Genomic DNA, 55,884 nt, shown 5'->3' on the forward strand with positions numbered 1-55,884 from the left:
ACAGCTGTTGCGTGTCGACGGTGTGCCCGTGGTCAACATTGATGACAGGCAAGACCCAGAAGCGCGAATTGCCCGTATCATCGGATAGGAAGTTTGCATGGTTTACCGTCGCCCCAAAGACGGTGCGGCGGGGAATCTCTGACTCAGTGCGCGCATAAGGCCGACGCACCTTGTCGGATTCACGGGTCAGCACCCCTTTGATGCGCGCCACGTCCCTTTTCATGGCGCTGTCCAGCTCGCCAATCTCGCAAATCCAGCAGCTGATGGCGCCTAGGATCGAGTCCTTGTCATGGGCGTCCATGTGATGATCGATCTTGATTGCCCAGGATTGCAGTTCAGGCGGAACGAGGGCTCGAAACCAGCTGGTTTTCCCAATGCCTTGCGGACCCTGGAGCGTCAGTACGCCACGGGATCGGAAGCCCGGCACTAAGGCCGCGGCAACCGCACTGAGCAGCCACTTTCGAACAAGAATCTCTTTGAGGTGTCGGCAGCCGTGCTCGGCTAGTTCCAAGGTCGCGTAAATTTCGGGCAGGCGGTTCTTGCCGTCCCACGGCTTGCTTAGAATCCACTCTTCAATCGCGTTGTAAGGCTCACCGTTTGCAATCGTGTCTAGAAACAATTCCAAGTCGCCACGCGGAAGACCATTGAGCGCTGCCAGGCTGAGGATCTGAGCCACCGCAGCACTGTCCGCATTATCGACAAGACCTTGCTCAAACCGCTCTGATTTGACGTGCAGTCGCTTGCGAATGACATCGTAGCGAACCCTGATGCCGTACTCGGTCAGCAAGTGTTTCAAGTTTTCAATTGTTAGTGGGCGTTGACCGTTTCGAACGAGGTGGGGGAAGGAGAGCGGATCGAGTGCATCCGGATTCTTCCAGTTAGAGCGATCAGGATTTGAGCGCTTTGCTGGCTCCCTCCCCCCACCGGCTTCGTCTTCATTTTCCATGGTATTGCATTCTTTTTTCGCCAATTTGGCGGAAGAGCGGCGGGATCCGCTCGGATCGGAAAGCAAGTTGGGAAGACTGTTCTTCAGGACGCCCATTTGGAACGCGTCACCTTGATCGCATAGTAAACGCGTACTGTGTGGTCAAGAACTAGGTGGCTATTCAGACCCCGTTTACTTAACTCTGACCAATACGTTGATCTCAACGTAGCCAAGCGCTTCCAGGGGTATTTCTACGTTACTTCTAATGCTTCGAATCGCGTTCTCCTTTGCGGCCTGGACAATCGTTGCGCCCTGAGCCTGCTTGATGAAGGCTCGGCGAGCGGTCAGGTAGTTCGCCCTGGCCAGCTCATCGACCTGATCCTGGTCGAAGGTCAGCAATCCACCGTTGATGGTTCGCGCCGCCTCGGGCTGGAACGCAACATCACCGAGGACGAGGGGCGGCAGCATGACGGTGAGCAGCTGTCTCCTCTCGTCGTAAATTACATCCTCCACGGTCAGTCTTGATAGGTCGACGAAGTAGCCGACTTGGGCAGGGATGATCAGATCCTGCCGGCCGGTAAGGAACCACAGCTTCGCTCGCTCAACGCTGACTGCCGCTGATCCCTTGTAGGTGTAGACCAGCAGCTTGTTCTCGGCCCGCAAGCTCTCGACGGTTACGGCCAGTACGCGCCGTGTATCAGTCGTGAAGAAGCCCGCGCTTTTGACTTCAGTTTCGAGCAACTCGCGCGGGGCAATCGAGAAGCCGAACAGGCCGGCCGCGAGATGAGTGACGACCAGGAGTTTCCAGTGTTGCATGGCGTGCTCCCTAGTCGGCGTAGGCTTGACACAAGCGCAACAACTCGGGGTCGATGCCTGGCTCGTTCGGGACGAAGACGACATGGCCGTATCCGCTGTCGTCCATGATGAACACGAACTCGAAGCAGTGGCCGTGGTTGGCGATCCACTCCCAGCCTGGGCTGAACTCGGGATCCCCGAACAACCGGCCGTCGACCGGATTGCGGAAGACCGAGAAGCCCAGTTCGCGTTCGAGTGAGTCCCGGCCGTCGCCGGGCTCAACAACGACGAACCGTGCGATCTCTGACAGGTCTTCGAACTCGGCGAGCTGGTCCCGGCGCTCAATCAGAAGCTGCTTCAGTCTAATGTCGAGTGGCGATGTAAGGACGCGCGAAAGCGACGCCCAATCCTGGACTGTGATCATATCTATTTCCTGAGTTGAATGGCCCCGAAAGGGGGAAGCTCAGGCGAGCTCCTTATAAGATGCTCGATTTTGCGCGTTTTCTGACGGAGCAGCGGAATCATAATCTGATGCTCGCGAAACTCTCTGCCGTCGATGTGCGTAGACGGGGCACCGAAGTTCTCGCTGCACGCCTTGCTCCATGCTGCGGCATCGCTCTTCATCGAACAGGGTTGGTCACCAAAGAAGATTCAGAGGATGCTGGGGCATTCTCCATAACGAAGACCTATGACGTGTATGGTCATCTGTTCCACGATCCTGCGAAGGATGTTGATCTCATGGGAGAGACGGAGCGGGGATTGCTTGCGGCCGCCTAACTGAACAAAGTGGAGCGGGTGAGGCGACGCCAAGGAAGGCATAACAGTGCGCGTTGAAGATGCTCGTGCCTTTGTTGAGGAGAAGGTGCTCTCGCCGGCACTGAACAGTCCTGGCGTGGCTGGCAAAGTCCGTGCGACCATCCAAAACACTCGATCCTGGCTTCCGCGCTTCGATCGGATCGGCGATCTCGTTGCTTACATGGACCGCTTCGAAGGCACGGCGGAAACCGAAGTCTACAAAGGCTTGAAGTCCGCGGGCCTGCTTACGTTCGAAGACATCCACGACGAATTCATGGCTACTTTTGGTAAGTTCGCATCGGAGCGAACGAGGCTAGACGACTTCGTGGTTGGTGAGCGCTACACGGGCAGCCAGCTGGTTATCTTCGCAGAACTCTATGACAACCGTAGCGGGGGCATTCTGCTGATAGGTGACCCGCCGCGGCCACAGGCGGTCTTTGTGAAGGCAACGTTCACAGGCGGTAAGTATCCGAACACTTGGCTCTCCGAACCCGACCGGCTGAAATATTACCTGAAATCTCGCAGCGGTGTTTTCAACGAGTCCTACGTGGAGAACGCAGCGATAATCAGAAATCCTGATGTCCCTGTCTTTGTTTTCCATCGGACTGAAGAGAGGCAACCGTTCACCTTTGCTGGGCAGTTTACGAGTGAGCGGGTCGTCAGTGAGGCTGACGGGTCGAAGTGGTTCGAGCTTGTGCGCTCCTCGATGATTTCGCCGACCAATCGCGTGGACGAGGGTGAGCTAAGACGCACCTTCGCTCAGAGGGTTGCAGTTGCTGAGAAGACGTCGAGAGAAGCGCGATTGGAGCGCTTGAAGAGGGCTCTTAAGCACCCGCCGCGAGTGACGACCACCGCCACTGCTTACATCCGCAATCCCGATGTCGTTGCGGAGGTGCTGTATCGAAGCAACGGCACATGTGAAGGATGCGGTTCCAACGCACCATTCGAGCGAAACTCAGATGGCTCACCGTATCTAGAGGTGCATCACAAAAAGCATCTCTCAGAGGGCGGTGAAGACACGGTCGAGAACGCCGTCGCCATCTGTCCGAACTGTCACCGACGCGAACATTTCGGTCCGCGTAATTGGCAGTAACGGTCGAAACCGACCAATTATGGAGCGTCTGGCGCGCTCATCCTGAAGTGTTCAACTGCAACGAGTTGCAGCATTTCAGTGTCTTCGCCAGTAGGCTCCCCGTCGATGCACTGTTCGTTCTCGCAGAACAGCACGAAGGCGTTTTCGCCGACTGCCCTTGAGCTTCGGTAGGCTATGCCATCGAGCCGCTGGTCCTCGATTTCGAAGACCCGCCGAAAGTATTCGGTGACAATCTGGGTCGGCACATACTCGACATGCTCCCTGCCGTCTCGTTCGATCGGCTTTGAAATGTCCTGGGCGAATGCATGGAGAAACCTCAGCGCGTGAACGAGGTAGTTCCGGTCTTCGTCGTAAATGCTCGGTATGTCAGGGAGATTCGCCAAGTCGAGGATGCGCAGGTCCCTGACCGGCTTAAAGGTGCCCGCAGAGACGATCGGATTTTCGCTGATGTCCGGGTCGAATGTCTCCGCTAGTGCAGCCTGGATATTGAAGGCGCCATAGAACATGGGAACACCAGCCGGGCTCATCCGGTTAGACCGACTAGCAAATTCCGCAAGAGGCGAACCGAGCGTGGATGCGGTGGCGTGCTCATTCTCTGCGTCAAGCCTCACTCGGATCAATCTCTGGTCCGTCGTGATCGAGCTAATCAAACCATAATCGCCGAGCTTGCGAACGATGACGTCCGCAATAGTGTCCAGCATAGCGTGAGGCTTGATATCGGGACCAAAGTCGTGGTCCTCGGGTTCCGGCCGGAGAAAGAAGAACCGCGAGTGATGCTTGATCAGCTCTGTGAAGCGGTCCCAGCCGTCGCCAAGTCGGTCTCCCTCCGTGCCAACATAGAAGTCGCGTGCCACCCAGCCGTTATCATCGATTGCATCGACAAGCGCTTCGACAACAGCTTCATTTTCGCTGACGCCGAGATCCCAGACTACCTCTGAATTATCACTGATGGACGCCTGGTAGCCCCCCTCGGCCGACACATACATGATGCCCTCGTCGTCGGGGTGGTTCCAGTAAAAGCGGACCCCATTCATCACCTGTCCGAGGAATGCTTCGAAACTGGCCGCTATTGGGTTGTTAGCCTTGGCATCGCAGAAACTGCAGGTGTTGCTGGACGCTTCGTCCTCGATCCACTGTTTCAACCAGTCATCGGAGACACAATTAGAGCAGATGTATCCTTCGGGGCGACCGTAGCCACGCTCCATCTCTTCCAACCACATCTGCTTGACGATGCCCATCGTCATCTCCGTTAGTAACCCGAATGGCACTCACGTAGAGAACAGAGCGAGCATATCAACATCGGCCGCCTGACCGCGTCGATGCGGAGCGACGTCAATGTAGACGCGTCTACGTCGGCTCAAGCGGGTAAATCTCGTGGACGAACATCAACTGATCGGCGTTGTCGAGTTCCGCACGCACCATCACGCGCGCGTGGTAAACAAGCGGGAGGGGGTATTCGTTTGATATCTTCGCGGCGAATGTCCCACCTCCCTCGAGACGAAATACCTCGTAATCGACAGCGTCGCTTTCGATGAATTCGCCCAGATAATTGCGCGCGCCGCGCTTATCGCCAAGATTGGAGAAATCTTTTCTGCCCAGAGGCTCGCGACCAGCGGGAACCTCCTTTGCGTGATCGGGTATCAACGTTTGGCTGAAGCCGCTCATGAATCGGGTGTCTACCGGCGCACGATCTCCACTCTTCCGCTTTTGTTCAACCGTCGTGATCGCCGGCATTTCGTTCGAAGTTATCGTTACGGTCTTATCTTTCGTCACGATGGTGGCAGAGACCACACTGCTGTCGATGCTCATTGTTGCGACGGCTTCTGCGAGCCTGCCGCGTGGCTGCGTAAGCCGGTCAGAGATGTCCAAGCCAAGAGTAGCTATACTCGCAGCACCTCCGAGAGCTCCTAACCCCACGGCGATTTTGCCCCAAAGGCTACCCACGCCAAGCTCAATGACGCGAACCTCCGCGTCCGGTCCGAAGTGCCTCTTCAACCTGGCGATTCGCTCGAGTTCGGCCAGGAAGACTCCAACTGGAGCGGGCGCGATGACGTCATTCGTCTCGAAGTAGAACCCGAGCTCGTTGTCGGCCAATATGACAGGAGTATGCATCAGGAGGAAATGGCCGGATCTGAAGCGCTTTGCAATTTCAGCTCGAAAGCGAGCAAAGCTACGGTTCCGTTGGAATGATAATCCGCGTGTCGGGGGTTCAAGTCGCTCCTCCGCTACCAACGTCTCAAGGATTTTATAGCGACTCAGACACTCAAAGTGCTTCCACAATCCTGTCGAAGGCCGATCTAACGTCAGCGACCAGCGATCGAAAATGGGCTGACAATCTGCCATGCTCAGTTCGAGCAGCCCTTATGAGTTGCTGCCTCTCGCTTTCCGATGAATGGCCTTTCACTTTCGATCTAAGGTGATGGAGCGCCTTCAAAGGTTCGACAATGTCGATCGCGTCATCCTCATCGATCCCAACGCAGATTAGACATTCTTGCAGCAGTCGGACCGAACCCCATTGCTTATCGAAGGAGCGATTAGCGTCTTTAAGGCGCTTCCGGAGCGACTTTGGTGAAAATCCTTCAACGACGAGTTGGTCTAAAGCGAGAATTGCGTTTGCCCATTCCTCGATAGACGTCGTGATGGGGTAATGGAGTGTGCTTGCCAGCCTCTGTCCTCGAACGAGCCACCATTCGGGCTTGAGGCCGTCGATCTTCTCGATCTCGTATTTGAGATCCATGACCGGATCCTCAATCGACGTGAATTTGCCGAGAATATCAGTTTCGAAGGCTCGCTTGGAAATGGGGCCTTTCGGCCATTCATTGAATGATTGCCAGTAGAGTTGCTCCTTGTAAGGAAGCATCGCGAGATCGCACAAATATGCGTGAACTTGGCCAGCTTCGTTCACGTCGTAGGATTTTAGATACCAGCTGGCTCGGCATTCAATCGAACGATGCTGCAGCGTATATTTTTCCGGATCTGCCTTGTATTTTTGAAGCACCTCCGGCCGGAAAAATGCTGGCGTTACCTGATAAGGCAACGGGGAATCCTTCTCAAAATAGCTGGCGAGGGCAGTGGGGGCGCAGGATACCTCCGCTAGACGGTTATTCTTTGCGTCGTGCGCTTTGAAGGTTGCATACTCTTTACCTTCGTCGTTCCAGTCATGCCGGCTCTTTCGGACCAACATTTCCTGGGTGAGCAGGGGCCGACTAACCAACACTCCGTTGACGAAGCTGCACTCCGATTGGACGCCCGAATGATGGTAAAGGTGTTCTCCGATGTGCTGTCCACGAGTGGGCTGATGCCAACCCCCAAATGCTTTCGGGCGATACCTCGTGAAGTCGAACCGTGTGACGAGCGCCATTTCGGTCACGGCCATGTAGCGATGAAGCTCATGGGCATTTATCGTCACGACTATGTCGCTCACTTTCCCGGTGTAGCGGCTTAAGTTGATCACGCGGATGATTGGCTCAATATCGCCATCTTCATTCAGTTTGCAGAATGCGCTCTCCTCATCGAGCCAATAAAGGTCGAGCGCCTGCACCAACTTTTGCGAGAGCTCTGTTCGGACTGGACCCTTATCCACACCATTGAAGTAGCGGCGAAAAACCAACTGTTCCCCTCCGCGCAAAGACTTGCAACTTGAGCTGTCCAGCGGCGCGGAAATATAAACACGTTCAGGCTCGCCACCGCCCCAGACATGGTCAATTACCCAGCCCCCGTCAGGGCCGGCGTGAGAGCGCTGCAAATCTTCCAAGTCGGGTGGCGTCACATTCGCGAGCGGAGCCAACATCGCATAGATCCAGGCTTGTCCGGCACCGGTGTAAAGTATGATGTCTTCGGATTGGGAATTGCCAACCACGTAGTCGACGGCGTCAGTCGCACCTTCAAGCCAAGCCTTATCCAGGTCAGCCGGCGGTATTGCGACCTTCAACAAGGCATCCAAGTCAAACATGAAGAGAAATCCCTACCCGAACTACTGGGAGACTAGTTGGGCACGAACTTAATTTGCGTCAATTGAGCGATTTAGTGTTACGCCTCTGGGCACCTCACTGTTCAGCGAGCTTCGTTATGGACTGGAACTCTGTGAAAGAGACCTACCCCGCGCCGAATGTGCGGGTGCTTATCGCTACCGACGAAAATGAAGTTGGTGTGGGATATTGGGATCCTGACGCCGGATGGATGCTTGAAATTGAAATGGGTGAGACGGACATCGAGCCGCTCTACTGGATGGAGCTACCATTGCATCCCAGCCTCGCTGCCCAGGGCCAATCGCGCCATTAGAGGCCGTCTGCTTGGTTCTCGCGATCCAGCTCGACCATTTTCCGGGCGACTATCGCTTTCCACCCATACCGACCGTTAGGCTGCCGACCGCTGACGCCAACGCGTCCCAAACCTTACCCAAGCGCGAGGCACGCGTTTTAGGCACTTTGCGCAGGATGTCGTGGGACTGCCTTCTGAAAGGCACATAAAGAAGGTGGTGCCGCTTGGGGGACTCGAACCCACGACCCCATCATTACGAAACTCATTGTTGTTTAAGTGCTTTCACAAGCTGCCGGCCGGTGTGAGCTTCTGAACGATCATTGGCAAGGCAGCGACAAATTTACTCAGCCAAAGCAGCTTTGGGTCACTTCACTAATAAGAAGACCGCAAGGATGGCGACGCTTGAGATGATCGACGTTGTCCATCCCATGGCTTTCGAGTGGCTCCACCCAGACGCCGCAATTGCGACTAAGAGACCAATTATTCCGATCGAGAAACTGATGCCCAGGAGAGGCCGGATTGCTGTGGTCGAACGTGCGGCGGTAGCAAGCGGCGCATCGGGGTGCGCAATTGCGACCAAGGCGCTCGAAGCCATCACTGCGACGATGAACGACACGGCGGCGACCGCCGATCCATGAGCGGCGACCAACGAGCCGCGCGATTTTCCCCCGACCGTGAGAAACAGCGCAAGCATCGTCGCAGCAAATCCTCCGAAGAAGGCGCTAACCGACCCCAGTTGCGTCGCAAGTGCCGTTAGATAGTCAGGATTTAGCGGCGTCATGCCGTAGTCCCCTTCCTTGCTGAGCAACAAAGGTGCCACAGCATGCGCTGCGCTCAGCGGTTACGGGAGCGTAACAGACAGGCGCCTGTCTGCAATGGGTGGAAAGCGGTCATTACCAAAGCCAGTCCGCGCCACCATCGTATGGTCTGGATACGCTAGCTGCTTGCGCGGCTGTTCTTTCGCCAAACTGCGACCAAAATGATTAGAAAGGCCGCGAGCCGAAGGAGGTATAGCGGTGTCCTTTCCTCTACTGGAACATTTGAGAACGACAGCAAACCTTGGCTCAATCCAAGCAACCAGAATGAAGCAGTGAAGGCGAGGAACAGCTGGTCTCGGGTGCGCGTCCAAAACCGAAGGAAAAACAGTCCCGCCAGGCCAAATCCCATAACGGTGGCTCCCGAAAGAAATGCAACCAGCATCTAGCTTTCCAAGTCCCAAATAAAGCCGAAGAGCAGGACCAGCACTGCACTGAGAGAAAAGGCCAGTCTGGGGATCTGGAGATCCGATCCTGGCAGCACCAGCAGATCCACGATCACAGTCAGGTTGTTGGCAGCCAAGAGGCCGAAACAAAGACTGCTCCACAGCAATAGCCGGATGCCAGTGCGCATATAATTGCGGGCGAGCAGCAGCCCGCATGCGGCACTTGTGATGAAGCAAAGTGCGTAGACCGCAGGTTGCAGACCGGTGGCCACTAATCTCTCCCGATCTTGAACGAGCTGGCAAATGCAGAAAGGTTGGCTCCCCGAGAAACTATCAAGCGTCTAACGGCGTTAGGTTTCGTCGCGTAGAGACGCTGCGCTTCCTCGACAAGCTCGCCCAGATCCTGTGAAGCGGGGGCGTATCTTGCGCCTTTCGTATCGGAAAGGATGAGGCCAGCAGCGAAGAGATGGTCGACGCTAGTCGCGACGATCGCGTCGCTCGCCCTCAACGCTGAAACCAAGGAATCATTTTGCCACGCCGTGGCAGCGTGTTCCTTTAGGAACAGCAACAACTCCAAGGTCCAGATCGACTTGAAATTATCAGTGATAAAGGAGGCCAAGTCACCGGCATGTGGCATGCTCAATCTATGGGCGAGCTATCCAACTACCGCAATGGGTCGCAAGCGCTTATGCCCGGACTGGCTGGAAAGCGGACACTAGAATCGGCCATTATTGCTCTGGCAATCTGCCGACCGAGCGGCGATGGTGAAACAGGTGGGCTCCTACCTATCTCCCCAGACCATAACGCTCATGGTGCTCGTTGCCGTGGTTGCGGCAATGATTTGGGACAAGCTTCGGTCTGATGTTGTTGCGCTGACAGGCGCAGCCGTGTTGCTGCTGACTGGGGTCGTTCGCCCGATCCAGGTGCAAGGAGCCTTCGCCAGCCCCGCGATTGTTACTCTGGCCTCGTTATTCGTGATTGCCTACGCAATGGAGCTGTCGGGACTCCTGGACGCCACCATTAAGGCGTTGGTAACGCTGTGTCGAAGAATTGGCCGTCTCGGGCTGTGGATCATGATCGCGCTTGGGGGCGCCGCATCCGCATTTCTCAACAACACACCCATCGTGGTGCTGAGCGCGCCCGTCATTCGTGACGCCGCGAAGTCCCTTAACTTGTCACCCAAGCGGTTTCTAATCCCGCTCTCTTACGCGGCCGTGCTCGGTGGCGGCTGCACCCTGATCGGCACATCGACCAACTTGCTGGTCAACGACATGGCCGCCGTGGCAGGCCAGCCAAAATTCAGCATTTTTGAGATTACGCCGGTCGGCGTTCCGATCGCGGTTGTCGGAGGACTCTATTTGCTGCTGTTCAGTCATCGACTGATCGGAAGTGGCCGAGACGAGACAAACGATTCCGATGAGACGTTCCGGATCGAGCAGGAACCGGGTCTTGCTGGTGGCCAAGTGGGATCGGCTCAAGCCTTCGGGCCCAGCCGCAAGCTGCAGCCGTTGAAGGCGCTCGCTTCCTTCGCCGTTTTCGTGGGAGTAATCGGACTCGCCGCGGTCAATGTCGCGCCGATCGCTGCGTGCGCTTTCGCCGGCGCCGTGCTGCTAATTCTCTTGCGGGTAGTCACGGCCGATGAGGCCTACAGTGGACTTCGTGCCGATGTGCTGATGCTCATTGCTGGAATGCTCGTCCTGGGCATTGCTCTCGATGTTTCTGGTCTCGCCGCGATAGCCACGGACTCGTTGATTCAAACGCTCGACGGGTTGAGCCCGCTTCTGGCGCTGATCATCATTTACGGGGTGACACTCTTCGCGACCGAACTGCTGTCCAATGCAACGGTGGCGGTTCTGTTCACGCCGATCGCCGTGGCATTGGCGGAAGCTCTGCATGCCAGCCCCCGGCCATTTTTAGTGGCGGTGATGGCGGCCGGAAGCGCCGCCTTCGCGACGCCGTTCGGCTATCAGACCAATGCGCTCGTGTACCAGATGGGCCGCTATAATTATCTGGATTTCGTCAAATTCGGCCTTCCGCTCAACTTGCTTACGTGGGTAGCGGGCGTCATCGCGATACAGGTGTATTTTCCTTTCTGAATGACCGAGAAGCATCGACGCCATGTCCGCAATGGGTGGAAGGCGGTCATTGCGGAGCAAGGCCTCGACCAAAGGAAAACGTCTAGCTACGCTCGGGCATGGAAGTTGACCCTGTAAAGCAACGCCGTCTTGAAGCTTCGGCGGGCCTGCTGCTGATAACCACGGCCCTTTTGGCACTTGTCGCCGCCAACTCGCCGCTGGCGAACTCCTACGAACATTTGCTGCATTGGGAGTTCGGTCCAACCATGCCCCGTTACGGCGTGATGAGTTTCCATGAATGGATTGCCGACGGCCTTATGGCCGTATTTTTCTTGTTGGTGGGCATGGAGGTGAAGCGAGAATGGTTTGAAGGACGCCTTGCTACAGCTGAGGCGCGTCGACTCCCGATAGTAGCGGCAATCGCCGGCATGGCTCTACCAGCAGGTGTCTATCTCGCGGTGGTTGGGTTTGAGGGCGGTCTCCTCCGAGGCTGGGCGATCCCCGCTGCTACCGACATAGCATTTGTGATTGGACTGCTCGCTCTGCTGGGGCCGCATGCCCCTGCTTCGCTCCGGCTGTTGCTTGTTACCTTGGCCATCGTTGACGATATTGGTGCGGTCGTCATCATTGCCCTCGCCTATACAGACGGACTCAATGGAACAGCCTTGGGCGCTGCCGCTGGGGTAACCGGCATCATGGCATCTATGGGCCTCTTGGGCGTTCGCAAGCTCTGGCCCTTCCTGGTTGGATTTGGTGTCCTATGGTTGTTGATGCTGGCGAGCGGTGTTCATGCAACCATCGCTGGCGTGTTGGCCGCGGCGACTATTCCGCTTGCTACGAAGGAAGCCCATTCGCCGCTCAAACACTTGGCGCACCTGATCCATCCTTGGGTGGTTTTCGGTATCGTGCCGGTGTTTGGATTTGTCAGCGCTGGAGTTCGCCTGGAAGGCGATTTTAGCGCGCTAGGCAACCCGGCTACCCTGGCCGTTCTATTGGGCCTTTTCCTTGGCAAGCAAATCGGGATTTTCGGAGCGGTTTACGGCTGTGCCAGATGGGGCATTTGTTCCAAGCCTGAGGGCGTGAGTTGGCCACAACTCTATGGTGGAGCGCTCCTTTGCGGAGTCGGCTTCACGATGAGCCTGTTCATTGGAGCGTTGGCGTTCCCCGGCCGACCCGAGCTGATTGACGCAGCCAAAATCGGCACTCTTGCGGGGTCGCTGGTTTCGGCGCTTTTGGGTTGCCTCGCATTGCGAATAGCATCCCCTATTCCGTTCCTTGCCGAGGACGACGCGGAGTATGGAAAGGTATTCAGCCGCGAACATCGGGACGAGTGACGTTATGGCCAGTTTGGGTCGATTCCGGCCATTAGAAGGGCCCACGCTTAACCCACGCAGCTGAGCTTGATTTGCGGCCCTCCATCCTCGGTCGGCCGCTGTGAACTTGCGAACGAACGCAAACAAGCCAGTGGGTAAAGTCTTAAGCCAAAGGTGCTGTAACCTTTTGATTTTCGGTGACTAATACGAACGCGCGTTAGGTCAGTGACGACGGGCCTGTGGGATAACGCGCTTTTGGAAGGCAAAGAGTCCCACCAGAGCGGAAGGGCCTTCGCAAGGAAGGCTCTGATTTTGCTTGTGAAAGTGCTTAAAAAAGGTGGTGCCGCTTGGGGGACTCGAACCCACGACCCCATCATTACGAAACTCATTGTTATTTAAGCGCTTTCGCAAGCAGCCGGCCGCAGGGAGCTTTTGAACGATCGTAAACTAGGCAGCCGGAAGATTCCGAAGGCACGGCCGCCCTCGAAAGCTAATGACCGCAATGGGTGGAAAACGGTCATTGGCCGTGGACCCTATGGGTGGCGTTTGTCGCTAGGGTAGAACAGGCTTATGCGTGTGACCCCGGGGAGGGAGAGCGCGGTGGCGATCGAGGAGATTGAGGCTGGTCCCGAGCCGCTTGTAGCGAGACCCAGGCTCGAGTTCCTTGGGCATCCCGTCGGCCTTCCCGTCATCGCCTTCACCGAAGCGTTCGAACGTTTCTCCTATTACGGCATGCAGACGCTGCTCGTGCTCTACATGGTTAAGGCGCTGCTGCTCCCGGGCCATGTCGAGAATATCGCGGGGTTTGGCTGGTTCACCGCCGGGTTGAGCTGGATCTACGGGGCGCCGCCGACGACGCAGGCGCTGGCTTCGCACATTTTCGGCACCTACACCGCACTGGTCTATTTCACGCCGATCTTCGGTGGCCTCGTTGCCGACGCCTGGCTCGGCAAGACGAGGACGGTCACGCTCGGCGCGCTGTTGATGGCCGCCGGGCATTTCCTGATGGCGTTCGACGCATCGTTCCTGGTCGCACTGCTTTTGCTGGTGCTCGGGGTGGGGTGCCTCAAGGGCAATCTGGCCAGCCAGGTCGGCGCTCTCTACCCTCCCGGCGACGGCCGCGCGACCGACGCCTACCAGCTCTATTATATCGGCATCAGCGCGGGCGCCTTCTTCGCTCCGCTGGTTTGCGGATTTCTGGGCGAAGAGATCGACTGGCACTGGGGGTTCGGCGCCGCGGGAGTGGGCATGGTAATCGGCCTGGCGATCTACCTGTTCGGGCGCCACCACCTGCCGCCGGAGCCGCGCCTGCTCCGCTCCGCCGCTGCGCAGCCGGTGCCGGCGATGACCCGGCGCGACTGGCAGGTCCTGATCCTGCTGGTCCTGCTGATCCCCGTGCTGGCGATGAGCGCACTCGGCAACCAGCAGATGTTCAACGCCTACCTGGTCTGGGCCGACCGGTCTTACGAGTTCATGATGTTCGGCCATCGCATGCCGACATCGTTCCTGGTGTCGTTCGATGCCGCGACGGGCGTGCTCACGCTGGCCGGAGCAGTGGCGTTCTGGCGCTGGTATGCGGGCCGCTGGCGGGAGCCCGACGATCTGACCAAGTTGATCATCGGCTGCCTGATCTCGTCATCCGGTTTCATCCTGGTGACGATCGTCGCCAGCCATCACGCCGCGACCGGCGCGCGGCCCAGCCTGTGGATCGCCCTTTTGGTCAACACGCTCAACAATCTCGGCTTCGCCAATGTTTTTCCTGTCAGCCTTGCCCTCTATTCGCGAGCGGCCCCGCGGGCGATCACCGGGACCGTGATCGGCATCTATTACCTCTTCCTTTTCCTTGCCAACATCCTCGTCGGGATCGTCGGCGGGTGGCTCGACATCATGCCGGCGGGGCAATTCTGGGGTATCCATGTCGCGGCCATCCTCAGCGCGGCAGCGATTTTCCTGGGCGTCAAGCTCCTGTTCGGCCGCCTGCTGCTGCAGCAACCTGGGCCGCAGTCGTAACGCAGGAGCTCATACTTGCCACCTAATGACCGCAATGGGTCGATTCCGGTCATTAGAAGAGCCCAAGCTTTACCCAATTACGTGCACTTGGTTTTCGGCCTTTTGTCTGCGGCCAGCCGCTGAAGCTTGCGAAGGTGCAAAAACAAGCCAGTGGGAAATTCTCCACGCCAAGGCCTTTGTAACCCATTGGTTTCCTAGAGCTAATCCAAACGTTCGCTAGCTCGGTGACCGAAGGCTTGTGGGATAACGAACTTTCGAAAGCTTGGGATTGGCATCGTGAGCCAAAGGGACCTCACAAGGAAGATCCTGAAATTGCTTGTGAAAGTGACTTAAAAAGGTGGTGCCGCTTGGGGGACTCGAACCCACGACCCCATCATTACGAATGATGTGCTCTACCAGCTGAGCTAAAGCGGCATGGCCTGAATGGCTTGCGGATGCGCCCCTACACGGGCGGCAACGGCCCCGCAAGCCCGTCCCGACCCAGATCAACGGCCACGCCCCGGCATTGCGGCGCAGCGCCTAAACGTGGAGAATATGCTTAACGGTTTGGCAACCGTTTCCGTTGAAACTGGCACTGAATCGGAGATTTGCGGGATTCTTGCGCGTGGACAGCTTTTCTGAATATCCCAGCGACTATGGCGGGCCGGCTGCAGCCGAGCCGCAGGCCGATGTTACGCTCGAAATTGGGGGCGATGAACGCCGAATGCACGTCCGCGCCTACAACTATTGGTGTTCGCTGCTCGAGGGTCGCGACTATCCGTCGATTGAGGACCTGGAACCGGGCGACATCGAGGATTTCGGGCCGCATTCCGTATTGCTCGACTTCACCGAGGGCCGCGACAATCCGGCGACGCCCTATATCGGCACCGCGATTCGCGAGGAATGCGGGATCGGCGATGACATCAAGAGCATCGCCGACGTTCCCGGCCGGTCGCTGCTGTCGCGCCTGACCGACCATTATATGCAGATTATCGCCAACCGGGCCCCGGTCGGGTTCGAGGCGGAGTTCGTCAATCAGCGCGGTCGCAACATCTGCTATCGCGGCATCTTGATGCCGTTCAGCTCCGACGGCGACATGATCGATTTCATCTACGGCGTCATCAACTGGAAGGATTTGGGCGAGGGGGTCGCGGCTCCCCAGGTCGTACGGGCCGTGCTGCCCCCGATCGAAGCCGAATCCGACGAATTCCTGGACGAAGACGTGCTGGAGCTTGGCGCGGACGAAGCGCTGGAAACGGACAACGACGACACGCTCGAGCTGGTCGACCAGGTCCCCTTCGCGCCCGAGGCCGAGCGGGCAGCCGAATTTGAACCCGTTATGTCGGACGATCCGCTGGAAGCCGTAGAGGCGCCGGCTGCCGCTCCCCATCTCAGCTGGGAAGATGGTCCGCTGGCCGATCCAGAGCCGCTTGCCGAGACGGTTGACGAAAAGGAACTGGCAATAGAGCTGGATGCAGACGCCGGGTTGGCCGACCGTCTGTGGGCGGCTCGCGAAAGCGCCGAAGTCTGCAAGCAGGCCGATGGTCGCAGCCGCGTCGCCCTCTATCGGGCGCTGGCCATGGCCTATGATTTCGCCGTGGCATCGAAGCGGGTGCCGGAAGAATATGCGGAGATCCTCGACGACGCCGGCGTGAAGTCGCAGGCCCGTGCGCCGATGACGCCTATCGTCAAGCTCGTGTTCGGCGTCGAATACGACAAGACACGACTGACCGAGTTCGCCGCCGCTTTGAACTATGCCGAACGGCAAGGAATCGACTTTGGCGGGTTCCAGCAATTCGTCGAAGAGGCCGAAGGCGGTTTGAAGGGTCTTGTCGCGGAGGAGCGCAAGGCTCGCCGGCCGGACAAGCCCGCGGAAGACAAGGTGGAAGCGGGCAAATCCGCCCTTCGTTCGGCGCCGTCCATCGCGCTCGCCCAGCTTCCGACCAATCAGGAGTTCGCACTGGTGCTGACCCGCCGCAATGCGGACGGCGTGCATGAAGTGGTCGAACTGGTTGCCGACAGTTCCATGCTGGAGCGGGCTCTGCGCCGCGCCGCCAACTAAGGCACCCGGCGCCACTTTCCTCCGCTGCAAGACCGCGAAAGGGCTTCGGGCTGTTGCCTTAACTGATCTGCGGGATTAGGCCGCGCTCAATCGCGGACATGCGGAGCAACAGCAAATCATGACGGTAATCACGCGCGCGGAAGCGTCGACGGTCGACGCCTTGCAACAAGCGCTGATCGGCAACGCGCTTGCCGGCGAAATCGACGGTTTCAGCTCGAACGAACAGGAAGAGGCGGCGCGGTTCATCGCCGAGATCGCCTACAAGCGGCGCCGCGGCGAAGTCGCGATCCGGCTCGAGTCCACCGGCGGCGAAGCGAGCAGGCGCCGAATGCGCCTTGGCATCATCAACGACGACATGCCGTTCCTGGTCGACTCCGTCGCCAACGCAATTGCCGGACGACATCTCACCATCCACCGCTTGCTTCACCCGGTTGTCTGCGTCGACCGCGACGAGGGCGGCACGCTCCAGGCGCTGGAGCCGCTGTGCGACGACCGGGCTCGCCGCGAATCGATGATGTACATCGAACTGGATCGCACCGATGCACGTGGCCGGCGGGAGCTGGTCGAGGATCTTCATGCGGTGCTCGCCGACGTCCGCGCCGCCGTGCGCGACTGGCCGAAGATGCAGGCGCAGATGAAGGCTGATGCGGGCAAGATCGAGGACCCCGAAGGAGGCGCCTTGCTCAACTGGTTCGCCGACGGCGCATTGACCTTGCTCGGCTATGAAGTCGAACGCCCGGGCGAGGATTCTTCAAACACGCTTGGCATCTTTTCGATTCCCGGTGCGCCGACCGACAAGGGCGGTTCGGTTGGGGCGATCCGCTACTTCGAAGGCGGTGGAGCTGTTCCGCTGATGGCCAAGGCCGAGCGCCGTTCGACGGTTCATCGCCGCGTTCCGCTCGACCTGATCGTGGTCCCGATCCGCGAAGGCAAGAAGGTCACCGGGATCGGCGTCTATGCCGGCCTGTGGACCAGCCAGGCGCTGATCCAGCCCACCGAGGACGTGCCGCTGCTGCGCCGCCGCCTCAAGGAACTGGACAAGGAATTCGGCTTCGATCCTCATGGCCACAGCGGCAAGGCGCTTCGCCATGCCGTCGCCTCCGTGCCCCGCGACCTTCTGGTAAACCTCAGCGAGGACAGCGGCCACGATCTTATTACCATGGCCATGTCGCTGGCCGATCGCCCGCGGCCGGCAATCCTTCTCGCACGAAGCATTCTCGGCGGGCATCTGTTTGCCTTCGTCTGGCTGCCGCGCGACGAACTCAATACCGAGCGGCGGCTTGCTGTTTCGGAGCTACTCGAGGAAGTGACCGGACGCGCCGTCACCAGCTGGGCGGTGGAGCTTGGCGAAGGCGATCTGGCGCTGGTTCGCTACACGCTGGATATCGAGCGTACTGATGAGACGCCCGACGTCAGTGAGCTGAACCGCAGGCTCGACGAAATGGTGCGCGGTTGGGAACCAGGAGTCGAAGAAGCGTTGATCGACCAGGTTGGTGCAGGTCGCGCTACGCGCCTCACGCTGACCTATGCGGGTCAATTCCCCGACTATTATCGCAACCGGACGACCGCCGAGGAAGCGGCACAGGACATTTTGCGCCTCAACCGCCTCAACGATGATGAAGAGCGCGACGCGCGCCTTCGTATCGAGAAGGTGGACGGCGAGGAGCATTTGCGTCTGAAGATGTACCGGCGCGGCGGCCTCATACCGCTGTCGGATGCCATTCCGGTGCTTGAGAATTTCGGCTTCCGGGTGCTCGCCGAGATTCCGATCCAGCTCGAGGGCGAGGTCGAGGCGCATATCCACGACTGTTTGCTGGAACTGGCGGACGGCGTGCCGCTCGGCGATGTCATGGCCCGTGCCGAGGTGATCGAGCAGGCCATCGCCGATGTACTTTCAGGCAAGAGCGAGAACGACGCGTTCAACCAGCTCGTCCTCTATGCCGGCCTGGAACCGCGCCCGGTCGTGTGGCTGCGCGCATGGTTCCGCTACATGCGCCAGACGGGCGTTGCGTTCAGCGTCGCCACCGTGGTCGACGCCCTTCGGCGCGCCCCGAAGGCGGCGAGCGCGCTCGTAAGACTGTTCGCGGTTTCGCACGACCCCAAGGCCTCAAGCGGACGCGAAGCAGCAGTCAAGGACGCCGCGGCCAAGTTCGAAGATGCGCTGAAGGATGTACGCGGCATCGACGATGATCGCATCTTGCGCCAGATGCGCGCCGTCATCGGCGCGACGCTGCGCACCAACGCCTTTGCACCACAGGCAAGCGAAGCGCTGGCGTTCAAGATCGAATCCAAGTCCGTCCCGGGCCTTCCGGCGCCGGTGCCCTATCGCGAAATCTGGGTCTACAGCCCGCGCGTCGAGGGCATACATCTGCGCGGCGGCCCGATCGCCCGCGGCGGGCTTCGCTGGTCCGACCGGCGCGACGACTTCCGGACCGAGATCCTCGGCCTGATGAAGGCACAGCTGGTCAAGAACGCAGTCATCGTGCCGACCGGTGCGAAGGGCGGCTTCTATGCCAAGCAGCTCCCCAACCCGGCAGTAGACCGCGATGGCTGGCTGGCCGAAGGTACCGAAAGCTACCGGATCTTCATCCGGTCTCTGCTGTCGGTGACCGACAATATCATCGAGGATAAGGTCGTTCATCCGTCGGACGTCGTCATCACCGACGGCGACGACCCCTATTTCGTCGTTGCGGCGGACAAGGGAACGGCCACTTTCTCCGACGTCGCCAATGCCATCGCGCTCGACCGCAACTTCTGGCTGGGTGACGCTTTCGCCTCCGGCGGGTCCAACGGCTACGACCACAAGGCGATGGGCATCACCGCCAAGGGCGCGTGGATTTCCGTCCAGCGGCACTTCCTGGAGATGGGCATCGACGTTCAGTCTGAACCGGTGCGCGTCGCCGGCTGCGGCGACATGTCGGGCGACGTGTTCGGTAACGGCATGCTGCTCAGCAAGGCGATCAAGCTGGTCGCTGCGTTCGATCACCGCCACATCTTCATCGATCCCGATCCCGACCCGGCGAAGAGCTGGGAGGAGCGCGAGCGCATGTTCGCACTGCCGCGCTCGAGCTGGGACGATTACAACCGCAAGCTGATGTCGAAGGGCGGAATGATCGTCCCGCGCAGCCAGAAGTCGATCGAGCTCACCAAGGAAGCCAGAGCGGCGCTTGGGATCGAAGAGGCGACGATCGATCCGATCAGCCTTATTTCCGCGATCCTGAAGGCCCCGGTCGACCTGCTGTGGTTCGGCGGCATCGGGACCTACATCAAGGCCAGTCACCAGACGCATGCGCAGGTCGGCGACCCGGCCAACGATGCGCTTCGCGTGGACGCCAGGGACGTCCGCGCCAAGGTCATCGGCGAAGGCGCGAACCTCGCGATCAACCAGCCGGCGCGGATCGAGTTCGCCACGTTCGGCGGACGCATCAACACCGACTTCATCGACAATTCGGCGGGCGTCGATTGTTCGGACAATGAGGTCAACATCAAGATCCCGCTCAATCGCGAAATGCGTGAAGGCGGGCTCAAGGAAGAGACCCGCAACAAGCTGCTTTCCGAAATGACGGACGAGGTTGCCGAGCTGGTCCTCGAGGACAATCGACTCCAGTCGCTGGCGCTTTCCATCGCGGAATCGCGCGGCCCGGCCGGTATCCCGGGCTTCGTCCGGTCGATCGAGATGCTGGAATCGCTCGGTCGGCTCGATCGCAAGGTTGAAGGGCTGGAGAGCAGCGATGTCCTGCTCCGCCGGCGTGCCGATGGCCGCGGCCTTACCCGGCCGGAGTTGGCCGTCATCCTGTCGATGTCGAAGATGACATTGCAGGACGCGGCCGAGGAACTGAAGCTAGCCGACGATCCGACGATGGACAGCGAACTGATGGCCGCCTTCCCGGCGCCGATGCAGAAGAAGCACGCCGACGCGATCCGCATCCATCGCCTGCGCCACCAGATCGTCGCCACGAAGGTCGCGAACCGGCTGGTCAATCGGCTGGGGCCGAGCCTGCCTCTCGACATGACCGAGGAAGAGGGTGTCGGCCTGCCGCAAGTGATCGTCGCGTTCCTGGTTGCCGAGCGGCTGCTCGACCTCAAGAGCCTTTGGTCGAAGATCGAACTGGCGCAGCTGCCCGAACCCAAGCGCATCGAACTGTTTGCGATCGCAGCCAAGACCATTCGCGCGCATATCGGCGACGTCATTCGCGCTGCCGCGGGTGACACGAGTGTCGCCCAGGTCTGCGAATTGCTGAGGCCTGGCCTTGAGAAGGTCGGCGCCAAGACGGCGGGTCTGATCCGGGCCGAGGTCAAGGGAGAGTCGGCGGCTCGCCGTACGCAGCTGGCCGAACTTGGGGCGAGCAAGGACATCGTCGACCGCCTCGTCCGGCTTTACGAGCTGGATGGCGTGTTCGGAATTGCGGCCCTTGGCGCACGCAAGGAACTTGACGAGCTTTCCGTCACCCGGGCCTACACCCGCCTTGGAGAGGTGTTGGGCATCGATTGGGCCCAGCAGCAGGTTGCGCGCTACACGCCAAACGACAATTGGGAGCGTTTGCTCGCGGCCGGGTTGATCCGCGATTTCGAGCAGCTTCGGATCGACTTCCTCGGTCGCACGCGCGGTGAGGAGCCGGACGAGAGTGTCGAGCGCTGGGTGGATCGCAATCCCAAGCGGATCGCGCAGTTCCGGGCACTTGTGGAGCGGGCGCGCATGGCCGGTACGGTAAGCGCGCCGATGCTGGCACAGATCGCCAGCCAGGCAAGAATCCTGCTTTCCCGCTAGTGCGCGCCGCAATCTTGGTTCCCGCCCCGGATTATCCGGAGGAATGGGACTGGGCCTATGAGGTCGAGGCGGGCGTGTTGTTGCGCGCCGGCTTCTCGGTCGAAGCGCGTGACTGGACCAGCCCCGGCGACCTTGCCGGGTTCGACCTCGTCATGCCGCTGGTCGCCTGGGGATATCACCAGGATCCGCCGCGCTGGCACGCACTGCTCGATCGATTGGAGCGCGAGGCGGTCCCGACTCTCAACCCGGTACCGCTGCTTCGCTGGAACAGCGACAAGCGCTACCTTGCCGAGCTGGGCAACCAAGGCGTGGCAACGATCCCGACACGGCTGGTCGAGAAGCTCGATGAAGCTGCGATCGCGGACGCCCGGGCTGAATTTGGGGAACGGCTGGTTATCAAGCCGCCGGTCTCGGCATCCGCCTATGGAACCCACCTGCTTGAGTCAGACGACCCGGTTCCGCAGGAAGCTCTCGGCCAGCAGATGCTCGTGCAACCGTTCCTGAGCGCCGTTTCGAGCGAGGGCGAATATTCGATCATGCTGTTCGACGGAAGTTTCAGCCATTCGATTGTGAAGCGCCCCAAGGCCGGCGATTATCGCGTCCAGCCCCATCTCGGCGGCACCGAGCTGCCATGCGAACCGCCCGCCGGGGCGATCGACCTTGCCCATGCCGCCCTGGCCGCAGCGCCGGCGAAGGCCAGCTATGCCCGGGTCGACATGGTGCGCGACAATGAAGGCGAACTGGCGATCATCGAGCTTGAGCTGATCGAGCCAGCCTTGTGGCTGCAGCATGCGCCGGACGGCGGCGCCTCATTCGCTGCTGCCATTCGTTCGGCCTTGCCGCAGAAATAGCCACTGCCGAATTGCTGACGTCAGGTTTGGCGGCCCGCCAGGTGTTTCCAGCCGTTCGACGTCGATGCGGGCTATCAGCGCGTTCACCGGAAGGCGTTCGGCCTGAGAGGCGCGCTCCAACGCCGCCCAGAAGATCGGCTCCAGGCTGATCGAAGTTTCGTGGCCGGCAATGGTCACCGACCGTTTTGTCGGCGACCCCAACGCCATCAATACATGTGCTGCCCGCCGTTGATCGACAGCGTCGAGCCGGTAACGAAGCCGGCATTCTCATCGACCAGGAAGGCCACTCCCCGCGCAATTTCCTCGGCCTTGCCCAGCCGATTGACGGGGATCTTCGCGACGATCTTGGCGAGCACCTCGGGCGGAACCGCAGAGACCATATCCGTGTCGATATAGCCCGGCGCGATCGCGTTCACCGTGACATTGTTGCGGGCACCTTCCTGAGCCAGCGCCTTGGTGAAGCCGTGAATACCGGATTTGGCCGCGGCATAGTTGACCTGGCCGTACTGGCCTGCCTGACCATTGATCGATCCGATGTTGACGATGCGGCCATAGCTGCGGCCTTGCATTCCTTCGAACACCGCCTTGGCCATGTTGAAACAACCGCCGAGGTTAGTGTCGATGACGTCCTGCCACTTTTGATGGTCCATCCGCTTCATGGTCGTGTCGCGGGTGATGCCGGCATTGTTGACCAATACGTCCACCGGACCGAGGTCGGCTTCGACCTTTTGGACGCCGGCCTGGCATGCCTCGAAGTCGGAAACGTCCCACTTGTAAGCGGCAATTCCGGTGCGTTCGGTGAATTCGCGCGCACGCTCGTCGTTGCCAGCATAGTTGGCCGCGACATTCATTCCCATGTTCTTGAGCGCAAGGCTGATTGCCTCGCCGATACCTCTCGTGCCTCCGGTTACGATCGCCACTCGCGCCATGACTCTCTCTCCTGACCTTTTGGTTTTGTTGATTTGCGTTAGGACGCCGGCCACCATCCGGCAAGTTCGCGGCGAATGAGCGCGTCGAGCATCTGCATCCCCTCGTCGCTGTCGTTCAGGCAATCGAGGCGGGCGAAGTCGGCTCCACCGGCCCCGATAAAGGTTTCGCGCCCGCGAATTCCAAGCTCCTCCAGCGTTTCGAGGCAGTCGGCCGAAAAGCCGGGCGTTGCGATCGCAACGCGCTTGACCCCTTGCGACGGGTAGGAGGCGAGCACCATGTCCGTTGCAGGCTGCAGCCATCGGGCACGTCCGAACCGCGACTGGAATGCGACATCGATCGGGAGGTCCAGCTGCCCGCCGAGCAAGTCCGCGGTGGCCTTGCACTGCTCATAATAGGGATCGCCCAGGGTTCGCGTACGCTCCGGCATGCCGTGGAAGCTGAGCAGCAATCGTTCAGGCTTGAATGCCAGCGCATCGAGCTGCCTTTGCAGGTTCTTCGCTAGCGCATCGATGTGCAGCCGGTCGTCGAAATAAGGCGGCAGGATCCGGATGGCAGGCTGCAAGCGCATCTTCGCCAGTTCGGCGAAGGCGGCATCCACGGCAGTGGCCGTCGTGGCGGCACAATATTGCGGATAGAGCGGCGCCAGAAGGATGCGATCGAAACCGTGATTGACCATCTGCGCAATCGCAGGACCGATCGCCGGATTGCCGTAGCGCATCGCAAGGCCGACAAATACATCATCACCCAGGCGTTGCTGGAGCGCGTCCCTCTGCCGCTTGGAGATGGCCATGAGCGGCGAACCTTCATTGGTCCAGATCTGGCGATATGCCTCTGCCGACTTGGCCGGGCGCGTCCGCAAGATCACCCCGTGAAGGACCGGCTTCCAGAGTGTCGCGGGTATCTCGACTACGCGCGGGTCGGACAGGAATTCCGCTAGGTAGCGCCGGACCGCGCCGACATCCGGGGCGTCGGGCGTCCCCAGATTGACCAGCAGCACGCCGACGCTGGTGATGTCTTCCTTCTCGATCGTCATGGCGCGCTCATCGGATCGAACGGCAAATTGCGCAAGCGCCTGCCGGTTCCGGCCGCGATCGCATTGGCGACCGCGGGCGCAAGAACCGCCAGTCCCAGTCCGCTGACGCCGCCGGCGGGTTCGTCGCTTGGGACCAGCTCCACCTCGATCTTGGGAACGTCGTGCAGGCGCTCGAACCCTCGTCCGCGCATGGGGGTGGCTCGCGGCATGCCCGCCACATATTCCGGCGCGGGCACGACGGCGGCCGCCAGCGCCGCGAGCAATCCTCCCTCGATCTGCTGGCGAACCAGCCCCGGGTTGACGATCCGCCCGGCATCGACCGCTGCAACCAGCCGCGACACTTTGATGCGCTGATCGGCGCCGATCGTCGCTTCGGCAAGAAGGCCGATATGCGATCCGTAATGCGTGGCGCAGGCCAGACCCAGATTGCTGCCCGGAGCGCCTCCGTCCCATCCGCCGATGGTTGCGGCCGCCATGATGGCCTTGGCGAGGCGAGGGGCACCCCCCAGCATTCCGATACGGAATGCCAGCGGTTCGGCGTGAAGTGCCCGCGCCAACTCGTCGATGAAACTTTCGGTCGCGAAGGTCAGCATCGCCTCTTCGCCGCCCCGCATATATCCGGTGCGGATTGGAACGTCGGAGGAAATGCCGTCCACGCGGACCGAGGGAAAATCATATGGCGGACTTGCGGCCACCAGTTTGACGCCCGAAGGCTTGCGTTCTTCGGCCCGAGCAATCGAAGCCTCCAGACCCGATGCGCCGACCAGCCTGGAGCTCCAGGCCGAAATTCGCCCATCGCCTGCCGGTAGCGCGGTCATGCGCATCAACATCGGTCCGCGCACGGCGTCATGGTTCTGCGCGGTTGCAGGGGCGAGAGACAGGCTGACCGGCCGCCCGCTATGCTTGGCCATTTCCACCGCGATCGTGATGGCCTCCAGACCGAAGCCACTGCCCGAACCATCTCCGATCGGCATTGGGTAAAGCTCGATGTCGCCTTCCGGCATCCCTGCGGCCGTTGCGGCGGCGGTGCGAGCAAGATCCGGAATTTGCGTCGCCGCCCATACTTCCAGCCGGCCGTTGGCAATGCGTGCCACGGCGGCGGGAGCCTCGAGGGAATGATGCGGCGTCGGGGCGGAATAATAGGTTGCGGCGAGCGGCGTCGAACCCTCCGTCGCTTGGCTATAGTCGCCCCGTTCGAACAGCGGCTCGACCTTGCCATTCGCCATCCGCTCGGTGAGCAGCGCGGCGATATCGCCGGAATCCGTGCCTCCAAAGCGCGGCGCGGCGCGAGTCAGCGCCTTATCTGCCGCCCACCAGGTATGGCCGAGCGCTCCAAGCCATTGATCGCGAACCATGAGGTCGACCAGTCCCTGCTGGCGCCTGCCATTCTCGCGCGAAAAACCGAGCAGCCGGCCGCCCGGCGGCGCCATCCTGACAGAGCCGTAAATCATTCGGGGAAGGCGAACGTCGGACGTGAAGCGGAAACTGCCGTCGGACTTTGCCGGAAGGTCAAGGCGAGGCAGCGCCTGTCCAACCAGTTTGCGGGCTTCCGCCAGCCGTAGGCTGGGACTGTCGGCCGGCCGAAGCCTTGCCGCATCCTCGGCAACCTCGCCAAATCCGACGCGCTTTCCTTCGTGAACGACGAAGCCGCCGTCAGTGTCGCATTCGCTCGAACGGACGCTCCAGCGCTCCGCCGCGGCTTCGCACAGCAAGATGCGAGCGGTCGCCGCGGCCTCGCGCAGCGGCTGTTCGAATGCCCGGACCGATGTTGAACCCGCCGTAACGCGGGTGGTCACATCGAAATCGCGGCCGATGATGCTGTTGAGATAAGCCGAGCCTCTCGGTGCCGGCTCGACAGCAATATTCTCCCACGCTGCACCCAGTTCGTCGGCCGCGATCTGCGCCAGCCCGGTCCAGATGCCCTGCCCGGTCTCGGTCTGCGGGACCGCGACCGTGACACGTCCATCGGTCGCGATCCTGAGGAAGGATCCGAAGACCGGTTCCTTCGCCCTCGGCCGAAGCGGGCTTGCGTCACGCTTCGGCCAGGCCAGGAATGCGACAATCAGTCCGACGCCCGCGCCGCCGCCGATAAGCAGATTCCGGCGAGTGACTTTCGCCAGCTTCACCGGCTAGCCGGCATATTGCTGTTTCAGCATCACACGGTCGATCTTGCCGGTACCAAGCCGTGGAAGCGGCTCGTCCGAAAAGATCATGCGCGCGGGAATCTTGAACGCCGCAAGGCGGCCGTCGAGAAATTCTCGAAGCTCGTCCTCGGTGATGCTGCTGCCTTCGCGCCGGTGAAGGACGGCGACTGCTATCTCTCCCAGGCGCTCGTCGGGAACTCCGAATACGGCGACCTCGGCGATTCCCTCGCTTCCGTATATCGCGGCTTCGACCTCCGCCGCGGAGATATTCTCCCCGCCACGGATGATGATGTCTTTCTTGCGATCGACGATGAACAGATAGCCTTCATCGTCCAGGTAGCCGATGTCGCCCGTCTTGAAATATCCATCCGGTGTGAAGGCCGCCGCGGTCGCTTCCGGATTTCTCCAATAGCCCTTGATATTGGCGGCCGAACCGATGGCGATTTCACCGCGCTCGTTGGCGGGTAGGCGCAGATCGCCTTCGCCGAGAATGGCTATGTCGACAAAGGGGACCTGAGGACGTCCCGTCGAAGCCGGCTTGGCCGCGTAATTGCCCCAGAAGTTGCCGCAGCCGACGGCGTTGGTCTCTGTCAGGCCGTAACCGAGTGCGGGCTGCGTGGCCGGAAAGGCGTTGCGGAGTCGCTCGACATGGGCAACCGGGCGCGGCGCTCCGCCACCGGCGATGTCGGTCAATGTGCTGAGATCGTAATTGTCCCGGTCCGGGTGGTTCATGAGCTCCAGGCTCATCGTTGGAACGCCGACGAAATAGGTGATCCGCTCTTTCTCGATCAGCCTTAGCGCCTCGCCCGCATCCCATTTGGGCATCAGGACCATGCCGCGGCAGATAACGAAGCTGTTCAGCATCACCGGCACCTCGCCGGTGACGTGAAACAGCGGGACGACGACCAGCGTCTTGAGCGGGTTCGGCGGCGGACGACCTTCGGATTCCAGGATTCCACGCAAGGTCATCAATGCCGTCGAATAGGCATAGACGCCGGTCGTCACCGCACGATGCGTCGACACCGCGCCCTTGGCCTCCCCGGTCGAACCCGAGGTGAAGAGGATGGTCGCTTCGTCGTCCGGGGATACTTCGGGCAGCGCTATTTCAGCCGATCCCTCAGCGAGCAGCTCGAGAAAAGCTTCCGGCGTTCGCTTGTCGATCGCGATCGCATCGACCGAACAGGTCGCGCAGGTGGCGGCGATGCGCTGCGCCCTTGGCGCATCCGCAAGCACCAGCTTGGGCTCGGTAAGCTGGAGCGCATGTTCCAGTTCCTCCGGCTGCCACCAGCCGTTGAGCAGGGTTGCGACCGCGCCTGTCTTCACGACCGCCATGTAGGACAGGATCCACGCCGGGCAGTTGCGCATTGCGATGCCGACCCGGTCGCCTTTCGAAATGCCCCGTGCAACGAGGCCGCGCGCCATCTGGTCAGACAGCTTATCCAGCTGGCCGAAGGTCAGCCGTTCCTCACCGGCGATGACCGCGTCGACACCGGCGTAGAGCGCGCAGAAAGTCTTGAAGAAGAGCGGCAGGGTCGCCGGAAAGTTGGCGACGATCGTCCGGCCGGCCTCGTCCTTGTCGAGGATGACCCGGCCACCCGGTCCGGTGACGGCGGCCATTACCGCGTCATATTTCCGGTCAAGGTCAGTCAGAGCCATTCGTCTCTCCTTGGACTTTTGTTGGGGCCACCCTATGAGGCAGCTTCAACAAGGGGAAGCCCAGTATGAGTTTGATTGCAGCATTGGCCGCCAATTCGACTGCGATTGCGTTCCCCGATCTAGGTCTCTCGCCAATCGCGCTCGACCTCGGCTTCTTCCAACTTCGCTGGTACAGCCTCGCTTACCTTGCCGGCATCTTCATCGGCTATTGGTATCTACTCAAATTGCTGAAGCAGCCCGGCGCGCCGCTGGCTCGCCGCCATGCCGACGACCTGGTCTTCTATGCGGCGCTCGGCATCATTCTGGGTGGCCGTCTCGGCTATGTGCTGTTCTACAACCTGCCTTATTATCTCGATCGGCCGCTCGAGATACTGAAGCTGTGGGACGGCGGTATGAGCTTCCACGGCGGCGTCATCGGAACGTCGCTGGGCATCATCTACCTGTCGTGGAAGGAGAAGCTGCAATGGCTTCGGGTCCACGATTATGTCGCCTGCTGCGTGCCCTTCGGCCTGTTCTTCGGACGGATCGCCAATTTCGTGAACCAGGAGCTATGGGGCGCGCCGACCGATGTGCCCTGGGCAGTCCGCTTCGTCGAATCCACGCCCTATGGCGCGGCGCTCGGACCTGCGCGTCATCCAAGCCAGCTCTACGAAGCCGGCCTCGAAGGCCTGCTGCTGTTCGCGATCCTCTGGGCCATGTTCTGGCACAGCAAGGCGCGCTATGAGCCGGGCAAGCTGGTTGGCGCCTTCATCTTCTTTTACGGAATCTTCCGCTTCGGGATCGAATTCATCCGCGAGCCGGATTCCCAGCTGGTCGAATTCGCCAACGCCACGGGCCTCCACATGGGGCAGTGGCTGACCGTCCCGATGATCCTTGGCGGGCTGTACCTGATGGCGACCGCCAAGAAGCGACGTGAGCGGGTGGAACCCATCGCCGGCTCCGCCAGCGTTGCCTGACACGCCGCTGGCGCGTGCGCTCGTCGAGCGCATCCGCAAGGAAGGACCGCTGACCGTCGAGGCCTATATGGAGGCCTGCAACGCTTATTATTACGCGACCCGGGACCCGCTGGGCTCCAGCGGGGATTTCGTCACCGCGCCGGAAATCCACCAGATGTTCGGAGAGCTCGTCGGCGCGGCGCTGGCCGATGTCTGGATAAGGGCGGGAAAACCGGCGGACGCTGTTTATGTAGAGCTCGGTCCTGGTCGCGGCACATTGGCGAACGACGCGCTTCGGGTGCTGCGGCGGGCGGGTTTCGAGGGCGAGGTCCATCTAGTTGAGACGAGCCCTGCGCTGCGCGAGGCGCAGGCAAAACTGCTCCCCGAGGCAATTTTTCACGACGATCTGGCCACGCTGCCCGAGGCTCCGCTGCTGCTAGCCGCCAACGAATTCTTCGACGCCTTGCCCGTGCGGCAATTCATCGGGGAACGGGAACGTCATGTCATTCTCGCGGCCGGCGGCTTCGCCTTCGATCGCGACGGACCAATTGTCGAGCGCTCTCCGGCAAGGGTGGAAGTGGCCGATCAATTGGCCGGCCATATCGCCCGGAATGGAGGCGCGGCGATCATCATCGATTATGGCTATACCGAGGAAGAGGTCGGCGACACGCTGCAGGCGGTCCGGGGGCACCGTTTCTCCTACGTCCTCGACCATCCCGGCGAGCAGGACCTGACGGCGCATGTCGATTTCGCCTCGCTTGCCGATGCGGCGCGGCAGGCTGGTGCGACCCCAAGCCGGGCCGTCAGCCAGGGGACTTGGCTCGAAACGCTCGGCATCGCCGCCCGTGCAATGGCCTTGGCGGCGAAGAATCCGCAGGATACGGAAAGCATATCCGCCGCTCGGCGGCGTCTGTGCGATGAGGGTGAAATGGGGCGACTTTTCAAGGTGTTGGCGATTCGCGTGCCGTCCTGGCCGGATGTGGCGGGGTTGGGGTCATGACGGTCGCCTATCGCATGGCCACCCGAGACGATGCGACAGCGCTGTCCGAAATCGGCGCGCAGACCTTTACCGATACGTTCGGGCATCTCTACCAGCCCGAAGACTTGGAAATCTTTCTCCAGAATCATTCGCCCGCCAATTGGGTGAAGGAACTGGGCGATCCCGCCTTCAAAGTGCGGGTTGCCGAACGCGGCGGCCGGCTGGTCGGCTATGTGAAGCTAGGGCCGCCGCACCTGCCGTTCGAACCGCGCGGGGAAGCCGCGGAGCTACGCCAACTTTACGTCATCGAGGAAATGAAGGGGCAGGGCATCGCCCATGAACTGATCCAATGGGCGATAGAGCGCTCGCGCGATCAGGGCGCGGACTTCCTCTATCTTTCCGTGTTCACCGAGAACCATCGCGCCCGGGCCTTCTACGAGAAATATGATTTCGAGCCCGAGGGCACCTACGCCTTCATGGTCGGCAATCATGCTGACGAGGACATTGTGATGAGACTCAAGCTGTGAGTCTCGACATCGTCCGATCAGGTCTGCTGGATGGCGTGGAGCACGGGTTTTTCGGACGCAAGGGTGGGGTGTCGAAGGGCGCGGTTGCCGGGCTGAACTGCGGGCTTGGTAGTGACGATGACCCAATTGCCGTCGAGACAAACCGAAGGCTGGCGGCGGATGCAATCCTTCCCGGCGCCCCGCTTGCCAGCGTCTATCAGATCCACTCTCCTACCGCAGTGATCGTTACCGAAGCGACGTCGAACGATGAGCGGCCGAAAGCCGACGCGCTGGTCACCGACCGGAAGGAGCTGCTGCTCGGCATTGTCACCGCCGACTGTGCCCCAGTGCTGCTGGCGGACGTCGAAGCGGGCGTTATCGCTGCCGCCCATGCCGGCTGGCGAGGTGCGACGGCTGGGGTAACCGACCAGGCGATCGCAGCGATGATTTCGCTCGGGGCAAAGGTCGAGCGTATTGCGGCAGCGGTCGGGCCATGCATCGCCAAGGCCAGCTACGAGGTCGACCATGACTTTGCCGAACGCATCATGGCCGACGATCCGGAAAATGACCGGTTCCTCGGCGAAGGACCGACCGGAAATCCGCATTTCGACCTGGAGGCCTATGTCGTCGCGCGCCTTGCCGCGGCCGGCGTTCGGCGGATCCAGGCGACGGGCCTCGACACCTACCAGCTCGAGGATCGCTACTTCAGCTATCGGCGGGCGACCCACCGCATCGAACCAACTTATGGCCGGCAGCTGAGTTTGATTGGGCTGGCCAGCTAGCGCGCCGCTGCCCCAGCGGCTAATGCGCCGTCGCAAGGAGATTATCAGTGACCGAGAGCCGCCGCCCCAAGGACGTCGAAACCCATATCGGCGATCATAAGCTTGATCCGTCGACCTTGATGATGGGCTATGGGTTCGATCCCGCGCTGAGCGAAGGTTCGCTGAAGCCGCCGATCTTCCTCACTTCGACCTTCGTTTTCGAAACGGCTGCTGACGGTAAGCGCTTCTTTGAAGGCATCACGAACAAACATGGGTCTGGCGGCAAGGCCGAGGGGCTGGTCTATTCGCGCTTCAACGGTCCGAATGCAGAGATCCTCGAGGATCGGCTCAAGATCTGGGAAGATGCCGAGGCCGCTCTGACCTTCTCCAGCGGCATGACCGCGATCGCGATCCTGCTCCTGACCTTCGTACGCCCCGGCGACGTGGTCGTTCACTCCGGCCCGCTCTACGCCGCAACCGAAACCATCATCAACAAGATCCTGACGCAGTTCGGGGTCCACTATATCGACTTCCCGGCCGGCGCGACCCGCGAGGAGCTGGATGAGGTGATGGCGAAGGCCAAGGCTAAGGGCCGCGTCGCGCTCATCTATCTCGAAAGCCCGGCCAACCCGACCAATGCCCTGGTCGACGTCGAGGCAGTCGCGGCCGCTCGTGCCGCGGCATTCGGCGGGGAAGCTGAACTGCCGCCGATCGCGATCGACAATACCTTCCTTGGTCCACTTTGGGCGAAGCCGCTGGCCGACGGCGCCGATATCAGCGTCTACAGCCTTACCAAATATGCGGGCGGCCATAGTGATCTCGTCGCGGGCGGCCTGGTCGGCAAGCAGGCGCTGCTCGACAAGGTCCGGCTGATGCGCAACGTCATGGGCGGCATCTGCGATCCCAACACCGCCTGGATGCTGCTTCGAAGCCTCGAAACGCTCGAACTGCGCATGACCCGCGCCGGCGAGAGCGCGGAGAAGGTCTGCGAATATTTGCGCAACCACCCCAAGGTCGAAAAGGTCGGCTATCTCGGCTTCCTCGAGGCCGGGTCGCGGCAGGAGGACATCTACAAGCGCCATTGCACCGGCGCCGGGTCGACCTTCTCCCTCTACCTGAAGGGCGGGGAGCGCGAGGCATTTGCCTTCCTTGATGCGCTCAAGATCGCCAAGCTGGCGGTCAGCCTGGGCGGCACCGAAACGCTTGCCTCGGCTCCTGCGGCAATGACCCACCTCTCCGTCCCCGAAGAGCGCAAGGCCGCGCTTGGGATCAGCGACAATCTTGTCAGGATTTCGATTGGTGTTGAAAAGGCGGAGGACCTGATCGCCGATTTCGAGAATGCGTTGAAGGCAGTCTAGGGGGAGTCAGTATGGCGCGTGAGGCCCGCGGGGAATGTCCGTCGTGCGGAATGCCAATTCCATTTTCCCGGACCATCAAGCGGCGCAGCGAACAATTTGAGTGCCAAGGATGCGGTACGACCTTGGTGCTGGCCAAGGTCAACATGCTGGTCCTGTTGCCGCTGATCGCGATCGCGCTGCTTGCATCAAAACTGGGTGGGTTCCTTGCGTTCGCTGCGATCCTCATGCTGATCGCGGTTGCGGACTGGAAATTGGCGAGAACTTGCATCGCCAATAGCGAAGACCGCTCCTAGCCCCAGTCCTCGCAGCGCCAACCGCGCTCGTTGGCCAATCGCGCAAGCCGGTCGTGCGGGTTCACCGCGACCGGCTCGTCCGCCCATTCGAACGCCGGCTTGTCGCTGGCATGGTCCGAATAGAAGCGGACATGGCCTCGCTCCAGCCCGCTTGAGGCGAGCCAGGCCTGGATCATCCGCAATTTCGCTGGCCCATAGCAATTCTCGCCGTCGATCTTGGCGTGGACCCGCTCGTCGAGGCCTAGGATCGAATTGGTCCCGATGCAGTCGTCGAAGCCCAGACGTTCGGCGATTTCGCGCGAATAGAAACGGTAGCTAGCTGTCGCCATTACCACCCGCCGGCCTTCGGCCTTGTCGTGCGCGATCGCTTGAACGGCGCCAGGGCGGATGTTTGACGACAGCATCTTTTCGGCAAAGCTCTCCACGAGCGGCTTCAACTCGCTCGGGTGGCGATTATGGCCCAGCAGCAGCCGGTGGTTGATTTCCTTGAGCTTCCCGCGATCGATCAGCTTCAGGACATAGGCTAGCATCGACGCGACCACGAACGGCAACAACAGAAGCCGCAACGGCGCGCGCCGCATCGCGCAATGGATCAGGAACGGCGTGTAGGTTGCGCGCCGGGTTACCGTCCGGTCCATGTCGTAGATCGCAAGGTCCCTCACGCGCGGCCCTCGAGAATGGCGCTGACCAAAATGTGATCCGCAGGCTTGTCGACATCGACAGCTGCCAGCGGGTCGGCAAGTTCAACCTTACGGATATCGAGCTCCAGTCGCTTTCCAACAGACGCCAAGGTTTGATCCAACGTTCGAAGCTTCAAAACGGCACCCACGAACAGGGCCGGGCCGAGCGATGCAATCATCCGCCAGCCTTTCTTGCGATCCTGTTCGACCGATCGCCACAGAGCCACGGCCTTGGCGGCATCGGCGCTTCCGAAGGCAAACAGGTTTGCGCCGGAATATGATCCGCGCCTGAAGCCAAGCCAGGTCCGTTTCGTATTCGGCAACCGCGCCATGAGAGGCCGCTTCTCGACCAGGCCGATCGCGAGCTCGGCGCCTTCCGCCTTTGCGCAAAAATCTGCGATCATTGCCGGCGACAGCAGCGCATGGTCGGCCGTGGTCACCAACAGCGGAAAATGGGTTGCCGGGTTCGCCAGAATGGCTTCCAGTGTAGAGGCGATGGTATCGCCGGAAGCCGCGACCTTGAGCCGCGAATTGGCCGGCAGGACCTTGGCGATCCGATCCGGCTGTTGGGCCAGGACGCTCACCGCCAATATTTGCGGCGACAGCAGCAGGGCATTCACGGGCCGCGCAACCATCGGGATCCCGCCGACCGGTATCAGTGCCTTGAGATCGGTCCCATGTTGCTCGGCAAACTTATCGCGGCCCGGCCTCGAACCGGCCAGAACGACGGCTGTCCAGCCCTTCATCCCAGCCAGCTCACGATCGGACGGCCGCGGTCTGCCCGGGCATTCGCCTGGGCCAGCCGGACGGCATGGAAGATCAGGGACAGGATCGTCCAAAGGGCGACAAGTTCGATCCCAAGATCGGGGAGGCCGAGTGCCAGGCAGAAGACGAGTATCACCATGTTGGGATTGCGGCGCGCGGTGATCAGGCGGAACTGGCTGTCGATCCGCCGCCAGACATGGATATGCATGCCGTAGCGGCGCATGAAGAGGCCTTCGATGACGCGCTGAGCGACATAGCCGAAGACGATCGCTCCGATGATCAGCATCTCATAGACCGGCTCGAACGGGCGGCCATATAGCTTCAGCCCTTCCGCCCAGGCCCACCACCAGAAGGGCGGGTGGACGAGATCGACGCCGTGGTCGAAGATATTGCCCCATTTGGACGATTGGCCGGTGCAGCGCGCCAGCTTTCCGTCGACCGTATCGAGCACCATGAAGCCGAAGCCGGCCAGGACTCCGGTCCAATACCAGGCGTTCCAGAACAGGACGAAGGCGGCAAGGCACAGCGCGGCGCCGATGCCCGTTACCATGTTAGGCGACATTCCGGCCTGGGCCGCCCAGCGGGTGAGATAGAATGCGAGCCGCCGCCACAGATAGAGCGTCAATATGTCGGTGACGCCCTTGTAGCTGGCGTCATAGGCGGCGCGTTCGGCCGGTTCGGGATTGGCCGGGTCGAGCCGCATGACAAAGGGCCGGTCCCGCTTCCGCAACTTCCTGTAGCTGACTTCCGCCGTGTCGGCGTCCAGCCGGTCGAGCGAACCTCCGTCATAGGTTCCGCCCGCCAGCATGGCCGAAATCACCGCTGCCGCATCGCCATCGGCAGGCACATGGGCCAGGACCGGGTGTCCGTCCTTGGTCAGCACCGCACCGGGCGAACGAGCGAGGGTGACCAGCCACTCGGGGTCCCAGGTCCAATTAAGGTCGGCGTAGATCGTGGTCCGGCCCGGCTGAGCCCCGTTCGCGGGTTCCACCCCGGCCTTTACTGCCAGCGCGCGCGCGCGATCGGCCGCGTCCATGCCGAACGCCCGGGCGGGATTGTCACCGACCGTTACGAATAGCGGTTTTGCGTCAACAGCATTGGTCATTTCTGTTGCGCTATAGGACAAGAACCGCGGCAACAAAGTGGCAAGCTGAGACTGGGCTTGTGGCTTCCGGCGATTTCGAGCAGGTTCCCGGCCCATGACGGCTGCGCCCACCACTGCCGATGCCGCACCAGATGCAAACGTTTACCGTTGCGTCGGATCGATCACTATTTCGCGTGCCGCTTCCACCCAGCGGGAGATCGATGCGGCGCCGGATCCGCTGGTCCTCGACCTCAGCGGAGTCGAGAAGATGGATACGGTGGGGGCGTGGGTCATCTATCGCGCCGTCCGCGACCGCGGTGCCAAGATCGTTGGCGCAAAGGGAGACGTGGCGGCGCTGATCGAGCGCGCGCCGGAATTTGACCACCCAGCGCAAGTTCGGCCCGAGGAACGGCCCGGCCATCTGCGGGTCATGGAAGAAATCGGCGGCTGGGTCGTCGAAGCCGGACAGACACTGGTCGGACTTGTTTCCTTCCTCGGGGCGGTACTGATCGGCTTTTACGACGTCATTCGCCACCCGAGGCGCATTCGGTGGACGGCGGTCATCTCTCGTTTCGATCTGGTTGGGGTCCGCGCGCTCGGAATCATCGGCCTGATGAGCTTCCTGATTGGAATCGTCGTCGGACAACAGGGGGCGGTTCAGCTCGAACAGTTCGGTGCCGAGATCTACACGATAAACCTCATCGGCCGGATCACCGTTCGAGAACTTGGCACGCTTATGACGGCAATCATGGTCGCGGGCCGGTCCGGATCGGCCTTTGCCGCGCAACTCGGCACGATGAAGATCACCGAGGAAATCGATGCGATGCGAACGATCGGCGTTTCGCCGATCGAGGCACTGGTCCTGCCGCGAATGGCAGCTGCCGTCATCATGATGCCGTTGCTCGCCTTCTACGCCATGCTGATGTCTCTATTGGGCGGCGGCATCTATGTCTGGGCGGACCTTGGAATTCCGCCACTGACCTTCATTCAACGACTTCAGGAAGTGACCCCGCTCCGCGATCTTTGGGTGGGGCTGATCAAGGCCCCGGTATTCGGGTTCATTATCGCGCTAACCGGCTGCTTCCAGGGGATGCAGGTTGAGGGCAATTCAGAAGAAGTCGGTACGCGAACCACCAATGCCGTCGTCCAGGCAATTTTCCTTGTGATCGTCATCGACGCCGTGTTCGCGGTCTTCTTTTCCCAGATCGGATGGATATGAGCTCGGAAACGATCATCACGATCCGGGGGCTCAAGAACAGCTTCGGTGACCAGATAATCCACGACGACCTGGACCTCGATGTTCGCCGAGGCGAAATCTTGGGGGTCGTGGGCGGATCGGGCACCGGCAAATCCGTACTGATGCGTTCGATCATCGGCCTTCAGATTCCCGATGCCGGAGACGTTCAGGTCCTGAACGAGAATATGATCGGCCGCGAAGAGGATGAGGCGAAGAATATCCGGCGGCGCTGGGGCGTATTGTTCCAGAACGGCGCTTTGTTCTCGACGCTGACCGTGGCGGAGAATGTCGAGGTTCCGATCCGGGAATATTTCCCCTTCATCAAACCTCCGCTGCTGGACGAGATCGCAAGCTACAAGATCGCGATGTCGGGGCTTCCGGCCAATGCCGGCCCGAAATTCCCGTCGGAACTATCGGGCGGGATGAGGAAACGCGCAGGCCTCGCAAGGGCCCTGGCGCTCGATCCCGAACTTCTGTTTCTTGACGAGCCGACTGCCGGGCTGGACCCGATCGGTGCGGCCGCGTTCGACGATTTGATCATGGCGCTGCAGAAACGGCTGGAGCTAACGGTTTTCCTGATCACCCATGACCTTGATACCCTATGGGCGATCTGTGACCGGGTTGCGGTCCTCGCCGACAAAAAAGTGGTCGCTGTCGGAACGATTGAAGAATTGCTCGCCTTGGACCATCCTTGGATTCAAGAATATTTTAACGGGCCTCGCGGACGCGCCGCGGCTGCCGGGTTGAAGGGGCACTAGCGCCGATGGAAACGCGTTCGAACTATGTACTCGTCGGAAGCGTCACGCTCGCGCTGCTGGTCGGCCTGTTGATCTTCATTGTTTGGCTCGCCGGCTTGTCGAACAAGGCGACCAAATGCTTCGACATCTACTTCAGTCAGGGCGTAGGCGGGCTCAACAAGGGGTCTTCCGTTAATTATCAAGGCGTCCCGGTCGGACAGATCGAAAAGATCAGCCTGCTGCCTGACCGGCCGGAATTCGTCTGGGTCAGGATTCAGGTCGACTCCGAAACGCCGGTGCTTCAGGGCACCACCGCGCAGATCAAGGGCGTCGGCTTCACCGGCGTTAGCGAAATCGCGTTGGAAGGCGCGGTCAAGGGCGGCCAGCCGCTGACCCAGGTCGGTCCTCAGGGATGCCCGGTCGTTCCCGCCAGCTCCGGCGGGCTGGGAGCGCTACTGAACTCCGCTCCGGAACTGATCGACCGCATCCAGCGCCTGACCGAGCGACTGACCGAGCTTCTGTCCGACAGGAACCAGAACAGCATTTCCGACATCCTCGAGAATGTCGAAAAGACCACCGACGTGCTGGCGCAGCGCGCGCCCGACCTTGCCGACGCGATCGGTGACGCGCGCATTGCCGCTCGCCAGGCTGGAATCACGGCGCAGCGGGTCGGATTGCTGGCGGACAGCACCAACCGCCTGGTCAACGAGCAGGGCAAGCCGGCGGCCGAGGATCTTCGCAAGGCGATTGCGGCGGTCCAGCGTTCGGCCGAAAATCTCGACGCAATGGTCGCCGACGCGCGGCCTGGCGTCCAGAATTTCAGCAAGAACACATTGCCCGAAGTAAATCACCTGGTTCGCGATCTTCGCGAACTATCAACCTCCTTAAGGGGCTTTTCCGAACGCCTTGAGGGAGAGGGCATCGGCGGTGCCTTGGGTCCCGAGGAACTGCCTGACTACAAGCCGGGGAAGAAGCAATGAGCCGAACGTTGCGTGTAGTGGCGCCGATTGCGCTGGCGCTCAGCCTGACCGGCTGCATGGGAGGATTGCTTGGCGGAGGCGAGACGCCGCCCTGGCTGCTGACCCTTACCCCTCAGGCGCCTGCTACGGAGAATGTCGTTCGCACGGCCGGACCCGGAGAAGCAGTGACGATCGCCGTGCCGGTCATTCCCAAGGAAATCCGGACGACCCGGGTTCCGGTTCACTCCGGGCCGATTGCCATCGCCTATGTCGAGGATCTGACCTGGGTCGACACGCCGGACCGTCTGTTCCAGGACCTCTTGAGCGAAACGGTTACCAGGATGACCAACCGCGTCGTCCTCGATCCCAACCAGGCTTCGCTCGATCCGGGCCTGACTATCACCGGCAATCTTACTCGCTTCGGCTATGACGAGCAGGAAGGCGCGGTGATCGTGCGTTACGATGCGGCGATGGCACGGGCTGGCGGGTCTGCGGTCACGACCCGGCGCTTCGAGGCCCGCGAACCGGCCGACGGTACTGCCGCCACGGTCGCGCCAGCGATAAACGCCGCCGCCAATCGGGTGGCCATGGAAGCCGCGCAGTGGGTTGCCGGCAGCTAAGGAGCTAGCCGAGGCTTTTCGACGCCTGTTCGTAAACATCCCGGGAAATTCCGGGCGTGGCGACAATGCGATCCAGTTCCGCCCGCATCAGGCCCGCTCGACCGGACTCGAACCGGCGCCAACGGCCCAGCGACGGCACCTGACGGGCCGCGACCTGCGGATTCATCCGGTCAACCTCCAGGATCATGTCGGCCACGAAGCGATAGCCACGGCCGGACGGATGGTGGAAGGCCCACTGGTTGGCGGCGAAATTGCCGACCAGAGCCCGCCAGCGATTGGGATTGCGAATGCCGAAATCCTCGTGCCGGGCGAGCGCCTCGACCACATCGATCGTGTCGGTTCGCTGGGCAGCCGCCTGCAGCGCGAACCATTTGTCCAGAACCAGGCTGTCGTTCTTGTAGCGCTGGTAGAAGTCGGCAAAAGCGGCTTCGCGTTCAGGGCCCTCGAGGCTTGTCAGCACGGACAGTGCCCCCTGCCTGTCCGTCATATTGTCGGCACGGTCATATTGGGCCTTGGCCATGGCCAGCCCCCGATCGCGATCGCCGCCGGCCAGAAGCCAAAGCGCAACTGTCTTGAGCTTACGAACACCCTTCGCCGAAGCCGACAAGTCATCGCCCGCGGCAATGGCGGATTGCGCCTGCGCCAGTTCGGAAGCGAGCTCGGATCCGATCGCCGTCCTGAGTGACTCGCGGCTGCGGTGGATCGCGTCGGGATCGACCAGATCCATCCGGTCGCCGATCAGACCCTCGCTGGGCAGCAACAGCGCTTCACCCTTGAATGCCGGATCCAGCTCGTTCGAGCGCAAGGTACCGCGAATTGCCGCAACCACCGCCGACGGGTCCGCCGGTCCGCTTCGAGTTCCCTCGATCAGAGAGCGGTACATCAGCTCCTGGCAGGCCTCGTAGCGGGCGAATGGATTGGCATCGATTTCGGCCAGCTTCTCAAGGTCCCCGTCCTGCCGCTCGACGGCGAGCATGACGGGCGCGGAAAAATCGCGGTTGATCGACAGGAGCGGCGATTCGTCGATGCCGAAGAAGGAAATGCTCTCCTCATCGTCGTTCAGTAGGATGAGCCGCTCTTCGCCGACCGTGGCTCCGCTGTCCTTGCCGATCAGCGCGACGTTCAGCGGGATGACCATTGGCTGTTTGTCGGCCTGCCCCGGGGTATTCGGAATGCGCTGGCGAAGCTTCAGAGTCGCGGATGCGGAGGTTGGATCATAATCCAGCTTTGCGGCGACCTGAGGCGTTCCGGCCTGACTGTACCAGAGGCGAAACTGGGAGAGGTCAACACCGCTCGCATCTTCCATCGCCTTGACGAAGTCCTCGCAAGTCACCGCCTGCCCGTCATGCCGGTCGAAATAGAGGTCGCTTCCTTTGCGAAAGGCCTCTTCGCCAAGGATCGTCCGCATCATCCGGATGACTTCGGCGCCCTTGTTGTAGACCGTCGCCGTGTAGAAATTGGTGATCTCGATATAGCTTTCCGGCCGGACCGGATGCGCCAGAGGACCGGCATCTTCCGGGAATTGGGCGGCGCGGAGCAGCCGGACGTCTTCGATCCGCTTGACCGCGGCCGAGCCCATGTCGGCCGAAAATCCTTGGTCGCGGAAAACGGTGAACCCTTCCTTCAGGCTCAGCTGGAACCAGTCGCGGCACGTGACGCGGTCGCCCGACCAGTTGTGAAAATATTCGTGCGCAACGACACCAGCGATATTGTCAAAGTCGACATCGGTCGCGGTATCCTGATCGGCCAGGACGTAGCGCGAATTGAAGATGTTGAGGCCCTTGTTCTCCATCGCGCCGAAGTTGAAATCGTCGACAGCGACGATGTTGAACAGGTCGAGGTCATATTCCCGGCCATAGACGTCCTCGTCCCAGCGCATGGCTGCCTTCAGGCTGTCCATGGCGTGCGCGGTCTTGGGGAGGTCGCGCGTACGGACCCATATGTTGAGCGCGACTTCGCGGCCGCTCATGGTGGTGAAGCGGTCGCTGTTGGCGGCAAGATCGCCCGCGACCATCGCAAACAAATAGCTCGGCTTGGGGAAGGGATCTTCCCACTTCGCCCAGTGACGCCCTACTTCACCGTCACCGCTGCCAATCAAATTGCCGTTCGCGAGAAGGATCGGGAAACGCGTCTTGTCGGCGCTCATCCGAACCGAATAGCGCGACAGTACGTCCGGGCGGTCCGGGTGAAATGTAATGCGGCGAAATCCTTCGCTCTCGCATTGGGTGCAGAGCAAACCGCCGGAAGAATAAAGCCCCATCAGCTTGTTGTTCGCGGCGGGCGAAATTTCGATTTCGGTCTCGACCGTGGCGTCGTCGCCCTCCAGCTCAATGACCAGCGTGCCGCTGTCTAGGCTCCACGGCGCCTCCGCGCCATCGACACGGACGGCCAGCGGCTCCAGCCCTTCTCCGGCAAGCCGGATCGCCCGGTTGTGATCGCCATTGCGGACAAGCTTCAGCCTCGACCGCACCTTCGTCCGGTCCGGGTCCAGTTCAAACTCAAGCCTTACCTCGGGCACCAGCCAGTCGGGCGGGCGATAATCCTTGCGGAAGATGGCGACATGCTCCGGAGCGGCCGGGGCTTCGGGATGGACAAGGACGTCGGTCATATCGACCAAGCTAGGCGGCGTCGGGCGCAGTCACAAGCGTGGGCCGGCGCCGCCGGGCGAGTGCCAGGAGCATTCCGCCGAGCGACAGGACCGCTCCGGCAATGGCGAGCGTGCTCCATTGGTAGTCCTCGAAGACGGTCGACAAGCTCATCGCGATGACGGGAACCAGCACGCTCGAATAGGCCGCCTTGCCGGGCCCAATCTTGCGAACGACCGGGAAATAAAGGGCGAAGCAGAGCACTGAACCGAATAGCGCCAGATAGATGACACCAGCCCAATAGCCGAGCCGGGCCTCGAACACCGGCGGTCCGGCAACGGCGAAGGCAAGGCAGATATCGATGACCGCTCCGATGGCCATGGACCATGCGAGCAGCGCGAGCAGCGGATGGCGCCGCGCTTCCTCACCAGCCTGGTAGACATTGGCGGACGAGGCTCCCAGCAGCCCTGCAAGGGTGAAGGCGAGACCGATTGCGATATCTCTCCCCGCCAGCGGACTGCTCCGCAATTCGTGGATGAATAGCAGTGCGACGCCGCCTACCGCGACCAGCCCTGCCCAGAGGAAGCGGGCGTTGGGCTTCTGGCCGAGGAAGGCCCAGGCCAGCAGGCTGTTGGGGATCAGGAGCAGCGCGAACACCGTCGCGACGACGCCGGAGGTGATGAAGCGCTCGGCCATATAGACGCTGTTGAAGTTCAGGCTGAACTGGGTGACCCCGATGACCAGCGCCGCGATCAGGCCGCCGCGGTCCATTTTCAGGGACTGGCCCTTCCATTTGGCGACGAGGGCCATGGCGATGGCGGCCAGGACGAAGCGGTAGGCGACCGACCATTGCGGCGGGACGCTTCCGATCTGGTCGCGAATGACGATCCATGTCGAACCCCAGACGCCGGTGAAAATGACGAACGGGATGATGATCGACGAGTCGAATCGCGTCGTTTCGGAGTTATCCCTATTCACAAGGCTCGGATTGCGGCGGCGAGCTGCCCAACCGCTTCCATATTCTGGTCCCAGCTGGTCACGAACCGAACTTCGCCCGGCCCCCAGTCGTAGAAGTCATAGCCCTTGGCACGGAGCGAGGCTGCCTCTTCCGGGGTCATGCGGACGAACAATTCATTGGCCTCGACCGGGTAGACCAGACGCTCGCTGCCCGCCGCTTCGGCCAGCGCCGCCGCAGCTGCATTGGCCGCCCGCGCATTGGTCAGCCAAAGGTCGTTCTCAAGCATCGCTAGAATCTGCGCGGCCAGGTAGCGGCCCTTGGACTGCAGATGCCCGGCGCGCTTGCGAAGTCGCGGCACGACCTCGGCCTTGGCCGGGTCGAAGAAGACCAGTGCTTCCGCATTCATTCCGCCATTCTTGACGAAGCCGAACGACATGACATCGACCCCGGCTCGCCAGGTGAGATCGGCGGGGTCCGCGCCGGTGAAGGCGACGGCATTGGCGAAGCGCGCTCCATCCAGGTGGAAGCCAAGGCCGCGCCGCTTGGCGACTTCGCCAAGCGTGGCGACTTCGTCGGCGCGATAGCTCAGGCCATATTCAGTGGCATTGGTGATCGACAGCGCCGAAGGCTGGACCTGGTGGACGTCGTCGCGAACACGCTCGCAGGCGTCATTGACGGTTTCCGGCGTCAGCTTGGCGCCTTGGCCCGGCAACAGCGTCAGCTTGGCGCCGTGGGTGAAGAAACCCGGTGCACCGGCTTCATCGACTTCGATATGCGCCATTTCGTGGCACAGGATGGAGCCGTGCGGAGGGCAAAGCGCGGCGAGGCCGAGGCAGTTCGCTGCCGTCCCCGTCGATGCCCACAAGGCGCGGACCGACTTGCCGAACAAGTCGGAAAAGGCGCCATCGAGCCGCTCGGACCATTGATCGCCGTCATAAGCGGTGTCGAGGCGGTTTGCCGCAACCAGCGCTTCCATCACTTGCGGGCAGGCGGGTGCGGCATTGTCGGAGAAGAAGCGCATGGCGGCGACGAATGGCGGCGTGCGAGCGATGCGTCAATGTGAGGAAATACAATCCCTCCGGGGGATTTTCGTCCTCGCCAGTCCCCCGGACTGGCTGTGGGCGAAAATGGTGCTGCCGGTGAGGATTGAACTCACGACCTCAGCCTTACCAAGGATGCGCTCTACCACTGAGCTACGGCAGCATGTCGGAAGGACGGCGGCCTAATGGCGGCTCGCCGCCGGTCCGTCAACCCGCTTGCGTGGGGCATCGGTGAATATTAGCGGTTCGGGCCGATGACGAAGGAAAACCCGGACAGGGCCGAGAGGCTGGCAGCGGCCCTGCGCGAGAATCTGAAGCGCCGGAAATCTCAGGCGCGCGACGCTCAACCGAATAAGGAAGCGACCCCGGCGGCCAAGGAATAGCCGAGGTCCAGCCCGCGGTTCACCGCGACACGCGGCCCGAGGAGGTAAAGGCAGGCCAGGGTCCAGCCCAGCGCCACCAAGCCTAGTGGTTTTGCGAGCACTCGCATTTTGCGGACCATCTGTAATTCCCCCGACCAACAAGACCGCTCAGCGCGGCCGATGCTCCGTACCCTCGCCCGCAGTGATAAAAAGGGCAAGCGCCGAACCGTCGATATCCGCCGTATGCCAGGCGCCGGCGGGATTGATGGCATAGTCGCCAGGCCCGAGCGCGACGCTTGCCTTGCTTCCGTCGGCCATTTCCTGATGCAAAATCATCGAACCCTCGATGCAGGCAACAACCTCGTCGCCGACCGGGTGCATCTCCCACATCGCCCAGCTTTCATCGAACCGGTAAAGGCTGACCAGCCTGCCTTCCCGACCATCCGCGGCAGCGCGACGGCCATATTCGTCATACCATTCCATCCCGGTGAACTCGGGTTGGGCAACTGCCGTCGCCCCCAGGCCGAGATGGATGGGATAGGTGTAGAGAGACCTGGCAGCCGTCATCGCCTTCCTCCTGAACGAACAGGGAAAGGTTAAGCCAGCGCCATCAGCCGGTCAAAGCGGTTCACAGGCTTTTTCAAGCCATTCACGGTCATCGCCTGATAGCTGGGGACCGATCAGCGCCAACACCTGGGCGTGATAGTCATTGAGCCAATCGAGCTCCCGGTCCGACAGCATCGACTTGTCGATCAACTTCTTTTCGATCGGAACGAAGGTCAATGTCTCGAACCCGAGCACTTCCTTGTCCGCGCCTGGTACGTCCTTCTCCACGACCAGCACCAGATTCTCGATCCGGATGCCATACTCGCCGGGCTTGTAGTAGCCCGGCTCGTTCGAAAGGATCATGCCGGGCTGAAGCGGTTCGTCGCCTCCGGATTGCGAGCTTCCGACCGGCGAGATCCGCTGTGGACCTTCGTGCACAGCCAGGAATGCGCCGACGCCATGACCGGTGCCGTGGGCATAGTCGCAGCCTGCTTCCCACAGCGGGCGTCGGGCGAAGCTGTCCAGCTGAGATCCGCGCGTACCCTTCGGGAAATGCGCCGTCGCGATTGCGATATGCCCTTGAAGCACCCGCGTGTTGCGGTCGATCATCTCCGCCGTCGGTTCGCCGACCGGAACTGTCCGGGTGATGTCGGTCGTGCCGTCCTGATACTGGCCGCCCGAATCCACGAGGTAGAGCGTGCCCGTGGTAAACGGCAGGTTGGTTTCAGCCGTGCCCTTGTAATGCGGCAGGGCGCCATTCGGCCCGAAGGCCGAGATCGTATCGAAGCTGAGATCGCGAAGGCCGCCCAGGTCTTGGCGAAGGCTCAGCAACTTGTCGGAGGCGATCATTTCATCGAGCCCACCCTTGGGCGCTTCCGTTTCTATCCAGCGCAGGAAGCGCGAAACGGCCGCGCCGTCACGCGCCTGGGCCGCCTTATGGCCGGCCACCTCGACCGTATTCTTGATCGCCTTGGGAAGGATCGCCGGGTCGCGGCGCGACAGGATGCGTGCTCCGCCTTCGTCGAGCGCCTGGTAAATTGCGGCAACCGACCGTTCCGGATCGACCGCGATCAGCTTGCCAGACAGGCCCTTCAAATAGGGCTCGAACTCGGCCCGCTCGTGCAGGCGAACGCCGTTGCCAAGGTGCGCGCGAACATCGTCGCCGATCTTCTCGCCTTCGACGAACAGGTCGGCGGTCCCATCGGCATTGACGAGAGCGAATGCCAGCGCGACCGGCGTATGGCTGACGTCGGCGCCGCGCACGTTGAACGTCCAGGCGATGGAATCGAGCGCCGCCAGCACCGCGGCATCCGCGCCTTCCTTGTGCAGCCAGTCCGCCATCTCATGGCGCTTCTCGGCCGAATTCTTGCCCGCCATATCGTCGGGCTGGACTACCAGCCGGGCTTTCGACGGCTCTGGCCGGTCAGCCCATACCGCGTCGATGGGATTGCGCGTGACAGGCACCAGCTCCGCGCCCTTCGCGGCGAGCGATTTTGTCGCCTGCTTCACCCAATCGGAAGTGTGAAGCCAGGGGTCGTAGCCAATCCGCGCACCGCTCGGCGCATTTTCCTGCAGCCATTTGGCGGCGCTCGTCTCGGGGACCGACTGGTAGCTCCACTCGGTCGGACTGACCTGCTGCCGCACCTGGATGGTGTAGCGCCCGTCGGTGAAGATCGCCGCTTCTTCCGGAAGCACTACTGCGGAACCGGCCGATCCCTGGAAGCCCGTCAGCCATGCGAGGCGCTGGGCGTAGCTGCCGACATATTCGCTCATATGCTCGTCGGTGAGCGGCACGACGAATCCGTCGAGACGGTCCTCTTTCAGCTGGACCCGAAGGGCGGCAAGGCGATCGGCGTAGGATGACATGGCAATCTTTCCGGCTCTTTGTATGAGGGAGGCAGATAGTCACTTTACTCTGTCTCAGGAAGCCCGATGACCCTGCAAAATCCTCCCGTAGCCGCACGAAAGCCGCATACCAATGAAGCGCATGGGGTCCGCTGGGATGATGACTGGCACTGGCTTCGCGATCCGAACTATCCGGACGTCCAGGACGAGGAGGTGCTCGCCTATCTGAAGGCGGAGAATGGTTATTTCGAAGCCGCGATGGCGCCGCACAAGGCGCTGACCGACGAGCTGTTCGAAGAGATGAAGGGCCGCATCAAGGAGGATGACGCGACTGTCCCGCTGAAGGATGGCGACTGGCTCTATTGGTCGGAGTTCAAGAAGGGCACGCAGTATCGCGATTGGTACCGGAAGCCGGTCTCCGGCGGTGAAGGCGTATTGATCTACAGCGAGAATGCCGAGGCCGAGGGCAAGGAATATTACCGCCTTGGCGCCTTCGCGGTCAGCCTGGACGGCAAGCTGCTGGCAACCTTGGTCGACGATGACGGGTCGGAACGCTTCAAGCTGGTGATCCGCGACCTCGCGACCGGCGAAGACGTCGAAACGGTGACCAAGGTCGGCATCGGCCAGCCGGTCTGGACGAGCGATAGCAAGGGCATCGTATTCACAGAGGTCAACGACCAGTGGCGGTCCTACCGGGCGCAATATCATCACATCGAGGATGACCCGGCCAAGGCGGTCACGCTCTACGAGGAGAAGGACGACATCGCCTTTTCGGTAAACGTCGCTCGGTCGACCGACGATAGCCTGATCTTCATTTCGACCGGCAACAATTCATCCAGCGAAGTGCGCTTCGTTCCCGCCGGCAACCCGGAAGCGGCGCCGGCGCTGATCAAGGCCCGGCGGCCTGACGTCCAATATGACGCCGACGCAGCGCATGGGAAATTGTGGATCCATAGCAACGACCAACATGTGAACTTCCGCGTTGTCACGGCCGATCCAGCCACTCCCGCCGATTGGCAGGAGCTCATCGCCGGAAGCGATCGCACCTATCTTCGGGGGATCAGCAGCCACCGCGACCATTTGCTGATCACCAGCCGGGTCGACGGCCTCGATCAGCTGGTGCTTCGGAATTACGAAACCGGCATCGAGGAGCGCGTGCCGTTTACCGAGGCGAGCTACAGCGCGGGCTTTTCCGGCAATCCCGAATTCGCGCCCGACAGCTATCGCTTGTCCTATTCGTCGATGGTCACGCCCGGAACGGTTTATGACTATCATCCGGCCGAAAAGCGGCTGGAAGTCCGCAAGGTCCAGGAAATCCCGTCGGGCTATGATCCATCGCTCTATGTCACCGAGCGGCTGATGATTGCCGCTCGTGACGGCGCCAGGGTTCCCGTATCGGTGCTGCGCCGCAAGGATTCCGCCAAGGACGGGTCGGGCAAGCTGTTCGTCTATGGCTATGGCGCTTACGGCTTTGCCATTCCGCCCAGCTTTTCGACCGCTCGCCTCAGCCTTGTCGATCGCGGGTTCGCCTTTGCAATCGCCCACATCCGCGGCGGCGACGACCTCGGCTATCAATGGTTCCTCGACGGCAAGCTCAAGAATCGCACCAACGCCTTCAACGATTTCGTCGATGTGACCCGCGGGCTAATCGCGGAGGGCTATGCGAAGGCGGGCAGGGTCGCGGCGCAGGGCGGCTCCGCCGGTGGCGAGCTGATGGGCGCGGCGGTCAATCAGGCGCCGGAGCTTTATGGGGCCGTGGTTGCCGATGTCCCCTTCGTCGACGTGCTCAACACGATGCTCGACGACACCCTGCCGCTGACGCCGGGTGAGTGGACCGAATGGGGCAATCCAATCACGGATGGGGACGCGTTTCAGCTGATCAAGAGCTACAGTCCCTACGACAATGTCGAGGCGAAGGCTTACCCGGCAATGCTGATCACCGGCGGTCTCACCGACCCGCGCGTCACCTATTGGGAGCCGGCCAAGTGGACCGCGAAGTTGCGCGCCACCAAAACCGACGACAAGCTGTTGCTCATGAAGATGAACATGGGCGCGGGCCATGGCGGCAAGTCGGGCCGCTGGAATTCCCTCTACGAGGTGGCCGAGGCCTACACCTTCGTGATCACGCAGATCGACGAATGAGGTTCGCCGCGCTGGTCCTTGGTTTTCTGGCGGTGTCCGCGCCGGCGATGGCGACGCCCGAGATCATCGCCTGGGCCGACGTGAACCGGGACGGCGACCAGTGGACCGTAGAATATAGGCTGGAAGAGAAGGCGCCGGTTTGGGCATTCACCCGGTCCGATGTGCCCCGGGTCAAGCGGGAAAGCTGGCGCCTGCGCAGCATGGAAGTGCTGACTCCAGGCGTTTCCCTGAAGCGGGTCGGACATTATGACGTGCTGGTCGCCGCCAAGGGCAATGTGCCGAAGAAGGTGCGGCTGCGTTTCAAGCCGTTCACCGAGGATATCGAGACCAGTTACGACGCGGCGCTGGCTTTCACCGACGGGTCTGTCGCGCTCTACAACCAGCAGTTCAAGCTGGTGCCGATGCGCTCGCTGGCCGAAGCGGAAAGCGCTCCGATCGATAGCGGCGAACTGCCGCTTGCCATCCATCCGACTTACATCAGCTTTCGCGACAAGGCCGGTCCCGTACTGGCGCAAGGGACACGCAAACCATTTGCCATTACCCGCGATGACGACGCCTATGTCCTGTTCGGGAGGGCCAATCCGGTCACGGGCGCGGCGCTGACCAGCGTCATCGACCCGGGCCTGCCGAAGTGGCTGTCGAACTACATGCTGGCGACGATGCCTGGCATCCTTGCCGGCTATGCCGCGAAAATGGGTCCTCCGCCGGTCGGACAGCCGATGCTGATGGCGAGCTGGGCCGGGCCGACGTCGGGCGTAACCAGCATGGGTGGGAGCGTCCTGCCAGGGACTGTAGTGATGACCTTCGAGGGCGAGGGCGTCACCCAACCGAACCCGGCGATCGAGAATGGCGTCCGCTGGTTCGTGGCCCACGAAGGCGCGCACTTCTGGCTTGGCCAGAAGGTCATGTACTCCACGCCTCGCGAAAGCTGGATTACCGAAGGAGGCGCCGACCTCCTGGCCATCCGTGCGGTGGCGGCGGCCGATTCCGGTTATGACGCCAGGAAGCGGCTCGGCGAAGCGAGGGATGAGTGTCTGCCACTGTTGGCGAAAGGCGGCGTCGCCAGCGCCAATGAACGCGGCGACCATCGCACTTATTATGCCTGCGGCGCGATCATCGCGCTGGCGGCGGAACAAGCCAGCGGCGGCGATTTCGCCGGGTTCGTGAAAGCGTTGATCGAACGCCATGGCGGCGACAACATCGTTACGCGAGCTGAATGGCTGAGCCTGCTTGAAGAACGCGCTCCCGGAACGAGCGCGGAAGTATCAGCGCTTCTCGACGGACCAATTGCAGACGTGCCGGCCTCGCTCGACCGTTTCATAGCCAAGACCGGAATTGCCCATTTGCTGCCGGCGGGCACCACGCCGTAGGGCCCGCTGACCATTTCAATCGCTCGGTTACTTTGCCGCTAGGAATGCCTTCAGTTCTGCTTGGAACAGCTCGGGCTGGTCGTACATGATGAAATGGTACGAGTCCGGAATGTGCTTCACCACGGCTTGCGGGGCGCCCGCGTAGGAGGCGCGGTAATAGCCGTCCATTTGCGGTTGGGTAAGCGGTGCTCCCTGCGGAACTACCCATAGCACTGTCAGCGGCACCGTGATCTTCGCAAGGTCGGGGCGGAGGTCGGTGACGATCAGGTCGTACATGCCCTGACCCGAGACGGCAGGATCGCTGGCGAGCGACTGGGCGACCGCGGAAGGGCGCATCGTCTCGGTCTTCACCATCGATGCGATCGTGCCTTCGATCTGCTTCTTGCGCGCGTCGCCGGCCGACCTGGCGATACCTTCGCGGATCTGTGTGGCCATCGGAACAACGCTTTCAGGCGTCGCCTTCGGCCCGCCGAACATCGCACCGAGGAACGGCATCATGTCGACGACCATCACTTTCGAGGCGATTCCCTCATTGCGGCCGGCGACAAGCATCGCGAACGATCCGCCCATCGAATGGCCGACCAACGCCGGCGACTTAAGACCAGCTTCCTTGATGTAGCGCGCGATCTCGTCGGCAACCGGGATCAGCACGGGGCCGCTGGCATTGCCTCCGGCAGGCGCGCCGTCGAAACCCGCAACCTTGACGAGGTGATAGCGATAGCCCGGAACCGCAGCGACGGTGCCGTTCCACACATCGGGTGAAGAGCTCAGTCCGGGGATCAGGACGACATCTGCGCCAGTGCCTGTAACCGCGACCGAGATGCGGTCGCTCGAGAAGTTCTTCGCAGTGGCAGGGTGGGCAAGCAGGAAAACAGATAGCAACAAGGTCAACAGACGCGTGATCATCAAAGCCACTCCGACATTAGTGTATTAGTTCACCAGTACAGCAATGCTTGGCGACGTCTGCCAAGAACTAAAACCGCAGAGCGACTGTGACGCTGCTTCTTGAGATCAACCCCGTTCGTTGCTTCGGGCGCAATCGATGCAGAGCGCCGCCTCTGGGCGCGCCTCCAGCCTGGCGGGAGCGATTTCGCCACCACATCGCACGCATTCGCCGTAGGTGCCGTCCTCGATCCGCGCCAGCGCGCGCTTAATGGACGCAATTTCCTTCGCGATCAGCGCGCCCTGGCCTTCCAGCGCCGCATCATCCTCCATCTCGATCGCCTGTTCAGAGGAGTCGGCATTGAGCGGTTCCGCCAGATCGTCTGCAATGCGGGACTGGCGTGATTCCAGCTCTTCGAGGTCGGCCTCAAGACGAGCCTTGAAAGCGGCGGTGTCGGGCATAGTGCATCCCCCTCACTCGTTATGAGGGAAGACTAGCAAGCTCGGCCACGGACGCAATCGTTCAACAATGCCGGGGAACTAGCACCTCAGTGTATCGCCGGCGAACCACTTGCGCTCGCAATTCTGATTGGCAGTTACCCAGCGCGGATAGGCGCGGTCGGGGCGGTCGTGCCACCAGTCGTTGAAGCTGTCGGACTTCCACGCTGAATCACCCTGATATTCGCGATAATCGTCATAATAGACGATGCTGTCGTCATTACGCCGATCCCGGCGTCCGTCACGCCACCGCTCGTCGTGGCGACGCCCGTCGCGGCGGTCGAAGCCGCCATGATGGCCGGAGCCCGATCGGGCTGAGAGCTGCAGGCCAGGCGCCGATTGAGCGGTGGCCGGCATGGGTGCGGCGATGGCCAGGGTTGCGATCGCAAGCAAGAGAGTGCGCATCAAAGCTACCTCCTTCTGCTCCCCACCCGGCGATGGCAACGCGTAACGGCACCGTAACGTTCCGAATCGTGAAGCAGGGCCGGCGCTTGAAGGCCGGCCCCACGCCATTTAGTTATTCACGCTGGCGTTGGCGCCAGCATTTACCGAAGCTGCCGCCGCCGCCTTTAGCTGCGCGTCGGTCAACTTGGTCACCAGGCCCTTGGTACCGCGGTACAGTTGCGCGACCGGAACGTGCATCGACCTGTCACCCTTTACGATCACTGCGGTGTCGCCGTGAACTGACTGGACGGTGCCGATCTTGCGACCGCTGTCGCTACGGACAACGGCACCGGCAGTAAGGTCAGCGCTGGTCGCAAGCCTGAGGTCTTGGCCGAGCGCGCCATCAACCGTCCGGTTGACCGCGTGGTCGGCGTGATTGAGGGCACCGTCGACTGTCCCGGTAACGCTGCCGACCGTGGCGCCCGGATCTACGCTGACGCCTCCGCCGACTGCGCCGCCAACCTGGCCGCCAAGTCCGACGTTTACCTGCGCCAAGGCTGGGGTCGAGGCGACAGCTGCGACAAGCGCAAGCATCTTGATGGAATTACGCATTAACTTCCTCCGATGTTTTGGGGTCCCCGCCGTTCAACGCACGCACCGTTGGGATCGATGCATGAACCAGAAACTACGCCCGGTTCATCGGGCAGATTGGTTTGGCCCGATGAAAGAAGCGGGGATGTCCGGAGGTACCAAATTCCTGGCGAACGGATGACGATGTCCCCCGGACACGCCGACGAGCGTAGCGGGCCTTCCCCCGGAAGGCCCTAACTCCTCACGACCGGATGACGACGTCCCCCGGACGTCGTCACTGCCGTTCGTTATCCCAGATCATGTGGATGATCCTCCAGCCCAATTCCGGATGACGGAAGAGCTGGATCGAATTGATGCCGCGCCGCTCGACATCCGCATCGTCCGGCGAGGTCCGCGCTTCATAGTGGCTCCAGACATGGGCCATGTTGCCGAACAGGTCGATGCGGCGGCTGGTCTCCACCTCGTAGAAGGGGTTGGCCATGAAGAAAGGCGTGACGTTGCGCTGATATTCCTCGGGGCCCATTGCCAGCATCGCCGGCCTGCCGTCCTCGACCCAGGTCCGCACCTGCCGAGCTTCGGGCAGGAAGCAATTGGCCTGGCGGCTCCAGTCGCGCGGGCCGGCGGGGCCGCTGATCATGTCGTACATTTCGTCGACCACGGCGCCGATTTCCTGCTCGTCGTTCATCATCCCTCCCGAGTGGCTTTGCCGATCAATCTGATATCGAACCTTGGACGTGCGGACGATCCGGGCAAGTGAGCTTCGATCAACGGCGGGAGCGCAACGAAAAAGCCCTGCGCTGGCAACGGGGCCATCGCAGGGCTTCGTTTTGCCAATGTTATCGGGCGAAGATTATTCCCAGTTCCACTCGTCTGCCTTGGCGTCGCCACCAGTCAGAAGTGCTAAAAGATACGAAATCATAACACTCTCCTAGATTAATTTGCGCTAGCGGAGCGCTTTGTTTAACTAATTATGACTAGGCAGTAACTATTCCCACTGCCACTCGTCTGCCTTGGCGTCACCACCGGTCAGAATTGCCAAAAGATATGAGATCATTACTCTTTCCTTTGTTATGCAGGCGAAAGTACCCACCTTTAAAAGTGTAGCAGGAATCCATCCAGCAGGCGGCGTCACTGGGCCGCTTCAAATTGCTGTTCAGCCGCATAATTTGACGTTGGCCGCCTCACCCGAACGATAGGCAACTCGCATACCGCCGGCCGGAAGCGGTCTTCGATCAAATGCGGGCCGGATAGGCCGGAAAACTAGGCAAATCGGGCAACAAGGGAGACGCTCAAGCGTTTCAACGGAGACAGGGAATAACCCTCCAGGGGGCAGAGCTTTTAGGAGCCTCCATCATGAGAATCGGGTTGATGTTACTCGCGGCGGGCGCATTCGCGCTGACGCCGGCACTCGCCGCGCCAGGCGGCAGCGGCGGCCAGGGATCGACTCAAGGCGCCGGGTGGATCCATATGAACGGACCCGACAGTACGGGACAGCCTGGCATCGAATGCGGCGAAGACGGAGCCGATCACTTCCCCGGCCATGCTTCCGATGCCCGTGGATCGGCCTTCAACGAGGACGGCATCGCCCACGGCGTCTATGCCGGCGAGCAACCCAATAATTCGCGCAACGAGGCGTCGGTGTCACAGTACGATAGTGCCTGCGCAGGCGGACCGCCGAGCGAATAAGCCAGCAGACCGAAAAGGAGGCCAATTCGCTAAATCGTCATCGCGAGCCGCTGCAGCGGCGCGGCGATCCAGCCTGGATTGCTTCGCTTCGTTCGCAATGACAATTTGGCGCTCATGACCCACAGAGTCTTTCGAATGAGCTTCGCCAGCGTCTATCCGCACTATGTCGCCAAGGCGGAGAAGAAGGGCCGTACCAAGGCGGAGGTGGATGAGATCATCCGCTGGCTGACCGGCTATTCGGATGCCCAGCTCGCCGCGATCCTGGAGGACGGGACCAATTTCGAGGATTTCTACACCAAGGCCCCCGCGATGAACCCCAATCGCACCGCGATCACGGGCGTCATCTGCGGCATCCGCGTGGAGGAAATCGAGGACCCGCTGATGCGCGAGCTCCGCTACCTCGACAAGCTGATCGACGAGCTGGCGAAGGGCAGGAAGATGGACAAGATCCTGCGGGCCGCCGAGTAAAGGGGCAGTCACGGGATTCACTACCGTGACGGCCTTCACCGGATGATAACCGGTTAGCGCTAGGCTCCGCGCCATGGCCAGTCCGCTACCAACGCGTAAGAAATCCGTCGACCTTGGATCGGGCGAAGTGCGCGTGTCGCGGATCAGGCGCGATCCGCCCCCGCCCGAAAAGCCGAAGGAGCTTCGCCATCCCGACGTGGTCAACCGCTCGGCCGTGGCGATCGGCGTGCTGGTCTTCGCGCTCGCCATCGTCGTCATCCTGATCGCGTTCAGCATCTTCTCCGGCTACAACATGACCCCAAGGCAAGTGACGCTGCACGTCTGAGCCGCCGAGCGCAGGCAAGCGATTGCAAAGCAATCGGAAGCCTGCGCGAAGAGACGGCGAAGACCGGCCGACGCCCGACCCCGGATTTGATCCGGGGAAGTGGCGATCGACGTCACGGATTCACTCCGTGACGGCCCCACCTAAGAAAATCCTCCCTCCGGCTACGCCGCCGCAACGCCCTCCGCCGCGACCGCTTCGATTTCGACCATATAGCCGAAGTGGAGGTCGGGGACGGGGACGACGGTACGGGCCGGGCGCCAGTCGCCGAAGAACTCTGCGAAGACGCGGTTGAAGGCGTCCCAATGGTCGATGCCGACGAGATACGCGCGGACGTGGAGGACACGGTCGCGGCTGGTGCCAGCGGCGGCCAGGACGCGATCGAGATTGTCGAGGGTAAGGCGGACCTGCTCCTCGAAGCCGCGGTCGGCGGCGTGGGTGCCGTCCGGCAGGCGCGGCAGCTGGCCCGAAGCGAATATCAGCCCGCCGTAGCCCGTTGCCGGGACGTAATGGGCGTGGGCTGGCGGGTTGCCGAAGGTCTGGATGTCGGTGGGGGATGTCATTTCAGGGGCTCCGGAATAGCCGAAGGAGATTTGTTCGCGATGAATAGAGGCGAAGGCGGACCCATGATGCAAGCGCGATGTTCCCCAAACATCGCTGGCTTGCATCATCAAGCCCGGGGTGAGGGTGAGCATCGGCCGACCGGCGCTGAGATCGGTTTCGAATTTTCAAAGAGCCGCCGGCCTGACGCCTATTTTTGGCCCCCTACGACCCCATCATCGCGTGTGGCATGGTCTACAACAAATGCCGCAACCGTCCGAATTTGGATAAATTGTATAGGCGACGGCCATTGCTTCCTGGCAGGACTGGAAACTCCCCAATGGCTGCCGATTCCGATCCCCCGGCATATAGCGGCAGCCGTCTTTATGGACCTCATGCTCGCCGGACGGCTGAGCCTTGTCGTTTACATAATAGTGATCGAAAGCCACCGGACCCTCCCCGCGTTGGGGCGAGAGGCTCCGCACATCGGCGAGCCACCCGCCGCAGGACGATTCGGCACGCTCATTTTGTTTAACCTGCGTTAGACGTCAAGCCGAGAACGGTTACGGGGAGCTCGCCTTCAACTTACAGATTATCTAGCGTCACAGTTCGCACGTCGCCTAAGCTTAGCCGATGTCAGGACGGGGAAGCTTCCGAAATTTTAAGCGAACTCGACGCAGCGATCCGTTGCGCTTCTGGCCGGACGCGCGACGGAAGAAGGCGGGCTGGTCGCGTTTCGTGCCGCTGTGGGGTGGGGCGATTGGGGCCGGGGTGCTGGTAGGGGTCGGCTGGGCCTATTGGCCGGGCGGCGGAGACGGCGGATCCCAGCCACGGAACACCAGCATCGCAGCCTATGTCGAT

General features: G+C 61.4%; 55 protein-coding genes and 2 tRNA genes (2 of these 57 running past the window's edge). 26 read left to right on the forward strand and 31 right to left on the reverse strand.

Features of this window, described 5'->3' with window-relative positions:
- From LZ496_RS09895 to LZ496_RS09905, 3 genes are all read right to left on the reverse strand, one after another.
- On the reverse strand, positions 1 to 1,042 hold the 5' portion of the coding sequence (locus LZ496_RS09895; protein WP_249904460.1) for a virulence-associated E family protein. It extends 365 nt beyond the left edge of the window; the window shows 1,042 of its 1,407 coding nt (coding positions 1-1,042); the start codon lies at positions 1,040 to 1,042; the stop codon falls past the left edge of the window.
- A gap of 75 nt (positions 1,043 to 1,117) precedes the next feature.
- Positions 1,118 to 1,741, reverse strand: a complete 624-nt coding sequence (locus LZ496_RS09900; protein WP_249904461.1) for a DUF4230 domain-containing protein — start codon at positions 1,739 to 1,741, stop codon at positions 1,118 to 1,120.
- 10 nt (positions 1,742 to 1,751) lie between these two features.
- Positions 1,752 to 2,144: a hypothetical protein gene (locus LZ496_RS09905; protein ID WP_249904462.1), complete on the reverse strand. Its 393-nt coding sequence runs from the start codon at positions 2,142 to 2,144 to the stop codon at positions 1,752 to 1,754.
- Positions 2,145 to 2,203: 59 nt separating this feature from the next.
- On the opposite strand from LZ496_RS09905, the gene LZ496_RS09910 reads away from it, so the two are divergent.
- Together LZ496_RS09910 and LZ496_RS14065 are read left to right on the forward strand one after the other, a co-directional pair.
- Positions 2,204 to 2,497, forward strand: coding sequence for a hypothetical protein (locus LZ496_RS09910; RefSeq protein WP_249904463.1), 294 nt, complete (start codon positions 2,204 to 2,206; stop codon positions 2,495 to 2,497).
- A gap of 46 nt (positions 2,498 to 2,543) precedes the next feature.
- A complete protein-coding gene (locus LZ496_RS14065) occupies positions 2,544 to 3,608 on the forward strand; it encodes an HNH endonuclease (RefSeq protein WP_366516717.1) in 1,065 nt (354 codons plus the stop codon).
- Positions 3,609 to 3,625: 17 nt separating this feature from the next.
- On the opposite strand, the gene LZ496_RS09920 is transcribed toward LZ496_RS14065, so the two are convergent.
- From LZ496_RS09920 to LZ496_RS09930, 3 genes are all read right to left on the reverse strand, one after another.
- Positions 3,626 to 4,846 (reverse strand): HEPN-associated N-terminal domain-containing protein, encoded by a 1,221-nt coding sequence (locus tag LZ496_RS09920; protein WP_249904464.1) that lies wholly within the window; start codon positions 4,844 to 4,846, stop codon positions 3,626 to 3,628.
- 109 nt (positions 4,847 to 4,955) lie between these two features.
- The gene (locus tag LZ496_RS09925) at positions 4,956 to 5,720 is read right to left on the reverse strand and encodes a hypothetical protein (protein ID WP_249904465.1); all 765 of its coding nucleotides are present in this window, start codon (positions 5,718 to 5,720) and stop codon (positions 4,956 to 4,958) included.
- A gap of 151 nt (positions 5,721 to 5,871) precedes the next feature.
- Positions 5,872 to 7,560 carry a hypothetical protein gene (locus LZ496_RS09930; protein WP_249904466.1) on the reverse strand — a complete coding sequence of 563 codons (1,689 nt, stop codon included), beginning with the start codon at positions 7,558 to 7,560 and terminating at the stop codon, positions 5,872 to 5,874.
- A 116-nt stretch (positions 7,561 to 7,676) separates the two neighbouring features.
- On the opposite strand from LZ496_RS09930, the gene LZ496_RS09935 reads away from it, so the two are divergent.
- The gene (locus LZ496_RS09935; protein WP_249904467.1) at positions 7,677 to 7,889 is read left to right on the forward strand and encodes a hypothetical protein; all 213 of its coding nucleotides are present in this window, start codon (positions 7,677 to 7,679) and stop codon (positions 7,887 to 7,889) included.
- Between the two features lie 343 nt (positions 7,890 to 8,232).
- Here the strand turns inward: LZ496_RS09935 and LZ496_RS09940 are convergent, their stop codons facing one another.
- The 4 genes from LZ496_RS09940 to LZ496_RS09950 all read right to left on the reverse strand — a co-directional run bounded on the left by LZ496_RS09940 (position 8,233) and on the right by LZ496_RS09950 (position 9,706).
- Complete coding sequence (locus tag LZ496_RS09940; RefSeq protein WP_249904468.1) at positions 8,233 to 8,676, reverse strand: hypothetical protein; 444 nt, start codon at positions 8,674 to 8,676, stop codon at positions 8,233 to 8,235.
- A gap of 128 nt (positions 8,677 to 8,804) precedes the next feature.
- The gene (locus LZ496_RS14070; RefSeq protein WP_366516718.1) at positions 8,805 to 9,068 is read right to left on the reverse strand and encodes a DUF5985 family protein; all 264 of its coding nucleotides are present in this window, start codon (positions 9,066 to 9,068) and stop codon (positions 8,805 to 8,807) included.
- Complete coding sequence (locus tag LZ496_RS09945) at positions 9,069 to 9,341, reverse strand: DUF5985 family protein (RefSeq protein ID WP_249904469.1); 273 nt, start codon at positions 9,339 to 9,341, stop codon at positions 9,069 to 9,071. It lies immediately after the preceding gene.
- A complete protein-coding gene (locus LZ496_RS09950) occupies positions 9,341 to 9,706 on the reverse strand; it encodes a hypothetical protein (protein ID WP_249904470.1) in 366 nt (121 codons plus the stop codon). Before LZ496_RS09950 ends, LZ496_RS09945 begins: the two co-directional genes overlap by 1 nt.
- Before the next feature lie 124 nt (positions 9,707 to 9,830).
- Here LZ496_RS09950 and LZ496_RS09955 point away from each other — a divergent pair, with 124 nt between their 5' ends.
- From LZ496_RS09955 to LZ496_RS09965, 3 genes are all read left to right on the forward strand, one after another.
- A complete protein-coding gene (locus tag LZ496_RS09955) occupies positions 9,831 to 11,165 on the forward strand; it encodes an SLC13 family permease (RefSeq protein ID WP_249904471.1) in 1,335 nt (444 codons plus the stop codon).
- A 98-nt stretch (positions 11,166 to 11,263) separates the two neighbouring features.
- Positions 11,264 to 12,478 (forward strand): Na+/H+ antiporter NhaA, encoded by a 1,215-nt coding sequence (nhaA, locus tag LZ496_RS09960; protein WP_249904472.1) that lies wholly within the window; start codon positions 11,264 to 11,266, stop codon positions 12,476 to 12,478.
- Positions 12,479 to 13,033: 555 nt separating this feature from the next.
- Positions 13,034 to 14,467: a peptide MFS transporter gene (locus tag LZ496_RS09965; RefSeq protein ID WP_249904473.1), complete on the forward strand. Its 1,434-nt coding sequence runs from the start codon at positions 13,034 to 13,036 to the stop codon at positions 14,465 to 14,467.
- Between the two features lie 338 nt (positions 14,468 to 14,805).
- Here LZ496_RS09965 and LZ496_RS09970 read toward each other — a convergent pair.
- Positions 14,806 to 14,881: transfer RNA gene (locus LZ496_RS09970), tRNA-Thr, on the reverse strand.
- A gap of 190 nt (positions 14,882 to 15,071) precedes the next feature.
- On the opposite strand from LZ496_RS09970, the gene LZ496_RS09975 reads away from it, so the two are divergent.
- From LZ496_RS09975 to LZ496_RS09985, 3 genes are all read left to right on the forward strand, one after another.
- On the forward strand, positions 15,072 to 16,508 hold the full coding sequence (locus tag LZ496_RS09975) for a PAS domain-containing protein (protein WP_249904474.1): 1,437 nt from the start codon (positions 15,072 to 15,074) through the stop codon (positions 16,506 to 16,508).
- A gap of 118 nt (positions 16,509 to 16,626) precedes the next feature.
- Positions 16,627 to 21,276, forward strand: a complete 4,650-nt coding sequence (locus tag LZ496_RS09980) for an NAD-glutamate dehydrogenase (protein ID WP_249904475.1) — start codon at positions 16,627 to 16,629, stop codon at positions 21,274 to 21,276.
- Entirely contained in the window at positions 21,276 to 22,127 is an 852-nt protein-coding gene (locus LZ496_RS09985) for an ATP-grasp domain-containing protein (protein WP_249904476.1), read from the forward strand. Before LZ496_RS09980 ends, LZ496_RS09985 begins: the two co-directional genes overlap by 1 nt.
- Here LZ496_RS09985 and LZ496_RS09990 read toward each other — a convergent pair.
- From LZ496_RS09990 to LZ496_RS10010, 5 genes are read right to left on the reverse strand one after another with little or no spacing between them, the layout of a single operon-like run.
- Entirely contained in the window at positions 22,086 to 22,334 is a 249-nt protein-coding gene (locus LZ496_RS09990) for a ribbon-helix-helix domain-containing protein (protein ID WP_249904477.1), read from the reverse strand. The two genes, LZ496_RS09985 and LZ496_RS09990, sit on opposite strands and share 42 nt — an antisense overlap.
- Positions 22,334 to 23,056: an acetoacetyl-CoA reductase gene (gene phbB, locus LZ496_RS09995; RefSeq protein ID WP_249904478.1), complete on the reverse strand. Its 723-nt coding sequence runs from the start codon at positions 23,054 to 23,056 to the stop codon at positions 22,334 to 22,336. The genes LZ496_RS09990 and phbB overlap by 1 nt, the downstream gene beginning before the upstream one ends.
- Positions 23,057 to 23,094: 38 nt before the next feature.
- Positions 23,095 to 24,090: a ferrochelatase gene (gene hemH / locus LZ496_RS10000; RefSeq protein ID WP_249904479.1), complete on the reverse strand. Its 996-nt coding sequence runs from the start codon at positions 24,088 to 24,090 to the stop codon at positions 23,095 to 23,097.
- Positions 24,087 to 26,216: a molybdopterin cofactor-binding domain-containing protein gene (locus tag LZ496_RS10005; RefSeq protein ID WP_249904480.1), complete on the reverse strand. Its 2,130-nt coding sequence runs from the start codon at positions 26,214 to 26,216 to the stop codon at positions 24,087 to 24,089. The genes hemH and LZ496_RS10005 overlap by 4 nt, the downstream gene beginning before the upstream one ends.
- 3 nt (positions 26,217 to 26,219) lie before the next feature.
- Positions 26,220 to 27,890 (reverse strand): class I adenylate-forming enzyme family protein, encoded by a 1,671-nt coding sequence (locus LZ496_RS10010; RefSeq protein WP_249904481.1) that lies wholly within the window; start codon positions 27,888 to 27,890, stop codon positions 26,220 to 26,222.
- Between the two features lie 65 nt (positions 27,891 to 27,955).
- Here LZ496_RS10010 and lgt point away from each other — a divergent pair, with 65 nt between their 5' ends.
- Genes lgt through LZ496_RS10040 form a run of 6 tightly spaced genes read left to right on the forward strand, consistent with a single transcriptional unit; the run spans position 27,956 to position 32,722 of the window.
- A complete protein-coding gene (gene lgt, locus LZ496_RS10015) occupies positions 27,956 to 28,846 on the forward strand; it encodes a prolipoprotein diacylglyceryl transferase (protein WP_249904482.1) in 891 nt (296 codons plus the stop codon).
- Complete coding sequence (locus tag LZ496_RS10020; RefSeq protein WP_249904483.1) at positions 28,839 to 29,825, forward strand: class I SAM-dependent methyltransferase; 987 nt, start codon at positions 28,839 to 28,841, stop codon at positions 29,823 to 29,825. Before lgt ends, LZ496_RS10020 begins: the two co-directional genes overlap by 8 nt.
- Entirely contained in the window at positions 29,822 to 30,331 is a 510-nt protein-coding gene (locus LZ496_RS10025; RefSeq protein ID WP_249904484.1) for a GNAT family N-acetyltransferase, read from the forward strand. Before LZ496_RS10020 ends, LZ496_RS10025 begins: the two co-directional genes overlap by 4 nt.
- Positions 30,328 to 31,092, forward strand: coding sequence for a peptidoglycan editing factor PgeF (pgeF, locus tag LZ496_RS10030; protein WP_249904485.1), 765 nt, complete (start codon positions 30,328 to 30,330; stop codon positions 31,090 to 31,092). Before LZ496_RS10025 ends, pgeF begins: the two co-directional genes overlap by 4 nt.
- 47 nt (positions 31,093 to 31,139) lie before the next feature.
- The gene (locus tag LZ496_RS10035; protein WP_249904486.1) at positions 31,140 to 32,429 is read left to right on the forward strand and encodes a cystathionine gamma-synthase family protein; all 1,290 of its coding nucleotides are present in this window, start codon (positions 31,140 to 31,142) and stop codon (positions 32,427 to 32,429) included.
- Positions 32,430 to 32,479: 50 nt separating this feature from the next.
- Complete coding sequence (locus tag LZ496_RS10040) at positions 32,480 to 32,722, forward strand: hypothetical protein (RefSeq protein ID WP_249904487.1); 243 nt, start codon at positions 32,480 to 32,482, stop codon at positions 32,720 to 32,722.
- Here the strand turns inward: LZ496_RS10040 and LZ496_RS10045 are convergent.
- The 3 genes from LZ496_RS10045 to LZ496_RS10055 are packed head-to-tail and all read right to left on the reverse strand — an operon-like array spanning position 32,719 to position 35,272.
- The gene (locus LZ496_RS10045) at positions 32,719 to 33,384 is read right to left on the reverse strand and encodes an HAD family hydrolase (RefSeq protein WP_249904489.1); all 666 of its coding nucleotides are present in this window, start codon (positions 33,382 to 33,384) and stop codon (positions 32,719 to 32,721) included. The two genes, LZ496_RS10040 and LZ496_RS10045, sit on opposite strands and share 4 nt — an antisense overlap.
- The gene (locus LZ496_RS10050) at positions 33,381 to 34,148 is read right to left on the reverse strand and encodes an NTP transferase domain-containing protein (protein WP_249904497.1); all 768 of its coding nucleotides are present in this window, start codon (positions 34,146 to 34,148) and stop codon (positions 33,381 to 33,383) included. The genes LZ496_RS10045 and LZ496_RS10050 overlap by 4 nt, the downstream gene beginning before the upstream one ends.
- Positions 34,145 to 35,272: a CDP-alcohol phosphatidyltransferase family protein gene (locus LZ496_RS10055; RefSeq protein ID WP_249904498.1), complete on the reverse strand. Its 1,128-nt coding sequence runs from the start codon at positions 35,270 to 35,272 to the stop codon at positions 34,145 to 34,147. Before LZ496_RS10055 ends, LZ496_RS10050 begins: the two co-directional genes overlap by 4 nt.
- A 94-nt stretch (positions 35,273 to 35,366) precedes the next feature.
- On the opposite strand from LZ496_RS10055, the gene LZ496_RS10060 reads away from it, so the two are divergent.
- The 4 genes from LZ496_RS10060 to LZ496_RS10075 are packed head-to-tail and all read left to right on the forward strand — an operon-like array spanning position 35,367 to position 38,804.
- Positions 35,367 to 36,470 (forward strand): ABC transporter permease, encoded by a 1,104-nt coding sequence (locus LZ496_RS10060; RefSeq protein ID WP_249904499.1) that lies wholly within the window; start codon positions 35,367 to 35,369, stop codon positions 36,468 to 36,470.
- Positions 36,461 to 37,246, forward strand: a complete 786-nt coding sequence (locus tag LZ496_RS10065) for an ABC transporter ATP-binding protein (protein WP_249904501.1) — start codon at positions 36,461 to 36,463, stop codon at positions 37,244 to 37,246. Before LZ496_RS10060 ends, LZ496_RS10065 begins: the two co-directional genes overlap by 10 nt.
- Before the next feature lie 5 nt (positions 37,247 to 37,251).
- On the forward strand, positions 37,252 to 38,205 hold the full coding sequence (locus LZ496_RS10070) for an MlaD family protein (RefSeq protein ID WP_249904502.1): 954 nt from the start codon (positions 37,252 to 37,254) through the stop codon (positions 38,203 to 38,205).
- Positions 38,202 to 38,804, forward strand: coding sequence for an ABC-type transport auxiliary lipoprotein family protein (locus tag LZ496_RS10075; RefSeq protein WP_249904503.1), 603 nt, complete (start codon positions 38,202 to 38,204; stop codon positions 38,802 to 38,804). Before LZ496_RS10070 ends, LZ496_RS10075 begins: the two co-directional genes overlap by 4 nt.
- Positions 38,805 to 38,808: 4 nt before the next feature.
- On the opposite strand, the gene pepN is transcribed toward LZ496_RS10075, so the two are convergent.
- The 4 genes from pepN to LZ496_RS10095 form a co-directional block, all read right to left on the reverse strand.
- Positions 38,809 to 41,412, reverse strand: a complete 2,604-nt coding sequence (pepN, locus tag LZ496_RS10080; protein ID WP_249904505.1) for an aminopeptidase N — start codon at positions 41,410 to 41,412, stop codon at positions 38,809 to 38,811.
- Positions 41,413 to 41,422: 10 nt separating this feature from the next.
- A complete protein-coding gene (locus LZ496_RS10085) occupies positions 41,423 to 42,367 on the reverse strand; it encodes a DMT family transporter (protein ID WP_249904507.1) in 945 nt (314 codons plus the stop codon).
- The gene (locus LZ496_RS10090) at positions 42,364 to 43,368 is read right to left on the reverse strand and encodes a threonine aldolase family protein (protein ID WP_249904509.1); all 1,005 of its coding nucleotides are present in this window, start codon (positions 43,366 to 43,368) and stop codon (positions 42,364 to 42,366) included. The genes LZ496_RS10085 and LZ496_RS10090 overlap by 4 nt, the downstream gene beginning before the upstream one ends.
- Positions 43,369 to 43,475: 107 nt before the next feature.
- Positions 43,476 to 43,550: transfer RNA gene (locus LZ496_RS10095), tRNA-Thr, on the reverse strand.
- A 91-nt stretch (positions 43,551 to 43,641) separates the two neighbouring features.
- On the opposite strand from LZ496_RS10095, the gene LZ496_RS13955 reads away from it, so the two are divergent.
- Positions 43,642 to 43,770 carry a hypothetical protein gene (locus tag LZ496_RS13955; RefSeq protein ID WP_283937996.1) on the forward strand — a complete coding sequence of 43 codons (129 nt, stop codon included), beginning with the start codon at positions 43,642 to 43,644 and terminating at the stop codon, positions 43,768 to 43,770.
- Positions 43,771 to 43,917: 147 nt separating this feature from the next.
- Here LZ496_RS13955 and LZ496_RS10100 read toward each other — a convergent pair whose 3' ends face one another.
- Entirely contained in the window at positions 43,918 to 44,316 is a 399-nt protein-coding gene (locus LZ496_RS10100) for a cupin domain-containing protein (RefSeq protein WP_249904510.1), read from the reverse strand.
- Between the two features lie 51 nt (positions 44,317 to 44,367).
- Positions 44,368 to 46,161 (reverse strand): aminopeptidase P family protein, encoded by a 1,794-nt coding sequence (locus LZ496_RS10105; RefSeq protein ID WP_249904512.1) that lies wholly within the window; start codon positions 46,159 to 46,161, stop codon positions 44,368 to 44,370.
- A gap of 66 nt (positions 46,162 to 46,227) precedes the next feature.
- On the opposite strand from LZ496_RS10105, the gene LZ496_RS10110 reads away from it, so the two are divergent.
- The gene (locus LZ496_RS10110) at positions 46,228 to 48,282 is read left to right on the forward strand and encodes a S9 family peptidase (protein ID WP_249904513.1); all 2,055 of its coding nucleotides are present in this window, start codon (positions 46,228 to 46,230) and stop codon (positions 48,280 to 48,282) included.
- Positions 48,279 to 49,652 (forward strand): hypothetical protein, encoded by a 1,374-nt coding sequence (locus LZ496_RS10115; protein ID WP_249904515.1) that lies wholly within the window; start codon positions 48,279 to 48,281, stop codon positions 49,650 to 49,652. The genes LZ496_RS10110 and LZ496_RS10115 overlap by 4 nt, the downstream gene beginning before the upstream one ends.
- Before the next feature lie 27 nt (positions 49,653 to 49,679).
- On the opposite strand, the gene LZ496_RS10120 is transcribed toward LZ496_RS10115, so the two are convergent.
- The 5 genes from LZ496_RS10120 to LZ496_RS10140 form a co-directional block, all read right to left on the reverse strand.
- A complete protein-coding gene (locus tag LZ496_RS10120; RefSeq protein WP_249904516.1) occupies positions 49,680 to 50,558 on the reverse strand; it encodes an alpha/beta fold hydrolase in 879 nt (292 codons plus the stop codon).
- Positions 50,559 to 50,663: 105 nt separating this feature from the next.
- Positions 50,664 to 50,996 carry a TraR/DksA family transcriptional regulator gene (locus LZ496_RS10125; RefSeq protein ID WP_249904518.1) on the reverse strand — a complete coding sequence of 111 codons (333 nt, stop codon included), beginning with the start codon at positions 50,994 to 50,996 and terminating at the stop codon, positions 50,664 to 50,666.
- 78 nt (positions 50,997 to 51,074) lie between these two features.
- Entirely contained in the window at positions 51,075 to 51,437 is a 363-nt protein-coding gene (locus tag LZ496_RS10130) for a hypothetical protein (protein WP_249904519.1), read from the reverse strand.
- Positions 51,438 to 51,545: 108 nt separating this feature from the next.
- Positions 51,546 to 52,028 carry a hypothetical protein gene (locus tag LZ496_RS10135; RefSeq protein WP_249904520.1) on the reverse strand — a complete coding sequence of 161 codons (483 nt, stop codon included), beginning with the start codon at positions 52,026 to 52,028 and terminating at the stop codon, positions 51,546 to 51,548.
- A gap of 253 nt (positions 52,029 to 52,281) precedes the next feature.
- On the reverse strand, positions 52,282 to 52,692 hold the full coding sequence (locus LZ496_RS10140; protein ID WP_249904521.1) for a Cif family virulence factor: 411 nt from the start codon (positions 52,690 to 52,692) through the stop codon (positions 52,282 to 52,284).
- A gap of 668 nt (positions 52,693 to 53,360) precedes the next feature.
- On the opposite strand from LZ496_RS10140, the gene LZ496_RS10145 reads away from it, so the two are divergent.
- From LZ496_RS10145 to LZ496_RS10155, 3 genes are all read left to right on the forward strand, one after another.
- Entirely contained in the window at positions 53,361 to 53,693 is a 333-nt protein-coding gene (locus LZ496_RS10145) for a hypothetical protein (RefSeq protein ID WP_249904523.1), read from the forward strand.
- 114 nt (positions 53,694 to 53,807) lie between these two features.
- Positions 53,808 to 54,161 carry a DUF2200 domain-containing protein gene (locus LZ496_RS10150; RefSeq protein WP_249904524.1) on the forward strand — a complete coding sequence of 118 codons (354 nt, stop codon included), beginning with the start codon at positions 53,808 to 53,810 and terminating at the stop codon, positions 54,159 to 54,161.
- A gap of 73 nt (positions 54,162 to 54,234) precedes the next feature.
- Positions 54,235 to 54,486 carry a hypothetical protein gene (locus tag LZ496_RS10155; RefSeq protein WP_249904526.1) on the forward strand — a complete coding sequence of 84 codons (252 nt, stop codon included), beginning with the start codon at positions 54,235 to 54,237 and terminating at the stop codon, positions 54,484 to 54,486.
- Positions 54,487 to 54,647: 161 nt separating this feature from the next.
- On the opposite strand, the gene LZ496_RS10160 is transcribed toward LZ496_RS10155, so the two are convergent.
- The gene (locus LZ496_RS10160) at positions 54,648 to 55,046 is read right to left on the reverse strand and encodes a RidA family protein (RefSeq protein WP_249904529.1); all 399 of its coding nucleotides are present in this window, start codon (positions 55,044 to 55,046) and stop codon (positions 54,648 to 54,650) included.
- Between the two features lie 664 nt (positions 55,047 to 55,710).
- Here LZ496_RS10160 and LZ496_RS10165 point away from each other — a divergent pair.
- Positions 55,711 to 55,884, forward strand: partial view of a thermonuclease family protein gene (locus LZ496_RS10165; RefSeq protein ID WP_249904534.1) — the 5' portion only. The gene runs 402 nt beyond the window's last position; the window shows 174 of its 576 coding nt (coding positions 1-174); it begins with the start codon at positions 55,711 to 55,713; its stop codon lies beyond the right edge, outside the window.

This window comes from Sphingomonas caseinilytica, assembly GCF_023516455.1.
Lineage (GTDB): Bacteria > Pseudomonadota > Alphaproteobacteria > Sphingomonadales > Sphingomonadaceae > Sphingomicrobium > Sphingomicrobium caseinilyticum.

Coding starts and splice junctions, on each gene's coding strand:
- LZ496_RS09950 (WP_249904470.1), bottom strand. CDS start 9,706: ATGCCACATGCCGGTGACTTGGCCTCCTTTATCACTGATAATTTCAAG.
- LZ496_RS10125 (WP_249904518.1), bottom strand. CDS start 50,996: ATGCCCGACACCGCCGCTTTCAAGGCTCGTCTTGAGGCCGACCTCGAA.
- LZ496_RS10120 (WP_249904516.1), bottom strand. CDS start 50,558: ATGATCACGCGTCTGTTGACCTTGTTGCTATCTGTTTTCCTGCTTGCC.
- LZ496_RS10050 (WP_249904497.1), bottom strand. CDS start 34,148: ATGAAGGGCTGGACAGCCGTCGTTCTGGCCGGTTCGAGGCCGGGCCGC.
- LZ496_RS10150 (WP_249904524.1), top strand. CDS start 53,808: ATGACCCACAGAGTCTTTCGAATGAGCTTCGCCAGCGTCTATCCGCAC.
- LZ496_RS10090 (WP_249904509.1), bottom strand. CDS start 43,368: ATGCGCTTCTTCTCCGACAATGCCGCACCCGCCTGCCCGCAAGTGATG.
- LZ496_RS10010 (WP_249904481.1), bottom strand. CDS start 27,890: ATGGCTCTGACTGACCTTGACCGGAAATATGACGCGGTAATGGCCGCC.
- LZ496_RS10115 (WP_249904515.1), top strand. CDS start 48,279: ATGAGGTTCGCCGCGCTGGTCCTTGGTTTTCTGGCGGTGTCCGCGCCG.
- pepN (WP_249904505.1), bottom strand. CDS start 41,412: ATGACCGACGTCCTTGTCCATCCCGAAGCCCCGGCCGCTCCGGAGCAT.
- LZ496_RS09955 (WP_249904471.1), top strand. CDS start 9,831: ATGGTGAAACAGGTGGGCTCCTACCTATCTCCCCAGACCATAACGCTC.
- LZ496_RS10065 (WP_249904501.1), top strand. CDS start 36,461: ATGGATATGAGCTCGGAAACGATCATCACGATCCGGGGGCTCAAGAAC.
- LZ496_RS09935 (WP_249904467.1), top strand. CDS start 7,677: ATGGACTGGAACTCTGTGAAAGAGACCTACCCCGCGCCGAATGTGCGG.
- LZ496_RS10025 (WP_249904484.1), top strand. CDS start 29,822: ATGACGGTCGCCTATCGCATGGCCACCCGAGACGATGCGACAGCGCTG.
- LZ496_RS10040 (WP_249904487.1), top strand. CDS start 32,480: ATGCCAATTCCATTTTCCCGGACCATCAAGCGGCGCAGCGAACAATTT.
- LZ496_RS10105 (WP_249904512.1), bottom strand. CDS start 46,161: ATGTCATCCTACGCCGATCGCCTTGCCGCCCTTCGGGTCCAGCTGAAA.
- LZ496_RS09920 (WP_249904464.1), bottom strand. CDS start 4,846: ATGGGCATCGTCAAGCAGATGTGGTTGGAAGAGATGGAGCGTGGCTAC.
- LZ496_RS10140 (WP_249904521.1), bottom strand. CDS start 52,692: ATGAACGACGAGCAGGAAATCGGCGCCGTGGTCGACGAAATGTACGAC.
- LZ496_RS09980 (WP_249904475.1), top strand. CDS start 16,627: ATGACGGTAATCACGCGCGCGGAAGCGTCGACGGTCGACGCCTTGCAA.
- LZ496_RS09900 (WP_249904461.1), bottom strand. CDS start 1,741: ATGCAACACTGGAAACTCCTGGTCGTCACTCATCTCGCGGCCGGCCTG.
- LZ496_RS10145 (WP_249904523.1), top strand. CDS start 53,361: ATGAGAATCGGGTTGATGTTACTCGCGGCGGGCGCATTCGCGCTGACG.
- LZ496_RS10075 (WP_249904503.1), top strand. CDS start 38,202: ATGAGCCGAACGTTGCGTGTAGTGGCGCCGATTGCGCTGGCGCTCAGC.
- LZ496_RS10110 (WP_249904513.1), top strand. CDS start 46,228: ATGACCCTGCAAAATCCTCCCGTAGCCGCACGAAAGCCGCATACCAAT.
- LZ496_RS09925 (WP_249904465.1), bottom strand. CDS start 5,720: ATGCATACTCCTGTCATATTGGCCGACAACGAGCTCGGGTTCTACTTC.
- LZ496_RS10130 (WP_249904519.1), bottom strand. CDS start 51,437: ATGCGCACTCTCTTGCTTGCGATCGCAACCCTGGCCATCGCCGCACCC.
- lgt (WP_249904482.1), top strand. CDS start 27,956: ATGAGTTTGATTGCAGCATTGGCCGCCAATTCGACTGCGATTGCGTTC.
- LZ496_RS09905 (WP_249904462.1), bottom strand. CDS start 2,144: ATGATCACAGTCCAGGATTGGGCGTCGCTTTCGCGCGTCCTTACATCG.
- LZ496_RS10070 (WP_249904502.1), top strand. CDS start 37,252: ATGGAAACGCGTTCGAACTATGTACTCGTCGGAAGCGTCACGCTCGCG.
- hemH (WP_249904479.1), bottom strand. CDS start 24,090: ATGACGATCGAGAAGGAAGACATCACCAGCGTCGGCGTGCTGCTGGTC.
- LZ496_RS09910 (WP_249904463.1), top strand. CDS start 2,204: ATGCTCGATTTTGCGCGTTTTCTGACGGAGCAGCGGAATCATAATCTG.
- LZ496_RS09990 (WP_249904477.1), bottom strand. CDS start 22,334: ATGGCGTTGGGGTCGCCGACAAAACGGTCGGTGACCATTGCCGGCCAC.
- nhaA (WP_249904472.1), top strand. CDS start 11,264: ATGGAAGTTGACCCTGTAAAGCAACGCCGTCTTGAAGCTTCGGCGGGC.
- LZ496_RS10100 (WP_249904510.1), bottom strand. CDS start 44,316: ATGACGGCTGCCAGGTCTCTCTACACCTATCCCATCCATCTCGGCCTG.
- LZ496_RS14070 (WP_366516718.1), bottom strand. CDS start 9,068: ATGCTGGTTGCATTTCTTTCGGGAGCCACCGTTATGGGATTTGGCCTG.
- phbB (WP_249904478.1), bottom strand. CDS start 23,056: ATGGCGCGAGTGGCGATCGTAACCGGAGGCACGAGAGGTATCGGCGAG.
- LZ496_RS10060 (WP_249904499.1), top strand. CDS start 35,367: ATGACGGCTGCGCCCACCACTGCCGATGCCGCACCAGATGCAAACGTT.
- LZ496_RS09930 (WP_249904466.1), bottom strand. CDS start 7,560: ATGTTTGACTTGGATGCCTTGTTGAAGGTCGCAATACCGCCGGCTGAC.
- LZ496_RS10055 (WP_249904498.1), bottom strand. CDS start 35,272: ATGACCAATGCTGTTGACGCAAAACCGCTATTCGTAACGGTCGGTGAC.
- LZ496_RS10160 (WP_249904529.1), bottom strand. CDS start 55,046: ATGACATCCCCCACCGACATCCAGACCTTCGGCAACCCGCCAGCCCAC.
- LZ496_RS13955 (WP_283937996.1), top strand. CDS start 43,642: ATGACGAAGGAAAACCCGGACAGGGCCGAGAGGCTGGCAGCGGCCCTG.
- LZ496_RS10155 (WP_249904526.1), top strand. CDS start 54,235: ATGGCCAGTCCGCTACCAACGCGTAAGAAATCCGTCGACCTTGGATCG.
- LZ496_RS10135 (WP_249904520.1), bottom strand. CDS start 52,028: ATGCGTAATTCCATCAAGATGCTTGCGCTTGTCGCAGCTGTCGCCTCG.